Source organism: Comamonas sp. wu1-DMT (assembly GCF_040187805.1).
GTDB classification, from domain to species: domain Bacteria; phylum Pseudomonadota; class Gammaproteobacteria; order Burkholderiales; family Burkholderiaceae_C; genus Comamonas; species Comamonas thiooxydans.
This window is the reverse complement of record NZ_JBANEM010000001.1, coordinates 56,949-114,214: the sequence shown is the minus strand read 5'-3', so window position 1 is coordinate 114,214 and position 57,266 is coordinate 56,949. Positions and strand designations below refer to the sequence as shown.

Annotated in this window: 49 protein-coding genes and 1 pseudogene (1 of these 50 only partly in view); 29 read left to right on the top strand and 21 right to left on the bottom strand. The window is 61.1% G+C overall.

The genetic code is table 11. From position 1 onward, the window contains the following. From V8Z78_RS00510 to V8Z78_RS00485, 6 genes are all read left to right on the top strand, one after another. Positions 1–293 carry the 3' portion of a Bug family tripartite tricarboxylate transporter substrate binding protein gene (locus V8Z78_RS00510; RefSeq protein WP_349730686.1) on the top strand. It extends 703 nt beyond the left edge of the window, so 293 of the gene's 996 nt are visible here — the last part of the coding sequence; its start codon lies off the left edge, out of view; it ends in the stop codon at positions 291–293. Positions 294–378: 85 nt separating this feature from the next. Further along, a complete protein-coding gene (locus tag V8Z78_RS00505) occupies positions 379–1,296 on the top strand; it encodes an RluA family pseudouridine synthase (protein WP_314352107.1) in 918 nt (305 codons plus the stop codon). A gap of 85 nt (positions 1,297–1,381) precedes the next feature. Next, positions 1,382–1,930, top strand: a complete 549-nt coding sequence (locus V8Z78_RS00500) for a TetR/AcrR family transcriptional regulator (RefSeq protein WP_057092238.1) — start codon at positions 1,382–1,384, stop codon at positions 1,928–1,930. A gap of 5 nt (positions 1,931–1,935) precedes the next feature. Beyond that, the gene (locus tag V8Z78_RS00495) at positions 1,936–4,116 is read left to right on the top strand and encodes an efflux MFS transporter permease (protein ID WP_349730685.1); all 2,181 of its coding nucleotides are present in this window, start codon (positions 1,936–1,938) and stop codon (positions 4,114–4,116) included. A gap of 16 nt (positions 4,117–4,132) precedes the next feature. Continuing rightward, positions 4,133–5,356 (top strand): HlyD family secretion protein, encoded by a 1,224-nt coding sequence (locus tag V8Z78_RS00490; protein WP_034362521.1) that lies wholly within the window; start codon positions 4,133–4,135, stop codon positions 5,354–5,356. Then, positions 5,353–6,801 (top strand): efflux transporter outer membrane subunit, encoded by a 1,449-nt coding sequence (locus V8Z78_RS00485; RefSeq protein ID WP_279086971.1) that lies wholly within the window; start codon positions 5,353–5,355, stop codon positions 6,799–6,801. The genes V8Z78_RS00490 and V8Z78_RS00485 overlap by 4 nt, the downstream gene beginning before the upstream one ends. 55 nt (positions 6,802–6,856) lie before the next feature. On the opposite strand, the gene V8Z78_RS00480 is transcribed toward V8Z78_RS00485, so the two are convergent. The 3 genes from V8Z78_RS00480 to V8Z78_RS00470 form a co-directional block, all read right to left on the bottom strand. Beyond that, positions 6,857–7,561 carry a ribosomal protein L7/L12 gene (locus tag V8Z78_RS00480; protein WP_046462120.1) on the bottom strand — a complete coding sequence of 235 codons (705 nt, stop codon included), beginning with the start codon at positions 7,559–7,561 and terminating at the stop codon, positions 6,857–6,859. 37 nt (positions 7,562–7,598) lie between these two features. Beyond that, on the bottom strand, positions 7,599–8,363 hold the full coding sequence (locus V8Z78_RS00475; protein WP_057092243.1) for a YwqG family protein: 765 nt from the start codon (positions 8,361–8,363) through the stop codon (positions 7,599–7,601). A gap of 126 nt (positions 8,364–8,489) precedes the next feature. Further along, positions 8,490–9,272 carry a type 1 glutamine amidotransferase gene (locus tag V8Z78_RS00470; RefSeq protein ID WP_349730684.1) on the bottom strand — a complete coding sequence of 261 codons (783 nt, stop codon included), beginning with the start codon at positions 9,270–9,272 and terminating at the stop codon, positions 8,490–8,492. A 218-nt stretch (positions 9,273–9,490) separates the two neighbouring features. Between V8Z78_RS00470 and V8Z78_RS00465 the strand changes: the two are divergent. Then, positions 9,491–11,405: pseudogene (locus V8Z78_RS00465) on the top strand (potassium transporter Kup). Between the two features lie 51 nt (positions 11,406–11,456). On the opposite strand, the gene V8Z78_RS00460 reads toward V8Z78_RS00465, so the two are convergent. Continuing rightward, positions 11,457–11,786, bottom strand: coding sequence for a carboxymuconolactone decarboxylase family protein (locus V8Z78_RS00460; protein WP_349730683.1), 330 nt, complete (start codon positions 11,784–11,786; stop codon positions 11,457–11,459). Between the two features lie 212 nt (positions 11,787–11,998). On the opposite strand from V8Z78_RS00460, the gene V8Z78_RS00455 reads away from it, so the two are divergent. From V8Z78_RS00455 to V8Z78_RS00445, 3 genes are all read left to right on the top strand, one after another. Next, entirely contained in the window at positions 11,999–13,672 is a 1,674-nt protein-coding gene (locus V8Z78_RS00455; RefSeq protein WP_502878832.1) for a VRR-NUC domain-containing protein, read from the top strand. Further along, positions 13,669–16,110, top strand: a complete 2,442-nt coding sequence (locus tag V8Z78_RS00450; protein ID WP_349730681.1) for an ATP-dependent DNA helicase — start codon at positions 13,669–13,671, stop codon at positions 16,108–16,110. The genes V8Z78_RS00455 and V8Z78_RS00450 overlap by 4 nt, the downstream gene beginning before the upstream one ends. 98 nt (positions 16,111–16,208) lie before the next feature. Beyond that, a complete protein-coding gene (locus V8Z78_RS00445) occupies positions 16,209–17,336 on the top strand; it encodes a suppressor of fused domain protein (RefSeq protein WP_057092248.1) in 1,128 nt (375 codons plus the stop codon). 81 nt (positions 17,337–17,417) lie between these two features. On the opposite strand, the gene tsaA is transcribed toward V8Z78_RS00445, so the two are convergent. Both tsaA and V8Z78_RS00435 read right to left on the bottom strand, forming a co-directional pair. Continuing rightward, the gene (tsaA, locus tag V8Z78_RS00440; protein ID WP_004340764.1) at positions 17,418–17,900 is read right to left on the bottom strand and encodes a tRNA (N6-threonylcarbamoyladenosine(37)-N6)-methyltransferase TrmO; all 483 of its coding nucleotides are present in this window, start codon (positions 17,898–17,900) and stop codon (positions 17,418–17,420) included. After that, positions 17,900–18,325 (bottom strand): TOBE domain-containing protein, encoded by a 426-nt coding sequence (locus V8Z78_RS00435; RefSeq protein ID WP_004340767.1) that lies wholly within the window; start codon positions 18,323–18,325, stop codon positions 17,900–17,902. The genes tsaA and V8Z78_RS00435 overlap by 1 nt, the downstream gene beginning before the upstream one ends. 145 nt (positions 18,326–18,470) lie before the next feature. Between V8Z78_RS00435 and V8Z78_RS00430 the strand changes: the two genes are divergently transcribed. Together V8Z78_RS00430 and V8Z78_RS00425 are read left to right on the top strand one after the other, a co-directional pair. Continuing rightward, the gene (locus V8Z78_RS00430; RefSeq protein ID WP_004340770.1) at positions 18,471–19,004 is read left to right on the top strand and encodes a GNAT family N-acetyltransferase; all 534 of its coding nucleotides are present in this window, start codon (positions 18,471–18,473) and stop codon (positions 19,002–19,004) included. Positions 19,005–19,173: 169 nt separating this feature from the next. Next, positions 19,174–19,476, top strand: a complete 303-nt coding sequence (locus V8Z78_RS00425; RefSeq protein WP_004340774.1) for a YkvA family protein — start codon at positions 19,174–19,176, stop codon at positions 19,474–19,476. Positions 19,477–19,530: 54 nt separating this feature from the next. Here the strand turns inward: V8Z78_RS00425 and V8Z78_RS00420 are convergent, their stop codons facing one another. Further along, positions 19,531–20,445, bottom strand: coding sequence for a crotonase/enoyl-CoA hydratase family protein (locus V8Z78_RS00420; RefSeq protein WP_004340777.1), 915 nt, complete (start codon positions 20,443–20,445; stop codon positions 19,531–19,533). 139 nt (positions 20,446–20,584) lie between these two features. Between V8Z78_RS00420 and V8Z78_RS00415 the strand changes: the two genes are divergently transcribed. From V8Z78_RS00415 to V8Z78_RS00405, 3 genes are all read left to right on the top strand, one after another. Then, entirely contained in the window at positions 20,585–21,217 is a 633-nt protein-coding gene (locus tag V8Z78_RS00415; RefSeq protein WP_004340780.1) for a TetR/AcrR family transcriptional regulator, read from the top strand. A gap of 29 nt (positions 21,218–21,246) precedes the next feature. Next, entirely contained in the window at positions 21,247–22,890 is a 1,644-nt protein-coding gene (locus V8Z78_RS00410; protein ID WP_004340783.1) for an AMP-binding protein, read from the top strand. A gap of 131 nt (positions 22,891–23,021) precedes the next feature. Then, the gene (locus tag V8Z78_RS00405) at positions 23,022–23,417 is read left to right on the top strand and encodes a hypothetical protein (protein WP_237704477.1); all 396 of its coding nucleotides are present in this window, start codon (positions 23,022–23,024) and stop codon (positions 23,415–23,417) included. Between the two features lie 183 nt (positions 23,418–23,600). Here the strand turns inward: V8Z78_RS00405 and V8Z78_RS00400 are convergent, their stop codons facing one another. Both V8Z78_RS00400 and V8Z78_RS00395 read right to left on the bottom strand, forming a co-directional pair. Beyond that, entirely contained in the window at positions 23,601–25,232 is a 1,632-nt protein-coding gene (locus tag V8Z78_RS00400) for an ATP-binding cassette domain-containing protein (protein ID WP_349730680.1), read from the bottom strand. Between the two features lie 169 nt (positions 25,233–25,401). Beyond that, on the bottom strand, positions 25,402–26,319 hold the full coding sequence (locus V8Z78_RS00395) for a LysR family transcriptional regulator (RefSeq protein WP_349730679.1): 918 nt from the start codon (positions 26,317–26,319) through the stop codon (positions 25,402–25,404). A gap of 438 nt (positions 26,320–26,757) precedes the next feature. Here V8Z78_RS00395 and V8Z78_RS00390 point away from each other — a divergent pair, with 438 nt between their 5' ends. Together V8Z78_RS00390 and V8Z78_RS00385 are read left to right on the top strand one after the other, a co-directional pair. Further along, positions 26,758–27,180 (top strand): VOC family protein, encoded by a 423-nt coding sequence (locus tag V8Z78_RS00390; RefSeq protein WP_349730678.1) that lies wholly within the window; start codon positions 26,758–26,760, stop codon positions 27,178–27,180. A 115-nt stretch (positions 27,181–27,295) separates the two neighbouring features. Beyond that, positions 27,296–27,925, top strand: coding sequence for a DUF2625 domain-containing protein (locus tag V8Z78_RS00385; protein ID WP_039051052.1), 630 nt, complete (start codon positions 27,296–27,298; stop codon positions 27,923–27,925). A gap of 88 nt (positions 27,926–28,013) precedes the next feature. On the opposite strand, the gene V8Z78_RS00380 is transcribed toward V8Z78_RS00385, so the two are convergent. The 6 genes from V8Z78_RS00380 to dsrO form a co-directional block, all read right to left on the bottom strand. After that, complete coding sequence (locus V8Z78_RS00380) at positions 28,014–28,553, bottom strand: DUF1697 domain-containing protein (protein ID WP_046462456.1); 540 nt, start codon at positions 28,551–28,553, stop codon at positions 28,014–28,016. 333 nt (positions 28,554–28,886) lie between these two features. After that, complete coding sequence (locus tag V8Z78_RS00375; protein WP_349730677.1) at positions 28,887–29,594, bottom strand: hypothetical protein; 708 nt, start codon at positions 29,592–29,594, stop codon at positions 28,887–28,889. A gap of 79 nt (positions 29,595–29,673) precedes the next feature. Continuing rightward, positions 29,674–30,348: a hypothetical protein gene (locus V8Z78_RS00370; protein WP_004340813.1), complete on the bottom strand. Its 675-nt coding sequence runs from the start codon at positions 30,346–30,348 to the stop codon at positions 29,674–29,676. 726 nt (positions 30,349–31,074) lie between these two features. Next, positions 31,075–34,266 carry a tetrathionate reductase subunit A gene (locus V8Z78_RS00365; RefSeq protein ID WP_046462455.1) on the bottom strand — a complete coding sequence of 1,064 codons (3,192 nt, stop codon included), beginning with the start codon at positions 34,264–34,266 and terminating at the stop codon, positions 31,075–31,077. 106 nt (positions 34,267–34,372) lie between these two features. Further along, a complete protein-coding gene (nrfD, locus tag V8Z78_RS00360; RefSeq protein WP_046462454.1) occupies positions 34,373–35,413 on the bottom strand; it encodes an NrfD/PsrC family molybdoenzyme membrane anchor subunit in 1,041 nt (346 codons plus the stop codon). Positions 35,414–35,426: 13 nt separating this feature from the next. Continuing rightward, positions 35,427–36,275, bottom strand: coding sequence for a sulfate reduction electron transfer complex DsrMKJOP subunit DsrO (gene dsrO, locus V8Z78_RS00355; RefSeq protein ID WP_046462453.1), 849 nt, complete (start codon positions 36,273–36,275; stop codon positions 35,427–35,429). A 593-nt stretch (positions 36,276–36,868) separates the two neighbouring features. Between dsrO and V8Z78_RS00350 the strand changes: the two genes are divergently transcribed. The 3 genes from V8Z78_RS00350 to V8Z78_RS00340 are packed head-to-tail and all read left to right on the top strand — an operon-like array spanning position 36,869 to position 37,983. Further along, a complete protein-coding gene (locus V8Z78_RS00350) occupies positions 36,869–37,180 on the top strand; it encodes a DUF883 domain-containing protein (protein ID WP_004340823.1) in 312 nt (103 codons plus the stop codon). Positions 37,181–37,205: 25 nt separating this feature from the next. After that, positions 37,206–37,607 (top strand): phage holin family protein, encoded by a 402-nt coding sequence (locus V8Z78_RS00345; protein ID WP_012838300.1) that lies wholly within the window; start codon positions 37,206–37,208, stop codon positions 37,605–37,607. A gap of 1 nt (position 37,608) precedes the next feature. Continuing rightward, entirely contained in the window at positions 37,609–37,983 is a 375-nt protein-coding gene (locus V8Z78_RS00340) for a hypothetical protein (protein ID WP_039051047.1), read from the top strand. A 79-nt stretch (positions 37,984–38,062) separates the two neighbouring features. Here the strand turns inward: V8Z78_RS00340 and V8Z78_RS00335 are convergent, their stop codons facing one another. Beyond that, entirely contained in the window at positions 38,063–39,121 is a 1,059-nt protein-coding gene (locus tag V8Z78_RS00335) for a quinone-dependent dihydroorotate dehydrogenase (protein ID WP_046462452.1), read from the bottom strand. Positions 39,122–39,155: 34 nt separating this feature from the next. Here V8Z78_RS00335 and rpiA point away from each other — a divergent pair, with 34 nt between their 5' ends. Beyond that, the gene (gene rpiA / locus V8Z78_RS00330) at positions 39,156–39,854 is read left to right on the top strand and encodes a ribose-5-phosphate isomerase RpiA (RefSeq protein WP_046462451.1); all 699 of its coding nucleotides are present in this window, start codon (positions 39,156–39,158) and stop codon (positions 39,852–39,854) included. 132 nt (positions 39,855–39,986) lie between these two features. On the opposite strand, the gene V8Z78_RS00325 is transcribed toward rpiA, so the two are convergent. The 5 genes from V8Z78_RS00325 to V8Z78_RS00305 all read right to left on the bottom strand — a co-directional run bounded on the left by V8Z78_RS00325 (position 39,987) and on the right by V8Z78_RS00305 (position 47,374). After that, entirely contained in the window at positions 39,987–40,685 is a 699-nt protein-coding gene (locus tag V8Z78_RS00325; RefSeq protein ID WP_349730676.1) for a glutaredoxin domain-containing protein, read from the bottom strand. 217 nt (positions 40,686–40,902) lie between these two features. Continuing rightward, positions 40,903–42,954 (bottom strand): M3 family metallopeptidase, encoded by a 2,052-nt coding sequence (locus V8Z78_RS00320; protein WP_004340835.1) that lies wholly within the window; start codon positions 42,952–42,954, stop codon positions 40,903–40,905. A gap of 199 nt (positions 42,955–43,153) precedes the next feature. Then, positions 43,154–44,008, bottom strand: a complete 855-nt coding sequence (gene folD, locus V8Z78_RS00315; protein WP_046462449.1) for a bifunctional methylenetetrahydrofolate dehydrogenase/methenyltetrahydrofolate cyclohydrolase FolD — start codon at positions 44,006–44,008, stop codon at positions 43,154–43,156. A gap of 148 nt (positions 44,009–44,156) precedes the next feature. Further along, the gene (locus V8Z78_RS00310; protein WP_003055354.1) at positions 44,157–44,810 is read right to left on the bottom strand and encodes a response regulator transcription factor; all 654 of its coding nucleotides are present in this window, start codon (positions 44,808–44,810) and stop codon (positions 44,157–44,159) included. Beyond that, on the bottom strand, positions 44,807–47,374 hold the full coding sequence (locus tag V8Z78_RS00305) for a PAS domain-containing sensor histidine kinase (protein ID WP_012838307.1): 2,568 nt from the start codon (positions 47,372–47,374) through the stop codon (positions 44,807–44,809). The genes V8Z78_RS00310 and V8Z78_RS00305 overlap by 4 nt, the downstream gene beginning before the upstream one ends. 310 nt (positions 47,375–47,684) lie before the next feature. Between V8Z78_RS00305 and aceE the strand changes: the two genes are divergently transcribed. The 8 genes from aceE to V8Z78_RS00265 all read left to right on the top strand — a co-directional run bounded on the left by aceE (position 47,685) and on the right by V8Z78_RS00265 (position 57,070). Next, entirely contained in the window at positions 47,685–50,399 is a 2,715-nt protein-coding gene (aceE, locus tag V8Z78_RS00300; protein ID WP_004340841.1) for a pyruvate dehydrogenase (acetyl-transferring), homodimeric type, read from the top strand. 18 nt (positions 50,400–50,417) lie between these two features. Further along, a complete protein-coding gene (aceF, locus tag V8Z78_RS00295) occupies positions 50,418–52,097 on the top strand; it encodes a dihydrolipoyllysine-residue acetyltransferase (protein ID WP_349730675.1) in 1,680 nt (559 codons plus the stop codon). A 106-nt stretch (positions 52,098–52,203) separates the two neighbouring features. Beyond that, complete coding sequence (locus V8Z78_RS00290; RefSeq protein ID WP_349730674.1) at positions 52,204–52,476, top strand: hypothetical protein; 273 nt, start codon at positions 52,204–52,206, stop codon at positions 52,474–52,476. Next, a complete protein-coding gene (locus V8Z78_RS00285) occupies positions 52,427–53,089 on the top strand; it encodes a hypothetical protein (protein WP_349730673.1) in 663 nt (220 codons plus the stop codon). The genes V8Z78_RS00290 and V8Z78_RS00285 overlap by 50 nt, the downstream gene beginning before the upstream one ends. 91 nt (positions 53,090–53,180) lie before the next feature. Continuing rightward, positions 53,181–55,019 (top strand): dihydrolipoyl dehydrogenase, encoded by a 1,839-nt coding sequence (gene lpdA / locus V8Z78_RS00280; RefSeq protein ID WP_349730672.1) that lies wholly within the window; start codon positions 53,181–53,183, stop codon positions 55,017–55,019. Positions 55,020–55,183: 164 nt separating this feature from the next. Then, a complete protein-coding gene (locus V8Z78_RS00275; protein ID WP_349730671.1) occupies positions 55,184–55,336 on the top strand; it encodes an aldehyde-activating protein in 153 nt (50 codons plus the stop codon). Positions 55,337–55,407: 71 nt separating this feature from the next. Continuing rightward, on the top strand, positions 55,408–55,773 hold the full coding sequence (locus V8Z78_RS00270) for a helix-turn-helix transcriptional regulator (RefSeq protein WP_349730670.1): 366 nt from the start codon (positions 55,408–55,410) through the stop codon (positions 55,771–55,773). Then, positions 55,763–57,070: a type II toxin-antitoxin system HipA family toxin gene (locus tag V8Z78_RS00265; protein ID WP_349730669.1), complete on the top strand. Its 1,308-nt coding sequence runs from the start codon at positions 55,763–55,765 to the stop codon at positions 57,068–57,070. The genes V8Z78_RS00270 and V8Z78_RS00265 overlap by 11 nt, the downstream gene beginning before the upstream one ends. Positions 57,071–57,266: the final 196 nt, after the last annotated feature.

The window sequence follows — 57,266 nt, the reverse complement described above, 5'->3', positions numbered from 1 at the left end:
GTCTGATCACGCTGCCCCAGGCGCCAAGTCTTTCGGAGACGCCGGCCCTTCGCAATCTGGAAGTCGAGGCCTGGCAAGGCTTGCTGGCTCCCGCTCATACAGATGCCCGTATCGTGAAGCGTCTGACCGATGAAATCGCGATCCTGCAAGCGGACCCCGAGATGGTCAGAAAACTGACGGACGCAGGCTTCAAGCCCATGCGTATGGGGCATCCTCAGTTTCTGGCCTATCTGGAGCAGGAGAAAAGAGTTCTGGAGAACACCATTCGCAAAGCCAATATCCGAACAGATTAGCCGGCGCGAAGTCGCATCACGGTCTGACCAGGGCCCGTGGGGCCACGAAAGCCAGGAGCCGGGCCAGCCACTAAAATCCCGCGCCATGCATAACTCCCACGATCCCAAGGTTCTGCCGGTGCGCGATGGCGTCAGCCCCAGCTGTGTGGTCTTGCCGTCCCAGGGCGGGGGCCTGCTGATCGACTTTCTGTGCGAACGCCTGTCCGCTGTCGGGCGCGCAGACTGGCTGCGTCGCATGGGAGCCGGTCAGGTGGTCAGTGAAACCGGAGAGATGGCTGGCCCGGACGCTGCATTTATGCCGGGGCTGCGCTATTACTACTATCGCGAACTGGAGGCCGAGCCAGAGATTCCGTTCGCGGCTGAAGTCATCCATCGCGATGCGCATCTGCTCGTTGCGGACAAGCCGCATTTTCTGCCTGTGGTGCCAGCCGGCCACTATCTGCAGAACACGCTGCTGGTGCGGCTCAGGCGCGAGTTCGACCTGCCCGAGCTGTCGCCGATTCATCGCATCGACCGCGACACTGCGGGGCTGGTGGTGTTTTCGGTACAGCGCGCCACACGCGGCATCTATCAAGGGCTGTTCAGGGACAGGGCCATTCACAAGGTCTACGAGGCCGTGGCGGCTTACCGCGCGGAGCTGAGCTTTCCGCGCGAGCACGCGAGCCGCATGGAGGAGAGCGGGCATTTCTTTCGCATGCATGAGGTGGCTGGCGAACCCAATAGCCGCACCCTGATGGAAATCATCGAGCACAACAGCGCCTGGGCGCGTTACCGGCTCAGTCCGGTTTCGGGCAAGCGCCATCAGCTGCGTGTGCATATGGCGGCGCTGGGTCTGCCGCTCAGGGGCGATGCGTTCTATCCCATGGTCAATGACCCGGAGCCGGGCGACTATTCCAGGCCCTTGCAGCTGTTGGCGCGCAGCCTGGCCTTCGATGATCCCCTGACTGGACAACGGCGCGAGTTCACCAGCCGGCGCAGCCTGCAGGCGCTGCCGCGCGACTGAGCGCAGTCCTGTCCGACCCTTGCCAGGTCAGGGGAAACGCCGAGTGCTGCAGTTTATCGGACAAAACTGTCCGATAATTGGCGCCATGTCCACCACCCGTCCTCCATCCGCCGAACGCCGCGCCCAGTTGTTGGACGCGGCCGATGCCGTGTTTGCCGAGCATGGCGTGACCGCACCCCTGGATCTCATCGTCGAGCGTGCCCAGGTGGGCCGTGCCACGCTGTATCGTCAGTTTCCGGACCGTCGCGCCATCATGCTGGCGCTGCTGGAGCGCTCGGTCGAGAAGACCCGCGCCGCCGCAGCTTCCTGGAAGGACGACGACCAGGCCTTCTTCAAGCTGCTGGCTCTGGTGGGCGAGCGCATTGCTGTGTCCGCCACGCTGGTGGACTACTGGCGTACGGTGGACCAGAGCGATGCAGAAGTCATTCATGCGCGCCAGCAGATGTGGCTGGTGTTCGAAGAGCCCATGAAGCGTGCGGTGGCCAAGGGCCTGTGCAAGCAGACCTTGAATGCCAAGGATCTGTCCCTGGTGTTCGGCATGCTGGGCGGTGCCCTGCGTGGCGAAACTCCTGCCCAACGCAAGCAACTGGCGCGTCGTGCCTTGCAAATCATTCTGGACGGAATCAAGGCCTGAGGTTTATGAGTCAAGCTGCAGCACAAGCCACTGGGGCTCAAGCCAATCAAGAAGGCCCGAAACCTCCCAGCAGCCAGGCTTCAGCTTCTCCAGCCATTGCGCAGGGGCCCGTCATCCTGCTGCGCCGCCCGCCGGACTGGGCCGAGCATGAAAAGCCCGCGCTGCCCGGCTCGCCGGCCATGCCCCATCACGAGCCCTGGATCCGCGTCTGCTATGGGCTGATTGCGGTCCTGGTCGGGCTGACCGGTGGCCTGGGCAATGCCTTGTTCACCGCCAATCTGCCCACGATTCAGGGACAGATGGGACTGACCTCGGTCGAGGCCGCCTGGCTGACGGGCGCCTACGTCATGTTCAATATGACGGCCAATCTGCTGGTCTATAAATTCCGCCAGCAGTTTGGCATGCGCCTGTTCACCGAGATCGGCCTGGGCTGCTACGCGGCGCTCAGCGTGCTGCATCTGCTGCTGGGCAGCTACGACAGCCTGATTCTGCTGCGTGCGGCCAGCGGCCTTGCAGCGGCGACCTGCTCCTCGCTGAGCACGCTCTACATGCTGCAGTCGGCACCGCGCACCTATGTGCTCAAGATGCTGGTGATCGGCGTGGGCGTGGTCCAGCTGGCCATGCCGCTGGCCTGGATTCTGTCGCCGGGTCTGCTCTATAACAGCGAGTGGCACAACCTCTATCTGTTTGAAGCTGGTCTGGCGCTGATGTCCTTTGCCGCCGTGGTGCTGCTCAAGCTGCCCTCGGGCCTGTACATCAAGACCTTCGAGAAGCTGGACTTCGTCACCTTCTGCCTGATGGTTCCGGGTCTGGGCCTGTTGATTGCGGTGCTGGTCCAGGGCTACTCGCGCTGGTGGTTCGACACGCCGGGGCTGGCCTGGATGCTGGTGGCGGCGATCGCGCTGCTCAGCGTCGCGCTTTACATCGAACACCATCGTGCCAACCCCATGTTCCACACGCGCTGGTTCGCGCAGATGCCGACGATCCGTTTCGTGATCGGAGCTATCTTGCTGCGCTTTCTTACGGCTGAGCAGAGTTACGGCGTGGTGGGGTTGATGCGCACGCTGGGCATGACATCCGACCAGATGCAGCCGCTATTCATGGTGATTCTGGTGGGGACACTTATAGGTGTTGCATTGTCTGCTATTACTTTCGGTGTTCCCAATATGGGCAAGCAGATTGTGGTGGCGATTGCGCTGTTTGCCGTGGCAGCGTTTCTCGATCACCACCGCAGCAGCGTGGACCGGCCTTCGGACTTTTTCTTCAGCCAGTTTCTGCTGGCAGTGGGCTCGGGCGTCTTCATGGGTCCGCTGATGCTGACCGGCATCATCCAGGGACTGAAGTTCGGCGCCAACCACATGCTCACCGCCGTGGTCACGATTTCCATGACGCAGGCCATGGGCGGCTTGCTGGGTTCGGCCTTGCTGAGCACTTACCAGACCTACCGCGAGCAGATCTACTCCGTGGCCCTGGTGGCGCAGATGGACCCGACCGACCCCGTGGTGGCCGAGCGGCTCAAGATACAGAACCAGATCTACGGCAAGGTGACGCCCGATCCCGCCATGCGCGCCAACCAGGGAACGCTGCAGCTGTCGCAGATCGTGCGGCGCGAAGCCAATGTCAGGGCCTATAACGATGTGTTTGCGCTGACGGCCGCCATCGCCTTGCTGTATCTGCTCTGGAGCCTGGGAGCCTCGGCGCGCGTGCGCCAGGCTGCCGCCATGGTGCGCGCCATGACAAGGCAAAGCGGCAACCAGGTGGCGGCAGCCGCCGGGACCGACGGTACGCCCCAGCGCGCACCTTCGGTGGCGCCGGTTGCAGACCCTGAGGCAGCGAACGCCCATGAGCCCGACGCATCGCAGCGTGTCACGGTGGTGGTGCAGCCCACGGCCACCGATGCCTATGGCGATGTGGAAGAGGGCGGTCAGAACGAGCCCGCCAGTCCGGCGCGCACCGTGGTGATCGAAGGCGCGCAGGCCACGCACCTGGCTGCCGCCGCGCAGGCGGCCGAGACTCGCGAGCAGGCCGTGCTGGCCAGCCGCGACCCCTTGCAGGACAACGCCCAGGCGCTAGAGCTTGAGGCCGAGCTGGAGCAGGAAATCGGCAAGAACGCCCGCAGCAGTCCTGTGGCCGGTGATGGCGGCCGGGATGGCTCCGATCACCAGACAAGGAACTCAAACCGATAACAGCAAGAGATTGAGCATGAGCGACAGTCAACAACCCCATTCTCCCGCAGCCTCTGCGGCGACAGCAGCCCCTTCATCCGCTGCAGCCTTGCCTCCCACGCCAAAGAAGATCAAGCCTTCTTTGCGCAGCGTGCTCATCATGCTGGTCGTGGCCCTGGCAGGCATGCTGCTCGTGCTGCGGGCCTGGAATCTGTGGCCTTTCAACAGCTCGGTAGTGACCACGGACAATGCCTATGTGCGTGGTGCCGTCACCGTGCTGGCTCCGCAGGTCAATGGCTATGTGACCGAGGTGCTGGTCAAGGATTACGAGCAGGTCAAGGCCGGCCAGGCGCTGGTGCGCATCGATAGCCGCAGCTATGAAGCGGCCGTCGCCCAGGCCCAGGCGCAACTGGCCAATGCCCAGGCGCAGCTGAGCAATTCGGAACAGACACAGGCCCAGAACCGTGCCACGCTGAGTGCCAGCCGCGCCGGTCTGGCTGCCGTGGAGGCGGAGGCCCAGCGTTCGCAGGCGGAGCTCAAGCGTGTGCAGGAGCTGGCCGAGCGAGGCTCCGTGTCTCTGAACGAACGCGACAAGGTGCGCGCCACCTCGCGCCTGGCCGCGACCAACGTGGCCAAGGCCCAGGCAGACATCGCGATCAACCAGGAAAAGATCAAGGCCACGACCGTGGGCCGTGACTCTCTCAAGGCCCAGGTGCAGATGGCCGAGGCGCTGCTGCGCCAGGCACAGATCAATCTGGACAACACCGTGGTCCATGCACCCAGCGATGGACAGGTCAGCGAGGTATCGGTACGCAAGGGCCAGTACGTGGCAGCCGGTACGCAGCTCATGTATGTGGTGCCGCCCACTTACTGGGTGGTGGCCAATTACAAGGAAACCCAGACCGCCCGGGTGCAGATCGGCCAGGTCGTGAGCTTCAGCGTGGACGCGCTGGGCGGCTTGCGCCTCAAGGGTCATGTGCTGGAGATTGCACCGGCCACGGGGTCGGAGTTCAGTGTGCTCAAGGCCGACAACGCCACGGGCAATTTCACCAAGGTCGTCCAGCGTCTGCCCATCAAGATTGCCATCGACGAGGGTCAGGCCGATGCCGCGCGCCTGCGCCCTGGGATGTCGGTCATCGTGCGCCTCGATACTGCACAAAAAGTAGAGCATTCAGCGCAGACCCATCAAGCGATTGAGGCCAATTTGGCTCAAAAACCTCAAGCGCCCGCAGTGTCCGCATCCGAACAGGCCAAGCCATGAAGAACGCCTTCCATACTGTGCGTGTCTTGCCCTTGGCGCTTGCAGTCCTGATGGCTGGCTGCAGCGTGCCCAGTCTGACCCGGGCCCCGGACAGCGCCCGGCCTGCGGTGCCGGCCAGCTGGAGCGCGGAACGGGCCGCAGATGGTGCCAGCGCAGTCCAGACCGGTTGGTGGCAGGCCTTTGGTGATGCGCAGCTGAGTCGCTGGGTGGAACTGGCGCTTGCGCGCAACAACGATGTGCTCACCGCCCTGGCCCGGGTGGAGGAGGCACGCGCGAATCTCGATGTGACGGGCTCGGCGGCTGCACCGCAGCTGTCGCTAAGCGCACCGGGCTCGGCCAACCGCAGCCTGAGCGCGCGAACCGGCCAGATGGTGCATGTGCGTTCGGCCCAGCCGGTGCTGCAAGCGAGCTGGGAGCTGGATCTCTGGGACCGCCTCGGCAGTCTGAGTCGGGCTGCCGATAAACGCCTGCAGGCCAGCCAGGCGGATCGCGACGCGGTACGCCTGACGGTGGCCGCGACCGTGGCGCAGGCCTATATCGCTCTGCGCTCGCTGCAGGCCCAGCTCGCCGTGGCAGAGGATACGGTGAAGTCGCGCGAGGATGCGTTGCGTCTGCTCACCGACCAGGTGCGTGTGGGCTATATCTCGCAGCTGCAGCAGAGCCAGGCACTGGCCGAGCTGGAAAGCGTGCGGCAATCGGTGCAGCAGCTGTCTCTGGCGCTGCAGCGCCAGCGCATAGCACTGATGCAGCTGGTGGGCGGCAGCGGTGATGACCAGGCACAGGCCCTGGCCCGTTCCAGCTTGAGCGCCCATGCCGGACTCGAGTCCATGAGCCTGCCCGCCATGCCTGCACCTGGCTTGCCATCGGGCTTGCTGGAGCGCCGCCCCGACATTGCGCGCGCCCAACTGCTGCTGGCGGCCAGCGACAGCAATCTTGCGGCACAGCGCGCGGCCTTTTTGCCGCAGGTGAGCCTGAGTGCGAACTTCGGCAGCCTGTTCATCAACGCGCTGGATTACAACCCGGCCCGGGTCTGGTCTCTGGGCGGCAGCATTCTGGCGCCGCTGTTCAATGGCGGTCGCCTGCAGGGCCAGTTCGATGCGGCATCTGCCCAGCGCGATCAGGCTGCCTACGCCTATCGCGGTGTGGTCATCAAGGCCTTTGGCGACGTGGAAACAGCTCTGGTCAGTTCTCAGCAGTTGCAAGCCCAGTGGGAGCATGCCAAGGAACGCGAAAAAGTGCTGGGTCGTACCCTGGGCTTTGCCAAGGATCGCTATGAGGCCGGCTACGCCAGCTATCTGGAGGAGCTGGATGCCCAGCGCAATCTGTTTGCCGTGCAGCAGGAAGTGCTGCGCCTGCGTCAGAGCCAGCTGGAAAACGCCGTAGCGCTGTACCAGGCGCTGGGTGGCGGCTGGCAACTGGCGGATACGACCGCCCCGCAACCTTGAGTTCGAGTCGAAAGCTCCTGAAAAGTGAGTTCTCTTCGCTTGTCTGTTATGAGTTTTAGGGCATCTTGAAGTAGTACCAAAGGCCGGCAGCAGCCAGTGCCAGTACCAGCAGCCACAGATACTGACCTTGTCCTTTGGGGACTTCGCCGGGCGCGGTTGCCGTGGCCCGAGAGTCGGTTTGCGCGCTGGCTCGCACCGATTGCCGTTGCAGGATCTGCCAGTCCAGCGCAATGCCATCCATGGCCGCATCGATATGTTCCTTGGCCTGGGCAAGACCCAGGCCCGTGGCCTCGCGCAGCAGCTTGATGGCTTCGATCTTGTTGCCGCGTGCCATGGCGTCTTCCACCTCGGCCCTGGTCTCTGCAGGCACTGCGTTTGCGCCGGACAGCAACGCCTCTATGGCCTCTGCATGATCGCCGCTCACGGTGACGCTGGTGGTGGTCTTGCCATTGACGGTCGTGGTGGTGGTCTTGATGGAAGAGAAGGAACTGTTGGACGCGGCGTCGTCCCGATTCAGCTGGTCCAGCAGCAACGTGGCATCTTTCATGCTCAGTTTTTCCAGCTGCTCGCGCAACTGCTGTATCGCCTGCGTCTGCTCTGCAGCGCCATGCTGGACAAAGTCCGGCTCGTCGCTGGCTTCCAGCAGATCCTTGGCCTCCTTCAGACCCAGCCCGCTTTGCTCGCGCAGCTGTTTGATGGCTTCGATCTTGTGACCGCTTTGCCAGTGCTTGAGGATCTCTGCTGGAATCTGTGTGGGCATGGGCTGCTCTTCAAGGTTGTGGCTGTTGAACCAGGCGTTAGCCGCAGTCCACTTGCAGATGGCTGAAGTCCCTGGCGTGCAGTTTGGCATCCTCGATAAAGGCCATGAGCCGTGCACCGTCCTGCCAGCACCAGTGGAATTCCTCGTGCGACTGCAGCGTCAGCAGCGAGCGCCAGTGCGAGCTGCCAGGGTATTCCTCGGCGTCGGGCGTGGGGTCGTAGCCAAGGCTGTCCCAGGAGGGGCGGCCCAGCAGATAGTCGCGAGGCAGATCGCCGCTTTCCTCAAGCCCATGGAGCCAGTCCTGGAGTTCATCGAACTCCACGGGCCAGTCCTTGCACAGCTCCTCGTGGCGAGGAAGGTCGATGCCGTTCTCAAACTGCAGCGCACGGCTGTCCGTGACCCACTGGTGGGGAGCCTGGATTTCATGCATGCCGCTGATGTCCGGCCAGTAGAACGCCTTGAGATAGTCCTGGTCGCGCCAGAAGATGGCGTCGTCCTCGTCAAAGCCGTGGAACAGCGACAGCAGGCCGCTGGCCGGCAGCTCTGCAGGGCGACCGGGTCCGCCGGGGAGCTCGGCAAAGTTGATCTGTCCGACAAACAGGTAGTGGCCGTCCGGATGCTCGGGCCAGACAAAGCCCGCAGGCACCATGGGCTGGCCGCCAAAGCGGCTTTGCAGGGGCTCGCCCATGGCGTGGCCCAGGCGAATGGCTACGGCGGGCTGGGCCAGATTCAGAAAATATTGCTTGTGCGCCTTCAACAGCGGCGAGGCATCCAGGTGTTTTTCAAGCGTTGTGAAGTCCATGAAGCTTGGTGCAGTGAGTTTGCAGGTCATTCTGACCCAGACAGCGGCCGGGCCTTGCCAGAGACCGTCCGCTAGATGCAAAAAAACGTCTGTTCATTGCATTCCTGGACTCTGATGCTTGCAAATTCATAGCTGCATGCGAAGGTACGCATTGGACTTGAGGCGAAATCGGCTCAAAGTTTCCGAGGAACTGCTGCACGAAATCGAAACCGGCCTGTCCAGCTGATCGGTCCATGCCTTGTAGGTGCGCAGTGCCATGGCATGCAACTGGTCTATGTGTTGCGGCAGTCGGTCCAGGATCTGGGCTTCGCTCTGAACGGCCGGGCCTCGGGCCTGCAGCAGCTCATCGTGGCCCTCGCCGCACCATTGACGCACGCTGTCTGCGGTCACTTCCAGATGGCCTTGAAACGCCCATTGCCGGCCGTGGACAAAGCCCTTGTTCAGGCAATGCTGGCCGTACATGGTGCGCCTGGCGGCCGTCGGAATGTCGAAAGTGTCGTAGTGCCAGTTGAAGATGGTGGCTTGCGCGGGCAGGTTCATCAGTTGCTGAGCGCAGGGGGTGATGCGGACTTCGCTCCAGCCGATATTCGCGCAGGGGTTGCGCCAGACGCCTGCGCCCATGGCGCGGGCCAGCATCTGCGCGCCAAAGCAGTGGCCCAGCACGGGGATGTCGTACTGCAGGGCACTTTGCAGCAGGCAGCGCTCTTCATCGATCCAGAGCAACTGCTCGTTGGCGCAATGGTTGCTGCCCAGCACGATGATGCCGCGATAGTCGCGCGCATTGGCCGGGGCCGCGCCTTCGGCACAGGGATCTATCAGCACATGGGCAATGTCTTGCTGGTGCAAATGGTCGAGCAGGATGCCAGGGCCTTGCGATGCTTCATGCTGGAGGATGGCGACAGGCTTCATGGGAGGCGGGCTTGAAGGGCAAGCCGGTTGTTGCGAAGCCTTGAATCTAGAAAATCAGGCGTCAAGCCCTGGTATGGATTGTGGCTGCTGCTATCAAGATTGCATAAAGAAAGACAGCTCGGTCCGGCGTCATCCAGGCTTTCCAATTTCCGTCAGCGTGCCATACTGGGCTGCCGCCGCCCGACTGCGGCGGCCTCTATCACTGCAAAAGCATGGCTATGTCACAAAGCAAACACGGGCTTCAGGGGGCTGGGAATACGGGGCAGGGCAGCAGCCAGTCGGCACTGACATTGGCGGCTCTGGGGGTGGTGTTTGGCGATATCGGTACCAGCCCGCTCTATGCGTTCAAGGAGGCTTTTACCGGCGCCCATGGACTGACGGTGGGTCCCGATAATGTGCTGGCTGCGCTCTCGGCCCTGCTGTGGGCCGTGATCGTCATCGTCGCCATCAAATATGTGTGGGTGGTGCTCAGCCACGATAACGATGGCGAGGGCGGCGTGCTGGCGCTGACGGCGCTGGCCCACCGCGTGATGGGCGATCAGTCGCGCCGCTCGCGCTTTGTGGTCGGGGCCGGCGTGTTTGCGGCCGCACTGTTTTATGGGGACGCCATTATCACGCCGGCGATTTCCGTGCTCTCTGCCGTGGAGGGTATGAGCATTGCCACGCCGGAGTTCGAGCATTTCATCGTACCTATCACGATAGGCATACTGATCGGACTGTTTTCCATTCAGATGAAGGGCACCAGTGTGGTAGGGAAGCTGTTCGGCCCGGTCACCATTGTCTGGTTCCTCTGCATTGCCTGGGCGGGCGTGGCCAGCATTGTGCAGACGCCCATGGTGCTGCAGGCCGTCAACCCGCTGCATGCGCTGCGCTTCGCCGTGCAACACACGGACAAGGCCTTCTTTCTGCTATCGGCAGTGTTTCTTGCGATGACAGGTGCCGAAGCTCTTTATGCCGATATGGGCCACTTCGGCAGCCGGGCCGTGCGTCTGGGCTGGTATGGACTGGTGTTTCCGGCTCTGATGCTCAATTACTTCGGCCAGGGCGCCTTGCTGTTGCGTGATGCATCGGCTGCCAGCAATCCTTTTTTTTCTGTTGGCTTCGCCGTCCTGGCTGCTGATTTTTGTGGTGTTGGCCACGGCCGCCACGGTGATTGCCTCTCAGGCGACCATCTCGGGGGCCTATTCCATGACGCTGCAGGCCAGCCGCCTCGGGTATCTGCCGCGTGTGCGCGTGCTGCATACTTCCGATCAGGAGCAGGGCCAGATCTATATCCCCAGCGTGAACTGGCTGATGCTGCTGGCCGTGATCGCGCTGGTGCTGGCCTTCAAGTCCTCGGGAGCGCTGGCGGCCGCCTATGGCATTGCCGTGTCGGGCACCATGCTGATCACCACCATGCTGGTGGGCTTTGTGGTCTATCTGGGGCGCAGCCGAGCAAGAGCCGTGACACTGGCGGCGCTGGCCTGTTTTGCGGTGCTGGAGATAGGCTTTTTTGCCTCCAACCTGACCAAGCTGGAGCAGGGCGGCTGGCTGCCGCTGACTCTGGGCGCCATCATCTTCATCGCGCTGACCACATGGCGCGACGGTACCCAGCTGGTGGCCGAACATCGCCGTCGCCTTGATATTCCCATGAGCGATCTGATGAGCTCGCCCATGAGCGGCGTGCCGGTGGTGTCCGGCACGGCCGTCTATCTGACCTCCGACCCCAAGCTTGTGCCGAATGCGCTGTTCCACAATCTCAAGCATTTCAAGGTCATGCATGAGCAGACGGTGTTTCTCCACGTGATCAACGAGAACACGCCCTATGTGCATGATGGCGAGCGCCTGCAGCTGAAGCCCATGTGCAATGGGGTCTGGGCACTGGACATGCATTTCGGCTTTCGCGAGCAGCCTGATATTCCGGCGGCGCTCCAGCGGATTGCGCCGGACGTCGATGGCGAGATACCGAACCTCGACCCGATGACGACCAGCTTCTTTGTGGCCAGGGTGCAGGTGGTGGACGGGCCAGGCGGTCTCTCGGCCTGGCGCTGCGCGCTGTTTGGCTGGATGTCTCGCCAGTCGGCCAGTGCGGCGACTTATTACAAGTTGCCAGCCAACCAGGTGGTGGAGCTGGGCACGCAGGTTGTGCTTTGACGGCTAGGTATGGCTAGCCAGACAGGCGCTGGCTGCTATCTTTTTAGAACGTTACTCGTCCAAAGCGTCCAGCGCGCGAGCCGAGTAGACCATGGCGGCGCCCGCATTCAAGGCCACGGCCACACCCAGGGCTTCGGCGATTTCTTCCCTGCTGGCACCAGCTTCCTTGGCAGCCTTGGTATGCACGGCAATGCAGCCGTCGCAACGCGTGGTCACGCCCACGGCAATGGCAATCAGCTCGCGCGTCTTGGCATCGAGATGGCCGGTCTTCCTGCCTGCACCGGACAAGGCCTTGTAGCCCTCCATGGTGCCTGGGCTCAACTCGGAAAACTCTCCCAGCCTGCCCGCCAATTCCTTGCGGTATTCGTTCCAGTCCAGCATTGCCTGCTCCTTGTTGAATGAAGCATTGATTGTGTGCCACTGTCACAGGGCATTCAAGTCGCAAGCGTTTCGTCCGACGATCGGCAGTACTGGGTTCGGAGGAGCCTGCAGGGATTTGTGGGCTGTATGAAAATACAGGTTCATTGTCGGCATCCAGCCGTCTTTTCGCCGAGCATTTTGTGAGCGTCACCGTGACCGCATCCCAGGCCGCCATTCTTGCGCCGCACCGCTTCTACTATCTGCACAACTTCCAGCAGGCGCTGGATTGGCTGGCGCAGCGCTATGGAGATCTGCTCAGCGAGCAGGAGGCTGATTTCATCGCCGGCTTTGCGCGCTTGCCGCAGAACTCCAGGGCGCTGCTGGTACGAATGCTGATGCGGCGCGGGCCCTGGTTTCGAGCCAGCAAGCTGGCCTATGAGGAGATTCCGGTGACGGTCGATGCTGCAGCGCCCTTGCTGGAGCGTGGCTGGCTCAGTACCACCGAGCCCATGGAGGCGGTCGAACTATTCGGCTTGCACACCAAACCCGAGCTGCTGCAGATCTTGACTGGCTTTGAGTTGTGCTCCTCCATGCGCAAGGCCGAGATGCTGCAACTGCTGGCTGAGAGGCAACCCGAGCCTCTGCCGTATGCCGTCTGGCATCCCGAGGCCGTGGAACCTGTCTGGCGCGTCATGGTGGGTGAGCTGGGAGAGCGTCTGAGGCTGATGTTTTTTGGCAATCTCTACCAGGACTGGTCGGAGTTCGTGCTGGCCGACCTCGGTATTTTTCGCTACGAGCCGGTGACGCTGGATGCTGACTCGCGCGCATTTCAACGCCGCGAAGATCTGGACTTCTATCTGGAGATATCGGCCCGGCGTCGGGATCTCGACGAAGGCGTGGAGCCGGCACAATTGCTGCCTGCGCTTATTGAAAATCATAGCGAGAACCCATGGTTGGACATGCGCCGGGCCAAGGTTCTGCTGAAGCTTGGCCAGATGTGCGAGAGGCTGCAGGACTGGCCGCTGGCGGCTCAGGCCTACACGGCCAGCCGCTATGCGGGTGCACGCCACCGTCATATTCGCGTGCTGGAGCGCATGCAATGCTTTGATCAGGCGCTGGCTCTTGCCAGCCAGGCGCAAGCCGCGCCTGAAAGTGAGGAGGAGCGCCAGCGTGTGGCGCGCATGCTGCCGCGTCTGAGCCGCAGCCTGGGACTGGGGGCCGTGGGGCGCCAGCCAGCTCTGGCCCCGGCCGTGGCAGCCCTGCGCAGCGATGTGCTGCTGGACCGACCCGCCCAGCCCATGGCGGTGGAGTACGCGCTGCAAGCCCATTGGCATAGCGCCGATGCGCCTGTGTTCTATGTGGAGAACGCGTTGGTCAACTCGCTATTCGGTCTGCTGTGCTGGCCCGCCATCTTTGCGCCGCTGCCGGGGGCGTTTTTTCATCCCTTCCAGAGTGGGCCGGCCGATCTGGGAGCACCGGATTTTGTGCTGCGCCGCCAGCCGCTGTTTGATGCCTGTCTGGCCGAGCTGGAGGACGGTCGCTACCGGGCCACGATTCGCCAGCGTTTTGCCGACAAGCAAGGGGTTCAGTCACCATTTGTGTTCTGGGGCTCATTGACGCAAGAGCTGCTGGAGCTGGCGCTCGATTGCATGCCTGCCGCCCATCTGCGGACTCTGTTCGCGCGGCTGTTGCTGGACCTGAAGGCCAACCGCACCGGCTTTCCCGATCTGGTGCGCTTCTGGCCTCTGCGGTCCGATGCCGGTTCACGCTACGAGCTGGTGGAAGTCAAAGCGCCGGGTGACAAGCTGCAGGACAACCAGGTTCGCTGGCTGGCCTATTGCAAGGAGCAGGGCATTCCTGTGCGCGTCTGTCATGTGCAGTGGCGCGACGAAGGTGGCACGTCATGAAGCCTGCGCTTAGCGTGGCAGTACGCGCGCTGTGCGAGTTCACGGCGCGCGGCGGTGATCTGGATCTGCGCTTCACGCCCGCGCCCAGTGCGCTGGAGGGCATGGAAGGCCATGCCGTGGTGCAGAAACGGCGTGAAAAAGTGGGCGGCTACGAGACGGAACTGGCGCTCCGCGGCCGGTTCGAAGAGTTGCAGGTTCGCGGCCGGGCCGATGGCTTTGATGCCGTCAAGCAGCAACTCGAAGAGATCAAGACCTACCGGGGCCGGCTTGACGGCGTGCGCCCCCATCATCGGGCACTGCATTGGGCCCAGGCAAGGGTCTACGGTCATTTGCTGTGTCAGGAGCGCGGTCTTGAGCGGATCAAGCTGGCGCTGGTCTATTTCCAGATCGGCAGCGCAGAGGAGACCGTGCTGGTGGAGGAATGTTCTGCCACCGAACTGCAAGCCTTTTTCGAATCGCAATGTGCCCACTATCTCGTCTGGGCACGCAGCGAGGCCGCCCACCGTCAGGCGCGCGATGCGGCCATGGCGCAGCTGCAGTTTCCCATGCCTGCCTTCAGAGCCGGGCAGCGGGAGCTGGCCGTGGCCGTCTACCGCACGGCCCATGCCAGCGAAGGGGGCCGTTGCCTGATGGTCCAGGCCCCGACCGGTATCGGCAAGACTTTGGCCACGATTTTCCCCCTGCTCAAGAGCATGGGAGCCGCCATGGGCAAGGGGGCCACGGATTCAGCAGGGCTGGACAAGCTGTTCTTTCTCACAGCCAAGGGGACTGGACATGGGCTGGCACTGCACGCACTGTGGCAGCTGCAGCAAGCTTTGTCGGCATCGGCATCGGCATCGGCATCGGCATCGGCATCGGCATCGGCATCGGCATCGGCATCGGTTGCGCCACTGCGTGTCCTGGATATGCAGGCGCGCGACAAGACCTGCGAGCATCCAGACAAGGCCTGCCATGGAGAGTCCTGTCCGTTGGCGCGCGGTTTCTTTGACCGACTGCCTGCGGCCAGGCAGCAGGCGCTGCAACTGCCGCTATGGGATGCGCCAGCGTTACGGACTCTGGCCCTGGAACATGGCATCTGCCCCTATTACCTGTCGCAGGAGTTGGTGCGCTGGGCCGATGTAGTGGTGGCCGACTACCACTATTACTACGACAGTGCCGCCATGCTCTATGCGCTGGCCTTGCAACAGGACTGGCGTGTGGGCGTTCTGGTGGACGAGGCGCACAATCTGCTGGAGCGCGCGCGCAGCATGTACACGGCACCGCTGTCCCAGTTTGCTCTGGCGCAGGCCCGTCAGGCCGCGACCGGAGCTGTCAAAAAGGCACTCGATGCACTGCAGCGCCAGTGGCAGACGCTGAACAAGGCCCAGGATCAGGCCAGTTACCAAAGCTACGAGGGCATTCCTGACACACTGCTGGGCACCGTGCAGCGGGCCGTGGGTGCAATAGCGGAGCAACTGGCCGAGCAGGAAATAGCCGGGCATGCGACCGCAGGGGGGCCGCCCGCGCTTGCCGACCATGCCTTGCTGGATTTTTACTGGGAACTGCTGCACTTTCAGGCGCTGGCCGATCAGTTCGGGCCGCATGCGCTGTTTGATATTCAACTGGCCACGCAGCAGCAGCAGCGTGCGAGCAGAGTGCGTACGCCGGCATCCACGCTGTGCATTCGCAATGTGGTGCCCGGGCCGCATCTGGCGCCACGCCATGAGGCGGCACAGGCCACGGTGCTGTTTTCGGGCACGCTGAGTCCCCCCGGGTTCTACCGTGACCTGCTGGGACTGCCTGCCGATACTGCCTGGCTGGATGTCCCGTCGCCGTTTGCGGCCCGGCAGCTGCAGGTGCATATCGCAGGCCATATATCGACACGCTGGAGAGATCGCGAGGCATCGCTGATCCCCATGGCCGAGTTGATCGCGCAGCAATATGCGCGTCAGCCCGGCAACTATCTGTGTTTTCTCAGCAGCTTTGATTATCTGCAGCAATTGGCCGCCACCCTGGAGCGGCTGCAGCCGCAACTGCCGCTTTGGCTGCAGCAGCGCGGCATGGACGAGGCTGGGCGTGCCGAATTTCTGGCCCGCTTTGTCGAGGGCGGTCAGGGCCTGGGCCTGGCCGTGCTGGGAGGGGCGTTCTCCGAAGGCGTGGATCTGCCCGGCAGCCGTCTGATCGGTGCTTTTGTTGCCACGCTGGGTCTGCCCCAGTTCAATCCTGTCAACGAAGCCATGCAGCGTGCCATGGATCAGGCCATGGGAGTGGGGCTGGGCTATGACTACACCTATCTTTACCCGGGCTTGCGCAAGGTGGTGCAGGCGGCTGGCCGGGTCATACGTGGCGAGAATGATCGTGGCATTCTGGTGCTGATGGACGACCGCTTCGCGCGCGCCGAGGTGCGTGCACTGTTGCCTGCCTGGTGGCAGATCGAAGGGGTCGACCGAGGTATCTGACGCATGGTTGCCAGAAACGCTCGCTCACATCTCCGTTTGTAATCCCGCTCGAACGGCTTTCGCCAGCCTTGATACTTGGGGCAAAGGAGAAAAAGGCCATGAATTCCCGCGAAACCTACGACTCTCAAACCCACGCGAACGGGCAAGAGGGCAGCCAGGGATGGGATGCAATCGATGGGGCGCTGCAGACGGTTTATGGCGATCAGCAGCCCGCGCATTTCGGGACGCTGATCAAATTTCGTCTTGGAGGAGAAGAGCCGCTGGACGGCGTCAGCGTCTATCGCAGCGAGCAGGGCGTGCCGCACTGGCACTATGTCAGCTATGGCTTCAGCGATTTGTATGGCGATCTCGACGACAGCTACGACATCGCTCCAGGCAAGCCCAGTGGCTATGGTTTCGAGTTGAGCTTCAGGCTGATGCGTGCCGCCAGCGAGCAGGAGCCGCCTAGTTGGCCTGTTAACTTCTTGCAAAATATTGCTCGATATGTATTTCGCACCGGCAATGTGCTGGCCCCCGGCCACTGGATGACGGCCAGCGGCCCTATCAAGGCCGATGCCGACACGCTGCTGACCGAGATGGGCTTTGTGCAGGATCCCGAGCTGCCGGCCATTCATACGCCCTATGGTGACCTGATGTTTCTGCAGCTGGTGGGGTTGACCAGTGACGAGTTGCGCGAGGTACGCCGCTGGAATGTGCTGGGAGCGCTGCAGTCTCTGCAGAGTTATATGCCGTTGTGGATCACCGATCTGGCCCGGCCCAGTCTGCATGACTTGCCCGATATGCAGGCCGCCATCGATGCGGGGGCGGCACGAGAAGGCTCCAAGACGGGCGTGCTCTACAACGATGTGCTTGGCTTCAGTCATCGCAAGCGCCTGCTGCGCAGCCCGCAGACCGTGATACGTCTGGGAAGCCTGGGCGTGCGCGACCTCAAGGCCATGCTGCCGGCTCGCCTGCCTCATGGCCGCCCGCTGATTCTGGCAGGCGATGGTTCCACGCTGGAGCTGGTGCCTGCCGGCGACAGTGAAGGCGGGATGCTGAACTGGCATAGCGACCACGAGCTCAAGCTCAGCCTGACCCAGGCTCAGATGCAGGCCTGGAAACAGGCCGTCAAGGGGCGCGACGGCGAGTACACCGTGCCCGGACTCGATGGTCTGGTCTGGCAGGTCAAGAGCAGTGTGGTGACGGATAGCCAGGGGCGCGTGACCGGCAGGTACGAAGAGCGTTAAGTACCATGCCACACATCAAGTAGCCGCATGCGCTTTGGAGATAGACGCATCAGCTGTTCCAGCTCGGAAAACAAATAGCTCTCAACGCATGCGCTCGTCGGAGAGCCTGCCCGGCAACTGATCCAGCCCTCTGGCAAACCAGCCTATGCGTTCTGTCTCGCGCACATCCAGCTGCGGCACATAGGGCTTGATGTCGAGCACGGGCGTGCCATCCAGCATGTCGTTACCGCGGAAATGCAGCCAGCATCCGTCCATGCCAAGCAGTTCGACAATGGACAGGCCGATGCGGTTGGGTCTTGCCGGTGCCCTTGTGGCAAAAACGCCATGGCTGCTGGTGTCCATAAAGGGCACGACTTCCAGCTTTTCCGTAGCTTCATGCAAGTGCGTGAGCAGGATCAGGTATTGAAACTCCTGCACATCACGCAAACCCGCGGCAAAAGGCGAAAAAACCTCGATCTTTCCCTCATGCTGCTGGGCAGCCACGGTCTGTATGGGCATGCCCACGGCATGCTTGAACGGGCTGTGTACGCGGCCTATGGGCTGCAGAACAATGGATTCGTTCATCAGGGCAGCACCGCCAGCACGACCTGAGAAGCCTTGAACAAGGCCGTAGCCGTCTTGCCCACGGCAAGGCCCAGGTTTTCGGTGCTTTCCTGGGTGACCATGGCCACCACCTGCAGGCCCTGGGCGTCTATGGTCACTTCGGTATTCACTGCTCCGGGCTTGATTCGGGTGATCTTGCCGTTGAGCTGGTTGCGCGCCGAGAAGCGCACGCCTTCGCAATTCGTCACCACCATCACGGACGGCGCCTTGACCATGGCGATCACCGTACTGCCGGCCTTCAGACCCAGGCTGACGGCACTGCCATGCGTGATGGTCGCCACCAGCTCCGCATTGTGCTCGGTACGGATCTGGACTTCATCGGTGACGATGCCGTGGCTGATATGGGAGACACTGCCCTTGAACTGGTTGCGTGCGCTGCTTTGCATGAGGGTTTCCTGAAAATACCGGCGGGACGGAAGCTGAATCTATTCTTATAGCACCCGCGCCTGTGCAGTTAAACGCTGCGCGGGCCACGACTGCTTGGACCTTGCCCATAATACCGACTCTGATTTGGGTGCCTGAGGCCAAGAAATGAGTGATCTGAACATCGTGCAATGCACGCACGAACGCCACGCCGCTGCGATTCTGGACATTTTCAACGATGCCATCGTCAATTCCACGGCGCTCTACGACTACCAGCCGCGCACGACACAAAACATGGTCAGCTGGTTCGAGGCCAAACGTGCAGGCGGCTTCCCCGTCATCGGCATCGAGGATGCGCAAGGCCGGTTGCTGGGCTTTTGCAGCTGGGGAGGTTTTCGCGCCTACCCCGCCTATAAGTACACGGTCGAGCATTCGGTCTATGTCCATCCACAGCACCGGGGCCGAGGTTTGGGGCAGCAATTGATGGAACTGCTGATTGCCGAGGCCAGGCAGCGTGGAGATGTGCATGTGCTCGTCGGTGCCATCGACGCCGCCAACGCGGGCAGCATTGCACTGCACAAGCGGTTGGGTTTCGAGTCCGTGGGACTGATGCCCCAGGTGGGCTTCAAGTTCGGCCGCTGGCTGGATCTGGCCTTCTACCAGCTCACGCTGCAGACGCCGGAACACCCTATCGACGGTTGATTTGCTGTCAAATCAGGAGCATCAATCTTTTTCGATAAAAGGATTGATGCTTTTGGGTTTCGGCTCTTGGATACATTCTGTGGCAGACCGGCAATGCCTCGCTCTTGTCATCGTCCAGTTCGACCGCAACTGAAGATTCGGTTTTTTCACTTTTGCCGGAGTGATTGCTATGTGGAAACTGGGTCGTGCGCTGTCACGCTTTCGCAAAGAGCTGCTGCTCGCCTGGGCCGTGCTGCGCGACCAGCGTTCGCCCAGGGCGGCCAAGCTGGTCACCGTGCTGGCGGCGCTCTATATCGTCAGCCCCATAGACTTCGTACCTGACACCATCCCCATTCTGGGCTGGCTGGACGATGGCCTTATCGGCTTTTTGCTGCTGCAACTGGCTTTCAGGTTTCTGCCTGAGGAATTGCAGGCCTCGCTGCGCCGCCGCGTGGATGGAAAGGTCGAGGCGCACCAAAGGCCAAGCATCTAAAAACATAGCGGCCAGCGCTTTTTCACCAGGCGTTGGCCGCTGTTTTTGCAGTTGCTATTCTGACTTCAAGTTAGCGATCTGCGCCTCCAGCCGCTTGATCTCGCGGCGCGCTTCGTCGCCCTCAGGGATGCTTCGGCCCGAGTCGCGCCACTGCACTGCGGCCTTGAAGCCCTCGGCCTGGGCATAGCGGCGAAACCACATGCCCTCGGGGTTGTGGCGGGTGATGCCGTCAAACACCGTGGCCAACATCTGGCCTTGCTCCAGGCCCATGGTCAACATGGTCTGGTTGACCACCAGCTTGTGCATGGCTAGGTGGCCGCGTGGCACGGAGGCAATGCGGTTGGCGAGCTTCATGGTGGCGGCCTCCAGCTCAGATGCATCCACGGCCTCGTTGGCCAGCCCCCACTCGGCGGCCTGGGCGCCGCTGATCACATCGCCGGTAAACATCATCTGCTTGGCGCGCATGGGGCCTAGACGCTGAGTCCACATCGCTGTGGTGGGGCAGCCCCAGACGCGCGTGGGCATATAGCCAATGCGGGCGTCATTGGCCATGATGAGCAGATCGCAGCACAACGCAATATCGCTGCCGCCCGCCACGGCCGCTCCATGTACCTTGGCAATCGTGGGCTTGCTGCAGCGCCACAAGCTCATGAAGTCTTCGGTATTGCGCTTCATGAAAGCATAGTCTTCCATGGGGTCCCAAGGCGTTCTCTCCTGCTGGCAGGGGTGCTCAATTTCCTGTTCGGCGGTTTCGGCCAGGTCGTAGCCTCCGCAAAAGCCCTTGCCCGCACCCTCCACCACGATGACATGGACGTCCGGGTTGTCCTGGGCCCACTCCACGGCTCGGCGGATCTCGCGTGGCGTCTGGTTGCCTATCGCATTCAAGCGCTCGGGGCGGTTGAGCAGCAGGCGGGCAATGCGCGGATTGCTGGGGTCTGGTGTGATTGACAAAGTGCTATGGCAGGGCATGAAAAGTCTCCTGGTTGAAATGAATGAATATCGATGGATATTGATAGTCGATTGATAAGAAAGAATTTTTGACAGTCAATGTTGACTCTATGTGCATTTGTTTTTACAGTCAATGCAGACTGTTAAATTGGAGATGGCGATGACTGGCGAATTCAAGACGGCTGAGGGCCGCAACATGCGTGAACTGCAAAAACAGGCGACGCGTGTGCGCATTCTGAATAGCGCCATGACCTGTCTGATGGATCTGGGCGTGGCGCGCACCACCACACTGGAGGTGCAGCGCCGAGCCGCTGTTAGCCGGGGAGCGCTGCTGCACCACTTTCCTACCCATGCCGAGCTGTTGTGCGCCGTGGTGGATGCCATCGTGGTGCGCAATGAAGAGACCGTGCTCAAGCGTTTGCGACGCAAAGCAAAACATGACGACCCCGTGGAGCGCGCGATTCACACGTTGGTCGACAGCATGAAAGAGCCGTCGTTCCTGGCCGAGCTGGAGCTATGGGTCGTGGCGCGCACCGATACCGAGTTGCGTGAAGCCCTGGTGGCTGCAGAGCGCAAGGCTTTGCGCGACCGGCTGCGCGTGCTGGACGAGATATTTGCGCCGCTCAAGTCATTTCCGGCCTATGAGCTGGTGGTCAGCACCAGTACTGAATTTGTACGCGGCCTGGCGGTCTCGGGCATCTTGCGCAGCAACCCGCATGCCGTGGCGGCGCTGACGCAGCAATGGATATGGGTCGTGAGGCAATTGCTGCCGTTGAAACCGCCCATTCACTGATTTTTCAACACCACAACAAGGAGACTCCCGTGCCTCAGCTATCGAGCCCACTGACCCAGTCCTACTGGCCCGCAGACACCTCGCGGGAAGTGTTGGAAATCACCGAAGGGCAGGCGCTGCGCGAAGCAGCTTTGAAGGCGCCGGAGCGATGGGCGCTGGTGGAGAAAATGCCTGCTGGCTGGCCGTCACTGACCGGGGCGGTGCAGACCGACCGCCGCTGGACTTATGCGCAACTGTTAGACGATGCCACGGTCTGCGCGCACTGGTTGCTGCAGCGTTACCAGCCTGGGCAGCGCATCTGCCTGTGGGCTCCAAATGTGCCCGAGTGGGTCATCCTGCAATACGGTGCATCGCTGGCCGGGCTGGTGCTGGTCACGGCCAATCCGGCGCTGCGCACGCAGGAGCTGCAATATGTGCTGCGCCAGTCACGCGCCGGTGCCTTATTCCACATCGATCAGTTTCGTGGCAGCGATATGGCGGCCATGGCCAGTGCGGCGATAGCGGGGCTTGAGGACTCGGTCGATATCATCAGCCTCAGCGGTTGGCTTGAGCAGGTACGACAGACCCCGCATGACGGGGCACTGCCCGATGTAGCGCCGCGCAGCCCCGCGCAGATCCAGTACACCTCGGGCACCACGGGTGAGCCCAAGGGCGCGTTGCTGCATCATATGGGTCTGGTCACCAATGCCCGCTTTGTCGCTGCTCGCGCGCAGCAGCATGAGGATGTGCATATCTGCCCCATGCCGCTGTTTCACACCGCGGGATCGGTGATGAGCGTGCTGGGCTGTGTCACCACCTTGTCCACACTGGTGCTGATCGTGGCTTTCGACCCCGATCTGGTGCTGCAAGCCATAGCCGACGAGCGTGGCACGCGACTGGGCGGGGTCCCCACCATGCTGCTGGCCTTGCTGGAGCAGCGCAAGGCCAAAACCTACGACCTCTCCAGCCTGCAATTGGCCATGTCCGGTGGCGCACCCGTGCCCGTGGCATTGACCGAGCGCGTGCGCACTGAGATGGGCTGCGATCTGGTTACGGTCTATGGACAGACCGAACTCAGCCCCATCGTCTGCCAGACTGCACCTGGTGACAGCGCCGAGGACAAGGCCCAGACCACGGGCCAGCCGCTATGGCAGGTAGAGGTGCGCATCTCAGGGCCGGATGGTGAAGTTCTGCCCGTGGGCGAGGAGGGTGAAATCCAGGCGCGCGGCTATCAGAGCATGCTCGAATATTTCGAGCAGCCCGGAGCCACGGCCCAGACCCTGCTCGGCGATGGCTGGCTGCGCACGGGAGACCTTGGCACCATGGACGCGCGCGGCTATTGCCACGTCACGGGAAGGCTCAAGGACATGATCATTCGTGGCGGCGAGAACATCTACCCCGTGCAGGTAGAAGGCGTGCTGATGAAGCATCCGTCTGTGGCCGATGTGGCGGTGTTTGGTCTGGAAGACGCGCACTGGGGTGAGCAGGTGGCAGCGGCGATCCGCTTTAAACCCGAAGCACAAGTCTGTGCCGCAGAGGAACTGAAACAGTTCTGCCGCGAGCACCTCGCGCCCCACAAATCGCCAGAGTATTGGTTTATCTGCGAGGCATTCCCGTTGACGGGTTCGGGCAAGGTGCAGAAATTTCGTCTCAAGGAGCTTGCACGCCAACAGCAGCTGCGCACATTGAGGTAATAAGTCTTGGGAAAACAATGGCTGTCAGCGCCTATCCAGCCAAGCCGCCCCGCCCGCATGACATGTCGGCATGGGTTTGCCATTCTCCATAGAAGCAACTGGCATACTGGGCTCTCATGATCGCAAAGCCCTTGTTTTCCTTTCTGCTGCTGGCGCTGACAGGTCTGGCGAGCTGCAACTCTGGCGAAACCCAAGCACCTCTGAGCAAGCAGGCGCAGGCCACGCGTGATGCAGCGCCGGAGCACGTCTTCAAAGGCGTGTTGGCAGGCCAGCCGGTATTCCTGTTGGTCCACGATTGCGAGGTCTTTCTTGTGGAGCCTTTGGAAAAGGGTGAAGTTCGCTGGGAAAAGGTGCTGGCGCCCGAGCCATACCCGTTCTTCACCTCCTGCCAGCGTCAATCCATCCGCTATGAGGAAGGCGTGCTTCGGGTCACACTGGGACGGATGGCCTTTGGTGCAGGCGGTTGCTGTGCCACGGGTGGTGACTATCGCTCCACTGACGGAAGAAGCTGGAAAAAGACCTCCTGAACCCCTGAAGCCGAAAACAGGGGGCAAGCACGTGAATGGTCGGGGAGCTCGGGAGCATGGTGTGCACAGGTGCCTCGTGCATTGCCGAACTGTGGGCAGGATGCACAGCGTTGCACAACCGAGACCCAACCGAGAGCTGCCCCTGTCAGTTGGCAATGACGGTGACAGAGCCGGTTGCAGTGATCAGAGCGTTGTCAATGTCCATGTTTCAGCGGCAAAGCTCAGCTGGTGCGTCAACTTCAGCGCACGGAGCAGCATGGTGTCGTGCGAAACGATAATCAGCGTGCCCGCGTATTGGCACAACATGCTCTCTAGCGCCTGCAGGGATGGCAGATCCAGGTGGTTGTCGGGTTCGTCCAGCAGCAGCAATGGCGCCGGCTCGTCACGGTAAAGCGCGCAGGCCATGGCGGCCTTGAGGCGTTCACCACCGCTGAGTTGCCCGCTAGGCTGATCGATATGGCGAGCATCCAGCCCGACCTGTGCCAGCCGCATACGTTGCAGCGACTCGGGTGTACGCGGACTGGCGGCCAGTAACTGGCTCAGCACCGGTGATTCGGCTTGCAACAGACTCTGGTGCTGGTCCAGCATTGCAAACGGCGCTTTCAGGCAGCACTCGCCCTTCAGCGGTTGCAACTGCCCGGCCAGCAGTTGCAACAGCATGGACTTGCCGCAGCCATTGGGGCCGCTGACGGCCATGCGCTGACCGGCACGCAGCACCAGGTTCAGAGGAGGGTGCGGCCCAACATGGGGCAGTTGAACATCACGCAGCTCGGCAATGATGCGGTCTCCCTGGCTTCTCGGCTCTTGAGGCGCATGCCAGTGGATGCTGTCGGCCTGCCAGTCCACCTGGCGCTGCAGTGCCAGGGCGGCCTCGCGCACGCTTTGGTTCAGGGCTTCGCGCGTTGAGGCCTGCTGGGTGGTCAGCTTGCCGCCCGAACTCTGGGCGCGTTCCTTGCCTGCGTCAAGCAGAATCTTGGCCTGATTGCCGTTCTTTCCCAGCTTTTCACCACGTGCCTGCCTGCGACTCTGGCGTTCGTGCTGCGTGCGCAAGGCCTGCTCGGCGCGGCTGCGTTCCAGCTTGAGGCGGGCCAGCTCGTCTTGTGCATTCTGGTTTTTCTGGCACTGGACTTCTCTGTAGAAAGAGTAGTTTCCGCCGTAGATGTTGATTGCGCTGGGGGTCAGTTCCGCAACTGAGTCCATGACCTCCAGCAAGACTCTGTCATGGCTGATCAGCAGCAGGCCGCTGCGCCATTGCTGCAGTTGCTGCGCCAGGGCAGAGCGGCTGGCAGCGTCCAGATGATTGCTGGGCTCGTCCAGAATCAGAAAGTCGGCCAGGGACAGCTGTGCACCCAGTAGCGCCACGCGCATGGCCTGGCCGCCACTGAGCTGGCTGGCAGGTGTTTGCGGTGCCAGCGGAGGCAGGCCGATCCGCTCGAGCTGCATCCGAAACTGCTGACGTATGTCCCAGCGCTCGGCTAGCAGTTCGTAGTCGCTGGCTTCACAGCTGCCTTGCTCAATACGCTCCAGTGCCAGCAGCGTGTCGCTCAGGCCTGCCAGTGCAGCGATGCTCAGATCTGGACGGGATGCCAGAGGGTTTTGCGGCAGATAGTGAATGCGGCCCGCACACGTCACGCCGCCGCAGCCGGGAGGCAGCTCGCCAGCCAGGATGCGGGCCAGTACGGTTTTGCCCACGCCATTGCGGCCCACCAGTGCCGTGCGCTGTGAGCTGAAGCTGCAGCAAAGATTGGAAAAGAGCGGCCGCCCATTGGGCAGCGTGTAGGAGACGCCATGCAGCGTCAGGCGAGCTTCTGTCATAGAACCATGCGATGGGTTGATGCCTAACATCCCCAGGCTGCACATGTGGGTGGCAGCGATTGGGAGGAGGGGAGGTGGCCGTCAATCAGACGGCAGCATCAATGGCGCATGGGTGAAGAGCCTCGTTGGAAGGTTGAAGGGATCGATTTTAGGCAGTGCGGCGCTGAGGTCAAGCAAGGCGTGGCGTGGATGCCGCTGCCTGATTGCCAAACTTCGCCAGCACTGCCAGCACGCTGGCGACCGCAGGGTTCAGCGTTGGCAATTGGCGATGGGCGATGGCCATGGGGCGCATCAAGGTGGGTGACAGATGCCGTATCTGCACGCTGCTCTGTTGTTGCTGCTCTTCCATGGCCTCCAGCGGTAGCAGGGCTGCAGCCTGACCGGCTGCCGCCAGGCTTTTGAGCGCCTCGGTATAGGTCAACGCAATGAACGGGCGAGGACTCAGTCCTGCCTGGCCGAACCAGCCAGCAATCAGACCGTGCATCTGCGTGGCGGAAGCAAAGCAGGCCCAGGGGCGACTTGCCAGCCATTCAGGGCTGATCCGCTCGGGGACCTCCCAGGCGGCAGGTAATAGTGCCACCATGGGATCGTTACGCCAGGGCGTGAGCATGATCTCGGCCGTCTCCGCCTGCGGGCTGGCAACGAGGCCGATATCGAGAGTTCCGGCCTTGAGGCGCTGCATGGAGTCGGCTGAGCCCACAGCCTCCAGCTTGATGTCAATGCCCGGGCTGTGACGACTGAGGGCGTCGAGCATCAGCGGAAACAGCCGGATATTGACCCCGGCCGATACGCCTACCTTGATCAGGCCGGCGCGGCCGCTGGCGTGACGCTGCACCTGATCGATCAGGTCGTCGCCGGCCTCGAGCAGCTTGCGTCCTTTCTGCACCAGCACCTGGCCGGCCGATGTCAGCTCCGCCTGGCGCCTGCCGCGCAGCAACAGCGTGGCGTTCATGCGTGCCTCCAGCTCCTTGATGTGCAGGCTGACCGTAGGTGGTGCCAGATGCAGCGCCTGGGCTGCTGCGGCAAAGGTACCGAGATCGGCGATGGCAATCAGCGTCTGCAGCTGATCGAGATTCAGGTTTCGCATGGACTTTGAGTCAGATTTTCTGAACTGAATAGTCAGATCATTCAACTTTACAGATGTTTGGCGGCCCAAGACCATTGACCGACCATGAAAAATCATCGAAGTGAAGACCCTGATACGGGCTATGACGTATTGGATGACAGGGCTGCAACTGGGCCCAAGCACGGGCTTGAAGCAGCAAGATCCGGGGAGGCCCGCGCACAGCGCTGGCTGGCACAAGTCCGGAATTTGCTGGAGCGTGCCGAGGCGCGAGTAGGGGCGGGCTTCAGGGTGCCGCCCCATGGAGGGTGAGGAGGAAGCGACATTCTCGGAGATCGGTTGCTCCTGGCTCCTGTGCGGCATGCTTCTCAGAAGATCTCGGTTTCTGCATATCGGCTGCTTTTAGCACCAGGCCAGCGCTATATTTTGTGGACCGCTGTTTTGCAGAGTCCTTGAGAGCTTATGTTGCTGAAGCAAATTGAATCCGTCGTGCTGTTTGTCCAAGATATTGATGCCACTGCTATCTGGTATGCCGAATTGTTTCAGGCCGAGGTGCAATATGAGAATCATCACTACGCTTTTATCAGGACGCCGGGATGCCTGATTGGTTTCCATCCGCAGGACAGCAAGTGTCCGGGTGGAGCCGGCGGGGCGACAGTCTATTGGGAGGTGGCTGATCTGCAGGAGGCGATACGGGAACTTGAACAAAGAGGGGCAGTTTTGTACCGAGGTCCTATTGTCACAAGCCTTGGTGCAGCTGCGGCAATGCTGCTTGACCCCTTTGGTTGCACCATAGGGCTGAATCAGTCACATCCTCATTCGGAGCAAGCGCTCCAGACACTGCCAAGCGTCAGCCAGCAGCCGAAGCCGATGCCTGGCGAATGAGCCATCAAGTCAATGTCGAGCCATGCACCGATTTGAAGCCTTTCACGAGGCTTCTGGATACCAAGATCAAATGTCAGAATTCCGATGTTGTTGACTTTTGCATCAAAGGAGATCGATGCGTGCACTGGCAGAACTTTTGGAGCGCGACGAGCCGGCCTTGTCGCTGATACAAGCCTGGGCGCAGGATGCGAGCATTCCTGTCGAATGTCTTCCTCCGTCGGCTCAGAGAGACTCGGTGTTGCTTGCTTTGCAGGTCACGACACGCTCGCCTCTGGGGGCCATGGCTCATGGAACCGGTGGAATTCTCATCGACGGGGGCTGGCTCAGAATGCTGGGCTCGGGGCATCCCAGGCTCACACGCGATCTCGCGGCGTGGAATCGCGCGCGCAGCAGCGGATTTTTGCTGATTGCCGACGATGCCGTGGGTGGATTCTTTGCCATTAATGGCGGGGCCCTGGGCGAGGATCTGGGGGCTGTCCATTACCTGGCTCCGGACACCTGGGCCTGGGAATCGCTGGAGATGGGGCATACGGCTTTTGTGCAATGGGCTTTCACAGGTGGGCTGCGCGACTTCTACCGTGATTTGCGTTGGGAAGGCTGGGAAGCCGAGGTGGCCGGCATGGGCAATGATGCTTGCATGAGCTTCTATCCTTTTCTCTTCACGGAGCAGGGCTCCATACATTCGAGTGCACGCAAGCCGGTACCGGCAGCAGAACACTATGCATTCATGAGCAAGAGTGGATAGAAGGAGCCTGCCTGAGCCAAGACAAAGGATGAGATGTCAGGTGGCTGTGCCGCTTTCACCGCCTGCGTGCGACAGGCTCAAGCGGGTATCAGCGCTTTTTCCGTGTCGCAACTTCATGGCGTGCTGCCGCCATTTCAACCAATTGGGCAATCGTGTTGATATTTCTGGCCGTACCTTGGGCAGCTGCTGCAATCCTGAGCTTGGAACTGCCCATTCCAGCACCATAAGCCACATAGATCTCGCGCCGTCCCAACTGCAGTTGTTCGTCGTTGCGGCCTTTGATCTGGGTCAGCGCGTCTGTTGGTGGTGCTTCATCGAGAAAGATGGCAACAGTGCGGTTGCCCGGGGATTCGGGAAAGGGGTTGTTGGCCAGCACCTCCGTCATCTCCCGGGCCGTGCGCACGATGACATCCACGGGCTTACCCGCATAACTGGCCAGGCGTCGCTCCAATGCCGACTTGAGCTGCTGCTCGGTGCAATCTGCATCCAGCACCACATTGCCGCTGGCAATATAGGTCTGTACCTGCGCAAACCCTTCGGCCTCGCACATGGACTTCAACTCCGTCATGGGGAGTTTGCCGGTTCCGCCGACATTGACGGCCCGCAGCAGAGCGACATAGATGGGCATGACTGATAAATGGAGCGGATCTCGAAGGGGCGGGCGGAGAAATCCCACACGATGTGACGGAGCACCAAGGCGCAAAGAGGATGCTAGCGTATCGCAACAGCCCGCGAGATTAGGTTTGCCTGGATGGAGAGGATTCAGGAGGACTTGCAGTCCACAATGGATCAGGCTGAGATGGATTTTCCCTTCCACGAGACAGAGATTCCGCAGCAGCACCAACCGTGTTTGGCTTGGACCAGAGCCCTGGTCATTGCACGGATTGCTGCTGCATTTCACAGAATTCGCCCAGGCTCAGGCTGCCCTTGTGCCGCCCGCCAGGATTGGCCTGAGCGCTCGTCAGTTCGGATAGAGGCTTGCCGTTTGCCTGGACTCGATTGCCTGCTCGAGACCGGTGCCAGAAACGGCCTGCGTGGTAGACGGTGCAGGACTGCCTTGTGCCGAAGCATCCGGCCCGTAGTTGTTGCGGCGCTCGTCTGCAGTCATGGATTGCGGGCATTTAGAACCCGTGATCTCCAGTGCCACGCGAGCGGCGGGATCCATGCAGTCCATTGCCAGAGAAGCTGCCTTCATGCCCTTGTTCCAGAGCTCACGGCTCATTTTCAGGCGTTTGCAATGCTCGTCCGTCCAGGTTGTGCCGAAGCTCACGCCAAAGCCAGGGCCATTGGCACTGCCGCTGCTGCTGCCCATGCAGGTGTCATTGCTGGTCGTGAGATTGGGGCCGTTCACGCTGGGAACGTTTTTCATGGTGTAAGTACCTGTGTACTCGACGATGTTCCTGGATGTCCCGGATACCGTGTTGTTCAGATTCTGGGTGGTGGTTCCGCTGGTCGTGATGTTTTGATCCGAGCTTGAGGTCGACCTGCTTTCGATGCTGGATACTGATCGGCTGTCCGCCGCGGCAACCGGATTCACGATGGTGATGGATTGATTCTGTTGTGCTCCCACTGACGAGGAGCTGGAGAGGCTTTGTGCACTGCTATCGGCATTCTGCGCAAAGCTGCACAAAGGGACACAAAGGCTTAGCAAGGCTATTGAGGCTTTCATGCTGTTTCTCCTTTGTCCCCGAGTCTTGACTTGGGACGCCTCAACTCGGGGGCAATACAACTGAGTTCACGGACTTTATCTAGTTGGCGGCCGAGTTCGCCCATCCATAAGCATTGCCCGAAGTTCCACCACCATTGGAGCCTCCGAAGGCTGTGCCCAGGCTGAAGCCGGTAGTTGTCGCGTTGCCGACAGAGGAGGCGCCGGAGTTATTGCTGGTCGAGGTTCCTCCCGGGCCCGAGATCGCCTGTGAGTTCCCGCCAAAGTTGGAGTTGGTATGGGCAGTGCTGTTCACCACCGCAATGCCGTTGCCGATGGATGCAGTTCCAGCCACATTGTTGGTGCTCGAGTTGGCGTAGCCTCCGGCGCCACCGCTGACCAACTTGCCGGGAGCGTGGCCGAGGTAATTGCTACCTACGTCCGAATGTGCGTTGGCGTTGGTGGTTCCGTAGCCGCCGGCAACGCCGCCTCCGCTGGTCGCAGCAAGACTGCTGACGGTTCCTGTGGTGGAGGCGCTTCCGCCGACACTCGATTGCCCCGAGGCCACAGGCCCCCAAGAGCCGGTGGTGCCGGTGCTGGTTCCAAAGCCGCTTGCTTGAGCGCTGGCCGTCGCACTATTGAAGCTCACAGCGCTGCCTGTGCCGGAGCTGGCAACCGAGGAATAAGTTCCTGAGGACGCATTGGTCCCCGTATTGGTCGCAGCAGATGCCACACCAGCCAAGGCAGCAACCGCCATGACAATCAAAGACTTTTTCATGATCATTCCTTTGAATAGCGAGTTCTCAGACCACGGGGATGAATTCAGGCGAAAGACCATTTGCCAGTGCACAATGATCAATGCCAACCGGAGTTGCGTTTTGGCGTCGCAGATGCCTGTTCCAAAACGTTCTTTCGGTTAATGGCAGTTTCAATAAGCCGGATGAAAACAGAAATACCTTGTTTGGGCACGAATTAGGATTCTGTTGATCTGCTATCGTTATTTGTGCAATTTATTGAAATATAGAACTACATTGCTATCAACAATGAAGCAAAATCAGATGATTCCATTATTGTTTATAAGTGTAAGTTTCAAAACAATATAATTGTCTATATTGAGATGGCTGTATACGAATATTTTCCGAGAAGAAAGCAATCTTGTTCTTCTCGATTTTTAATACCAATATCCAGTGGTTTTTAATTGTAAATAATGTACTGTCCCATTTGATTGAATAGTATTTCGTGGATTTATTACCTTTTTTGAGTTTTCGGAGAAGCTGAAAGACGATCACTCAGGAGTGGTGCTTGTGGTTTGTCATGTCCGATGTCGGGGCGAGCCTAATCCGGCCCAGATTCTTGTTGCAAGCCAATGGTCGGCAATACGGTTGCTCCTCGCCAGGTTCAAGATATCGCCGCAAGTTGTTGGCAGTCGTTTCAATGCCATCCCTCGTAGGCGCGAGCGACGGGACTTTCCATCCCGATCGCCCGCCAGAGCTTTAGGCCCTTATCAAGCCTTTCTCACTCTCACTGGCAGCCCTTGCCTGACCACTGCCCCCGATACCCAGTCGATCCAGACATTGTCCTTGGCAGGTCGGGTCGGATCGACAAAGCCCAGAGCATTGAGATTCACGCCATTGCCGTGCTGTGGGTTGGCATGGGTGGGCTGGCCGTCAACCTTGTGGGCCACGGCGCCCAGTTGCTTGTGACCGTAGCCGTGCTCAATGGCGATCGCACCGGGCGCGATACCAGCGCGTACCAGGGCCACGCCTTGGAGTTTGCCGCCGGGGGTGCTGAGTTCGATGTGGTCGCCATTGGCGATGCCCAGTTTTGCCGCGTCGGCCTTGTTGATGCCCACAGGATTGTGCGGGTGCACCTGGCGCAGGCGTGAGGCGGCGATGGACATGCTGCTCATCAAGTTGGACTTGTAGCTGGTCATGGTCAGCGGCCAGTCTTGTTCGGAAAACACTTGGCGCATGTCCGAGCCGTCGGCCAGGCGCGTGGGGTACCAGGTGGGGCAGCCGCTGTAGCGTTCGCCGGTCATGGAGTGGCGCATCCTGGACAGACCTTCGTGCCAGAAAGTGGCCGGGAACTTGGCCTGCAGCTTGAGCTGGTCGTCCGTCCATGCGTCTTCAACCTTGTCGAAGCGGCCGCCACGGCTCATGACCATGGCGACGCGGCGCACTTCTTCGGGGGCGACACGCTGTTCCAGCGATGGCATCCATTTCTCGAGGCCGGTGATTTTTATGTCGTCATCGCTGGCTTCGGGTACAGGCTTGCCCGCCTGATAGGCGATATTGCACATGCCGCGCAGGTAGAAGTCTTCGGCGTTTTCCAGGTCCAGCAGCTCGCCTTGCTTGGTGCTCATCGCATTCTTGCCAAAACCTGGCAGACCCAATTGCTTGGCCACGGCAAAGATGAAGGTCTCGAAGCTGATGGCCTGGCCGTCTGCCGTTTTGGCCGTGGCGGCTTCTACCGTGGGCCAGCGCACTGTGCTGCTCTTGGCTACGACGTCGGCCCAGGGCGCGCCAATGCCCCAGCTCTCATAGGTGACGGTGTCTGGCACGATGTAGTCGGCCAGAGCAGAGGTCTCGTTGATGAAGGGGTCCACTGAGACAAACAGCGGTAGCTTTTTCACGTCCTTGACCGAGTCTGCCAGCGCATTCTCGAAGCCGCACATGGCGTAGATGGGGTTGCTGATGTGGTTGATCCAGGCCTTGACCGGGTAGGGGTAGCCCAGCATGCCGGCGGCCAGCATCTCGCTGGAAAGGCCGCCAGGCGCGGGATACCAGGGCGCCTTGGCGGGGTAGGGGTTCTGACCCGCTTCCTTTTTGCGCTTGAATTCGCTGGTCTTTTCGTAAGGGAAGCGGGTGCGCGACAGGGCCACGCCCCGGGGTTTGACTGCGCCTTCAAACTGTGCAAAGTTGTATCGCGGTCCCGGGCCAAAGGGGCCGAACGGGCCGGCATCCATGACCCAGCCGCCGCGCACATTGAGGTTGCCGATGAGGTTGTTGAGCATGGCAATGGCATAGGCGGTGTAAAAGCCCGAGCCATTCATGGTGCCGCCGTGCGAGTTGGCCACGGCCTGTTTGCCATGACTGGTGAATTCGCGCGCCAACTCCTCGATCTCCTTGACGGGCACGCCGCACAGGGTCGCGTATTCCTCCAGCGTCTTCCTGTGTGCTTCGGCGCGCAGTTTGACAAAGGCGGTGCAGACGGCGATAGGCGCAGGCTCTTCGGTGGCGTCGGCAGCCTTGATGGGTGTGAATTTGCGCTCGGCAACCAGTTCGGCGGGTTGGGCCACGGTATGAGCGGCCAGGCTGCCATCGTTCAGCTGCACCACATACACATCTTCGGTGGGTGTTTTTTCGTCGATAGGATCTGGCATGGGCAGACCAATATCTGCGCCGCGCAGGAACTGGCCGTAGCGCGGATGCTTGGGCTCGTTGACCAGCAAGTGGGTGGCGTTGCTCCAGCTGGCTTCGCCAACGCTAGCCATGGCTGCGGGGCCGGGCTGGGTCAGAAACTGCTTGTCATAGCGCTCGTTGTCGATGATCCAGCGGATCAGGCCCATGGCCAGTGCCAGGTCGCTGCCGGGTTTGACGGGCAGCCAGCGGTTGTTGTCACCTGCCGCATGACTGGACGATGTGGGTAGCATGGGCGAGACCACCACGTATCGATAGGTGTTCTCGCCGCGCGAGCGGGCTTCGGCCAGCTCGCGGCCCACGCGCTGGAATGGGTTGCCAGACTGAGCCGGCGAGGTGCCTATGAACAGGCCAAATCGCGAGCTCTTCCAGTCCGGCTTGCCGTGGGGCATGCCGGCCATATCGCCCAGCGCCGCGCCCGTGCCCACCCGGTAGGTCTGGCCGCAGTAAGAGCCGTGGTTGGACACGTTGATGGTGCCGAACGATTGTTTGGCAAAGCGGTTGACCAGCGGAGTACGGCCTTCGTTGGCGGCCTCCGTCACCAGCAATTGGTTGGACTTTGGGCCGTATTCGGGATTGGCTTCATCGATCAACGTGTTGACGTCGCGGATGGCGCGCAGGCCATCCACATGGCCTTCGCCGAAGAGATCGCCGCCTTCGCAGATTTCCTGAACCAGCTCTTCGAGCGTGATGCTCTTCCACTGGCCGGAGCCGCGTGGACCAACGCGCTTGAGCGGCTTGAGAACGCGGTGCGGTGCTTTTTGGTGCTCGAGCATGGCCGATCCACGGGCGCAACTGGTGGCACGTCCTTCCAGTCCGTTGTCACCGCCCAGCATGGCGTAGACCTCGCGAACCGGTGTTTCCATGGGCGCGGGGTGGGTGGTGGCCAGCGGGTGATAAGGGTTGCCGGCGATACGGATGATCCGGTTGTCGGCAGTATCGACGCGCACACGCACGCCGCACTGCGTCCAGCAGCCCAGACACGAGGAGGGGCTGACCACCTGGCCGGGCTGGGTCGTCAGTTTGCCACTGACGGGGTCGATGCGGAATTCGGGCATCAGCGAGTTGCCGCGCGTGGCGCTCTGGGTGGCTTTGCCCGAGCTGCCGGTGATCAGCCCCTTGGCTCCCTTGGCCACGGTTTCGCCATAGCCTGCGGCAAAAGCTGCCAGACCGCCTGCGACGGCACCGCCGCGCAGCAGCATGCGGCGGCGGCTGGCATCGGTGCGATCGACCTCGATGTCTTGTGATTGTTCAGGGGAGAGTTTCTTGTCATTCATGGTCTTGCCCTTGGTATGGGGAAGGGCAGGCGCAGCAGTGGTTCTATGATATTGATAGCTGCAAGCGCTTGCTGATATTGCGTTTTAGGCGTATTTGGCTTGATTCTTAAACAGTGCCCGCTCGTTTGCGTACCGGAAACAGCTCCAGCGCCCAGGTGGTCAGCGCAACCAGTGCCACGCACAGGCCTGCCATGCCCAGCATGCCCATCAGGCCGTCACCGCCCAGTGGCATGCTGTAGAGATAGAGGCCGGCGCCGAATTTGGGCACGCCCTGCACGCCCATGAATAGTGCCCAGCGGAAGGCCCAGGCAGATGCCGCCAGGCCGGTGCCCAGCACCAGGGTGTAGCCCTTGGCTGCCAGACGATGCTCGCCGCGCAGCAGGGCCATCACCACGGCTGCTCCAAACACGGCCGAACCAAGCATGGAGATGCGCCAGACGGGGAACTCATTGAACAGGCGCACAGCCATGTCAAATGAAGGGCTCTGGCCCGCGATGCCGGCAATTCCCCAGGTCAGGGCGCTGGCGATCAGGCCGGTGGCCAGCCACAGGCCCAGATTGCGCAGCCCTTGCAGGGCTGCAGCATCGGGCTGCAAGGATCGGGGCAGAAAGCGGTAGAGCACAAAGCCCATGCCCACGGTGGCCAGCCAGCCGCTGAGTGCCAGATTGATCGGTACCCACAGCGTGTTCCACAGCGGGCGCGATCGGATGACCATGATTTCGGCGCCCGTGTAGACCACGATGCTGAGCGTGGACAGCACCAGTACAGGCACCAGCAGGCGCATCAACCGCTGCTTGCCCAGCCACCACAGCGCGCACATCAACACGCACAGCCCGACAAACGTGGGCATGAGCACGGCACCCAGGCTCATCCACGACCAGGGCGTGAGGTGGGCATAGAAATGCCAGAAGCGCGCAGGCTGGTGCAGGTCGGCCAGCAGGGCCACCGGTGCGGCAATCGCACTCATGGCCAGCACCAGCACCGCTGTGGGCAGCAGGCGCTGGAGCAAGCCTTGGGCCGGCCCGAACGCACAGGCTGAAGTCAGCAGTGCGGCCCCCGTGGCCATGCCGACCAGAAAGAAATACTGCACGGCCCATGGCAACCATGCCGCTTCGTAGGCTGGGGTCAGGAGTTCAATGATTTGCATGAGGGCACTCCTTTCACAGATGTTCGGCAACAAGGCGAACCGTGGCCTGACCATCGACACCGTTCACAAACTCATCGGGCAGACCGATGTAGAAGACGTGCGGCTTGGTCTTCATGCCGGGCTTGAGGACCTTGATATCGTCCTTGTGAGCATTGATGCGCTGGTTGATTTCGCTGTGCGCGTCGTTCAGATCGCCAATCACGCGCGCGCCACCCACGCAGCTTTCCACGCAGGCGGGCAGCAGACCGGCTTCCAGGCGGTGTTCGCAGAAGGTGCATTTGTCGGCAGTCTGCGTTTCGTGATTGATGAAGCGCGCGTCGTAGGGGCAGGCCTGCACGCAATAGCCGCAGCCCACGCAGCGCTCGTTATCGACAAGAACAATCCCGTCGGTGCGCTGAAATGTGGCTTGCACCGGGCAGACGGGCACGCAAGGCGGTTCGTCGCAGTGGTTGCATAGCCGCGGCAGACTGACCATGGCGGCAGCCGTGTCGCCGGCTTGGTCGATTTCGTATTGCAGCACCGTGGTGCGGAACTGGCCGATGGGGGGCTGGTTTTCGACCGAGCAGCTCACTGTGCAGGCCTGGCAGCCAATGCATTTGCGCATATCGACCAGCATGCCGAAGCGCTTGCCTTGCATGCCGGGTCGGCGCAGGGGCTGGAAGCTGGGGTCGCCGGGCAGCGCTGCGCGGGCGCTGCCCACAACACCGAGGCTGGCGGCCATGGCAATCAAATCCTGCAAAAAACCGCGCTTGGTGGGCGCAGTCACTGCCTGCTGAGGTGCCTGGGTAATGGATGGAGTGCTGCAGGTGCAGGCCGAACTGCTGGTTGCGCAGTCGGAGAGTTCTCGTTTCTGAAGTGGCATGGCCCTTCCTTTCATCGTCGCACTGGCACCAGAAAACCCTGATGCTTTAAACATAAAAGAGTATTAAATTAATATCTTTTATGTCTAATTGACTATATAAAAGTTGCCGTTTGCGCCACTTGATTTGAGTCAAGTCTTCGCTTGCTTAAGCGTTTTTTGAATGGAACTCCCGCAAGCAGATGACTTGTTGCCGAGCATGCAGCCACTTTATTAATGAACTGTTAAGCAATCAGTGTGTTGCCGTATGTAATCCACTTTGCTTGGCGGCAGATGCTGGAGGTCAAGCTATGCATGCACGGCATGCCTGAGCTCAGGCTGAGGTCGCTCTGCTGCGCCAACGTAAAGGCTGCTGCAGCAAACAGATTGGTTTGGAGCCTTGAACGGCTTTATATTCCTTGACATGAGGCAGTTTCGCTGCTGTCCGACAGTGCCGCAGGCCCGTGAGTTTCTTGGAGGCGGTGCGTTTTCTGTAAGATGTTCACATGCTGCAGGTTTTATGAGCGGCCGGCCCTGATGCTTGCTGTCTCGCAGCTATCTTGGTGCACTGCCAAGTGCATGCGATATTCCAATTTCGTCACATTGAAAGGATCGATATGTCACGCTCTGTTTCCGACGCCGTTTCCACCGCCCAAGACGATCTGGAAAAACTGGTCAGCGATCTGCGCGGTCTGCTGTCTGCCCGTGAACTGGACAAGCTTCCTGAAATCAGCGTGCTTCGTCAGCGCATCGACGACGGCATGGCCAACGTGCGCGAGTCTGCCGTGCGTGCGGCTCAGGACGCCGCTCGTCAGGCGCGCGAAGCTGCCGATGTGGCGGATCGTTATGCCCACGACGAACCCTGGCGCGTCGCCGGTGCCGCGCTGGCAGTGGGTGCACTGCTGGGTTTCATGCTGGGCCGTCGCTAAGCATTGCTGAGCTGCAAAAGGACAAGTGCCTGTGAATTTGATTTCACTACTAGGTCTTGATTCCCTGCTGGAGCGCTGGCGTGCCAATCTCAACGAGGCCGCGATCGCGGCCGAAGATCGTGTTGATCTTGCGCAGCTTGAGTGGCAACAGCACAAGCGCAGCATGCAAACGCTGGCGGTGCTGGCCATTGTGCTCGGCGCACTTACCGTGGTCGTGCTCATTGTCCTGTCCATGGCTGTGCTCGTGCAGTTCTGGGATAGCGAGCATCGTCAGCTGGTGGCGTGGCTGCTGGTCGGTGGCTGGGTTCTGGTCTGGGGCCTGGGGCTGTGGCGACTGCTGGCAGCTGTCAATCAACTCTCCAGTCCATTCAGGCTCACGCGGCGCGAGCTCAAATCGGATTGGCAGGCGATGAAGGAGAGGATTTAGCATGAACAGCATCTCTCCCGATTCGCGATCCACAGAGTTGGAGCCCGTCAAGCCCGCAGGCATGGATGCTCGGCTCTGGGATGAAGCGACCGCCGAGCAAAAGCTGGTGCTGTCGCGCATTGCCAAGCAACGCGCGCGCATCAAGGCCCGAGCCGCTGCCAAGGCGCAGGCGCTGGCCTTGCGCAGCACGCAGCCTGCGCATGTGGACGCCGATGCTCCCCTGCCCGAACGCCTGCTGTCTTTTGTGCGTCTGCATCCGCTGGCAACGGCGGCAGCGGGGGGCTTGCTCATGGTTCTGGGACCGCGCAAGCTGATTCGCTGGGGCAGCGCAGCACTGCCCTGGATTCTCAAGCTGCAGCAGCGCGCACGCGGCTGAAGGGGGCCCAAAAAAACAGCCCGTCAGGCTCAGGCATGACGGGCTGTTTCTTTGTGCGCAGCCAGGCCACGCGTCAAGTTCAGTGCATATGGGCGATGGCCTGGGCGGCTTCGGTCACAAGATCGGGGCCGCGATAGATCAGGCCGCTGTAGATCTGCACCACATCAGCACCTGCGCGGATCTTGCTCACGGCGTCGGCGCCGCTCAGGATGCCGCCCACGCCAATAATGGGAAAGCGGCTGCCAAGGGCTGAGCGCAGCTGGCGAATGATCTGGTTGCTGGCTTCGAGCACGGGCGCGCCGGACAGTCCGCCAGCTTCTTCGGCATGCTGCAGACCCTTGACGGCATCGCGGCTGATGGTGGTGTTGGTGGCAATCACGCCATCCATGCCATGGCGCTCCAGCGTTGCCGCAATCACACCGACCTGCTCCTCATCGAGGTCGGGAGCGATCTTCACGAACACCGGCGTGCGCTTGCCATGCTGGCTGGAAAGCTGTTCGCGGCGATTGGCAATCGCACCCAGCAGCGCATCCAGTGCCTCGTCGCTTTGCAGGGCACGCAGATTCTTGGTGTTGGGTGAGCTGATGTTGACAGTCACATAGTCGGCATGAGGGTACACGCCGTCCAGCGCCTTGATGTAGTCGCTGGTGGCCTCTTCGATGGGGGTTGTGGCATTCTTGCCGATGTTCAGGCCCAGCAGCATGGCGCCGCCATTGTTTCCTGCTTTTGCGCGCACTTGCGAGCGACGCACATTGGCCAGAAATGCATCCAGGCCTTCGTTGTTGAAGCCCAGACGGTTGATCAGCGCATTCTTTTCGGGAATGCGGAACATGCGGGGCTTGGGATTGCCGGGCTGGGGGCGGGGCGTGACGGTGCCCACTTCCACAAAGCCGAAACCCATGGCGGCCAGCGCATCGATGCAGCGCGCATTCTTGTCCAGGCCTGCGGCCATGCCCACACGGTTTGGGAACTTGAGGCCGGCGAGCTCGATGGGGTCGTTGATCAGAGGGCGCGCCCAGGCCTTTTGGAGCAGGGTATTTTGACCCTTGGCCATGAAATTCATGGTGAGGTCGTGGGCCGCTTCGGGGTCCATGCCGAAAAGAATAGGACGCGTCAGTGAGTAAGGAATAAGAGACATGGGGATAATCGCAGGATTACCTGGATTTTCCCTCATGACGACATCTGCTGCACCTCTTTCTCAAGATGAACTGAAAACTTTGGTCGGACAAGCTGCCCTGAAATATGTGGTCGCCGGTGAAATTGTGGGCGTGGGCACAGGCTCCACGGTCAACAAATTCATTGATGCACTGGCCACCATCAAGGATCAGATTCCTGGCGCCGTCTCCAGCTCCGTGGCCAGTACCGAGCGCCTGAAGGCACTGGGCATCAAGGTATTCGATGCCAATGAAGTCACCAGCCTGGCTGTCTATATCGACGGTGCCGACGAGATCGACGGCAAGGGCTATATGGTCAAGGGCGGCGGTGCGGCGCTGACGCGCGAGAAGATCGTGGCGGCGCTGGCTCAGCGTTTTGTCTGTATTGCCGATGAATCCAAGCGCGTGCAAGTGCTGGGCAATTTTCCGCTGCCCGTGGAAGTCATCCCCATGGCGGCAGCCCAGATCGCGCGTCGCTTCGAAGCCATGGGCGCTGAAGTGACGGCGCAGATTCGCATGAAGGATGGTGCGCCGCTGGTGACCGACAACGGCCAGCATATTCTGGATGTCCGCGGTCTGAAGATCGCCGAGCCGCTGGCCTTCGAGTCCGAAGTCAACCAGTGGCCCGGCGTGGTGACCGTCGGCGTGTTTGCCCATCAGAAGGCTGCGGTTTGCCTGCTGGGAACCGCGCAAGGCGTGCAGACGCTGGAATACTAAGCAGCAAGCAGCAAGCAGCAAGCAGCGGCCCGAAAGCCACCTGCTTGTGTAGGTGGCTTTTTTATGAAATTGATAGCTGCTAGCGCTTGATGGGTAAGCGTTAGAGCCTGATTTTATTGAAATTCATGAATTCTAGAAGCGCAGGCCTGCGGGGTTGTCGGGTGTGGGTGCGCCAGGGGCGGGGGCTGCGGGCGCCGTGATGCGTGCAGCGGGACGCTCTGCAGGCTTGACCGCATCGGTCGCGGCTGGCGCCGGTACGGTCAAGGGCTTGGCAGCGGGGGCTTTGTAGTTCTTCGGCAGCTGGGGCTGCTTGGGGTAGCCGGCCGCGCTCAGGTACTGGTCCCAGCTGTCGGCGCCAAAACCCTTGAGGTGCTGGTTGCCGATGGTGGCAAAGGGCAGGCTCTCCTGTCCGCTGAGCTTGCGCAGCGCTGCAACATCGCTGCTGGTATCTATGGTGCGCTCGTTGAACGGGATGCCGCGGTTCTGCAGATGAGACCGAGCCTCGTCGCAGGGACCACAGTCCTTGCCCGTATAGATCATGACGGGATAGCGATTGGCCGCCTGGCGCAAGTCGTAAGGCAGCTGCGCGTTGGCTGAAGACGCCGGGCCATCGGCATTGCTCACGGCTTCGGCACTGGGCTTGGCGTTGGGGCCGATGGCCCGGTCGGAATAGGTGACCCGCCCGTCAGGGCCCACGCTGCGGTAGAGATTCTGAGCCAGGCTGACTCCGCTCGCCAATGCGGCAAAGGCGGCTACAAGCATTGTCAGCAGCAGGGCGTTGCCGGAGGTCGGCTTCTCGGCCGAAGGCCGGGCAATGAAAGATCGTGACATCTCAATCTTGGTCAATGAAGTGGTTTGAGGGTGCAAGCGCCAATGGGCAGAGCATAGCTTGCATGTAGGACTGTCTGCTCCCATGCTCAGGCTTGTCTTGATCTGACCTCGTTGCGTGAGTCAGCTTGCGTCAGTCTTGGGTCTCTCTTATCGGGGCAATGGCAGACATGAAAAAGCGCCCGGGCAGGGCGCTTTTGGGCAGGTGGCAGCAGAAGGCTCAGGCGGCCTGGCTCATGCCTTGGTGGCGAAGCAGGGCGTCAATCTGCGGCTCGCGGCCACGGAAGGCCTTGAAGGACTCCATGGCAGGGCGGCTGCCGCCGGCTTCCAGAATCGACTCGCGGTACTTGCGGCCGGTCTCGGGGTTGGGCGAGCCATCGGCCAACATGGTTTCTTCAAAAGCCGCATAAGCGTCCGCGCTCAGCACCTCGGCCCATTTGTAGCTGTAGTAACCGGCGGCATAGCCACCAGCAAAGATATGGCTGAAAGTGTGTGCCATGCGGTTGTAGGCTGGCGATTGCAGCACGGACACCTCGGCGCGCACCTGGTTCAGCAGCGCCATGAAGTCGTCTGCCGGATTGTGCTCGGTGTGCAGGAGCATGTCGAACAGCGCGAACTCGATCTGGCGCAGGGTCTGCATGCCGGACTGGAAGTTCTTGGCCGCAATCATCTTGTCGTACAGCGCGCGGGGCAAGGCCTCGCCCGTGTCCACATGGGCAGTCATGTGCTTGAGCACATCCCACTCCCAGCAGAAATTTTCCATGAACTGGCTGGGCAGCTCGACTGCATCCCATTCCACGCCGGCAATACCCGAGACATCGCGTTCGTTGACCTGCGTGAGCATGTGGTGCAAACCGTGGCCGGTTTCGTGGAACAGGGTGATCACGTCATCGTGCGTGAGCAGCGCGGGTTTGCCGTCCACGCCGGATGCGAAATTGCAGACCAGATGGGCCACGGGCGTTTGCAGCTGATGGGTGTCGGGGCGCAGCCAACGCGTGCGCACATCGTCCATCCAGGCGCCGCCGCGCTTGCCCTTGCGCGCCTGCGGGTCCAGGTAGAACTGGCCGACCAACTGTGGGCCTTGTGCGCTGGAGCGCTCGATGCGGTAGAACTCCACGCAGGGGTTCCAGACCGGGGCTTCATCGCGGCGGATGGAGACTTCGAACAGGGTCTCGACAATCTTGAACAGGCCGGCCAGCACCTTGGGGGCTGGAAAGTATTGCTTGAGTTCCTGCTCGCTGAAGGAATAGCGGGCCTCCTTGAGCTTTTCGCCGATGAAGGCCCAGTCCCAGGGCTTGGGGTCGGCAATGGCGAGATCGGTCTGGGCAAAGGCGCGCAGATCGGCCACGTCCTTTTCGGCATAGGGGCGGGCACGTTGCGCCAGATCGCGCAGAAAGTCTATGACCTGCTGGGGCGAATCGGCCATCTTGGGCACGATCGAGACTTCGCCGAAATTGCTGTAGCCCAGCAACTGGGACTCTTCCAGACGCAGGGCGAGAATTTCCTTCATCACGGCGGTGTTGTCAAAGCGCTTGCCGTCGCCCTCGGCCTGGTCGGAGGCCCGGGTCACATAAGCCTGATAGATCTTTTCGCGCAGTGCGCTGCTCTTGGCAAACTGCATCACCGGCAGATAGCTGGGCATCTTAAGCGTCAGCTTGTAGCCTTCCTTGCCATCGGCTTCGGCGCCGGCCTTGGCCGCAGCGATCACATCGGCCGGAACGCCGTCCAGCTCGTCAATCCTGGCGTAGTAGGCAAAGGCATCGGTGGCGTCCAGCGCGTTCTCGCTGAATTTCTGGGCCAGCTCGGCCGAGCGGGCCTGAATCTGCGCAAAGCGTTCCTTGGCAGCGCCCTGCAGTTCGGCGCCCGAGAGCACAAAGCCGCGCATGGCATGGTCCCAGGCGGCGCGCTGCTCCTTGTTGAGGCTGGCCGGGTCAATGGCCTTGTACTTGGCGTACAGGCGTTCATCGGCGCCCAGATTGGTCCAGAACTCGGTGACCTTGGGCAGGGCTTCGTTATAGGCCGCGCGCAACTCCGGGGTGTCGGCAACGCTGTTGAGGTGATTGATGGCCGACCAGGCAGTGCCCAGCTTTTCAGTCGCCACGTCCAGCACGGCAGAGATGGCCTCCCACTGTGCGGGGAAGTCCGGTGCAACCACGGTCTCCAGCGCCTCGCTGGCACGGGCCAGCAAAGTGTCGATGGCGGGTGCCACATCCGCAGGCTGAATGCGGTCAAACAAGGGCAGGGAGGAGGATTCGAGAAGTGGATTGCTCATGCTGTATTAAGTGCCGGCAAGGTCGGGAAAATCAAGCGCTCTCAGGGTATTTATTGCTATCGCCTTCATAGCGTCAGCCTGTGGTCAGAAGCGTGCTCGCGCCAGGACTGCGTGCAAGCGCCACCGCGCAGCAAAGCTATCGCCCCCCTCGGGCGATCAGAGCCAGAGAGGGAGAAGCCGCGGGGCGGCTCGGAGGGCGTCAGCCTGCGGCGCGCTCTGCCGATTCCATGGTGTTGACCAGCAGCATGGTAATCGTCATGGGGCCGACACCACCGGGCACAGGGGTGATGTAGCCAGCAACTTCCTTGACGCCGTGGAAGTCGACGTCGCCGCAGAGCTTGCCTTCGGCATTGCGGTTCATGCCTACGTCGATGACCACGGCACCGGGCTTGACCATGTCGGCGGTCAGCACATCCACCTTGCCCACGGCCGCGACGATGATGTCGGCCTGGCGTGTCATGGCAGCCAGATCGGCGGTGCCGCTATGGGTGACGGTGACCGTGGCATTGGCGGCCAGCAGCATCATGGCCATGGGTTTGCCCACGATGTTGGAGCGGCCGATGACCACGGCGTGCTTGCCGCGCAGATCCTTCATGCCGATGGATTCCAGCATCTTCATGCAGCCATAGGGCGTGCAGGCCTTGAAGCCGACTTCGCCGACCATCAGTGCGCCGGCGCTGGCCACGTGGAAGCCATCCACGTCCTTGGCGGGGGAGATGGTCTCGATGACCTTGTGGTCGTCGATGTGCTTGGGCAAGGGCAACTGCACCAGGATGCCGTGAATGCTCGGGTCGTTGTTCAGCGCTTCGACACGTGCCAGCAGTTCGGCTTCGGTCATGGAGGCATCGTACTTTTCCAGCACCGAGTGGAAGCCCACGTCTTCGCAGGCCTTGACCTTGTTACGCACGTAGACCTGGGAAGCCTGGTTGTCGCCCACCAGAACTACGGCCAGCCCGGGCGTGACGCCCTTGGCCTTGAGCGCTGCCGCGCGGGTGGCGACTTCCTTGCGCAGTTGTTCGGAGAGGGCTTTGCCGTCGATGAGTTGGGCTGTCATTGCTGGAGTACCAATAAAAAATGCTGCTAGCCCTTGATGAACAAGCACTAGCAGCTATCAGAATAGGAGTTGGCTAAAGCGCGAGGCCTGGCCAGTGCTCCTTGGATTATCTCGCGATTGGAGTGGCTTCCGATTTCGCGGGGAGCACTTAATTGACGGCAGCCGCCGCTTTGGCCGCAGCGCTGGTCTGGCCCTGGCCCAGTGCGATCTTGAGCAGATCGGCCACAGTGTTGGCGTTGAGCTTTTCCATGATGTTGGCGCGGTGGGCTTCCACGGTCTTGATGGAGATGCCCAGATCGTCGGCGATCTGCTTGTTCAGGCGGCCGGCGACGATGCGCTCGAGCACCTGGGCTTCGCGGCCCGTGAGCTTGGCCAGCAGCGCATCGCGGCTGGCGGCCTGCTGGTGGCCGGTAAAGGCTTCGCGGGCGTGATCCAGCATGCGCTCGACCAGACCCAGCAGTTCTTCTTCGTTGAAAGGCTTCTGGATGAAGTCCAGCGCGCCTTTCTTCATGGTGTTCACGGCCATGGGCACATCGCCGTGGCCGGTGATGAAGACGATGGGCAGAGGAGACTTGCGCTCGATCAGTCGGTCCTGCAGTTCCAGGCCGGTCATGCCGCCCATGCGGATGTCGACGATCAGGCAGGCCACTTCGCGTGGGTCGTAGCGCGACAAAAAGGTCTCGGCGGAGTCAAAGCAACGCACGCGGTAGTCCTTGCCTTCCAGCAGCCATTGCAGCGAATCACGGACTGCTTCGTCGTCGTCAACTACGTAAACAGTGCCTTTTTTGGGAATCAAACTCATGCAATCGTCCTCTTTATGGGTTCGCTTGTCGTGGTGAGTGTTGTCGTCTCCACACCCGTTGCCAACGGTAGCCAGAATGAGAACCGGCAACCAGTGACTTCGCTTCCATTGTAGAGGTTCTCGGCATGCATTCGACCCTGATGTGATTCGACAATCGAGCGGCAAAGGTTCAGGCCTATGCCCATGCCTTCGCTCTTGGTGGAGAAGAAGGCTTCGAACAAGTGTTCCAACACTTCCGGCGGCAGGCCCTTGCCCGTGTCTTCCACGGTGAACTCCACACCCGGCAGGCTTTCAAAGACCTGAGGGCGCACGCGCAGTTCCACATTGCGTTGGCCCAGCGGGCGGTCGGACATATCAATGGACTCAGCACTGTTTTTCATCAAATTGATGAGAACCTGCTCGATGAGGATGGCATCGGCCATTACTGGCGGCATGCGTTCGGCAATATGCGAGGTCAGCTGCACATTGCGGCGGCGCAACTCGATACCGGCCAGCTCCAGCGCCTCGTTCACCATCTCGCCTACCTGGGCCAGCATGCGATTGGGCTCGCTCTTTTTCACGAAGGAGCGGATGCGCTGAATGATCTGCCCGGCACGCTGTGCCTGATGTGCCGTCTTTTCCAGTGCGAACTTCATCTGTTCGGGTGTAAGCGTGCCGTTTTCCAGGCGCGTCAGCATGCCGGAGCTGTAATTGCTGATGGCGGTCAGGGGCTGGTTGAGCTCGTGCGCCACGCTGGATGCCATCTCTCCCATGGTGATGAGGCGGCTGGCGGTCTGGGCCTTTTCAGCCTGGGCCGCAGCCTGTTCCTCGGCCAGGCGGCGCTGGGTGATGTCGGTGGCAATCACCATCTGGGCCAGGCGGCCGTCCACCCAACTTAGATAGCGCGAGCGGACTTCCAGCCATTTGCCCAGGCTGGGCACGAAGATCTCGGCGTTCTCGCTGCGTGCGGCAGTCAGCGTGTCCGTGGGCAAGCCCATGAGGCCGTCTTCGTTCTCGGCTTCGGGCTGGTGGCGAACCGGCAGCTTGCCAGCCTGGGCGACCAGTTGCAGATGTCCTTCGGTGTGCGAGCCAAACCACTGGCGGTACAACTTGTTGGCAAACAGCAACTCGGCACTGCCAAGAGGGGCCACGGAAACAGAGGCATCCAGCGCCTCCAGCACAATGGTGAAGCGCTCGTATGAGGCAGACAGCTGTTCGCGAATCCGGTTGGGCTCGGTAATGTCCGTCATGGACGACATCCACCCCGTATGCTGGCCGTGGGCATCAATCAGCGGCGATACATACAGGCGCGCGTCGAACAGGCTGCCGTTCTTGCGCTTCACACGTACCTGAAAGCCGCCAACGATGGTCTTGCCCGACAGCTCTTCGCGCAGCTGTGAATGCAGATTGTCGTAGTCGTTATCGGGCCAGTAGGAATAAGGTGGAACCTGGCCGACCAGATCCTTCTCGCTCCAGCCCGTCATCTGGCAGAAGGCCGCGTTCACATAGGTAATGCGACCGTGCAGATCCAGTGCTCGCATGCCCGTCAGCACGGAATTTTCCATGGCACGGCGGAAGTTGGTCTCGGCCACCAGGGCCTCCTGGGCACGCTGGCGGCGGCGTGTGTGGCGCCAGGTGGCCAGCAGCAGCCAGGCCGTCATGGCCGACAAGGTGCCCACCAGCCAGAACAGGCCGCTACCGACTACGCCCAGCGAAGTCTGGTAGGCCTGGGCGCGCATCATCAGCGCCGTGCCCACCGGGGAGACGGGCACTTCGTATTCATTCGCAATGGCACGCCAGTGCAGCAGCTCGGTAGGTGTCTTGCGCGGTGCCAGCGGAGTGCCGGCCAGCACATGGTTGTCGGCATCGCGCATGGTGATGGCGTAACGGGCCATCACTTCCGTGGGCGTGCCATAGCGCAGCAGACTGTCCACCGAAAACTCGGCCAGCAGCTCGCCCTGGTAGCGGCTGTTGGCGCTGATTGGCACATGCAGCTGCAGCAGTGGCGGCAACTCATTGGGCTGGGCTTTTTCCTGCACATAGATGGGCTGCAGCATCTCGCGGGCCTGCTCATAGGCTTGCAGGGTCTCGCCCTGATGCAGGCTTTCGCCCACGGCACGCAACTGATCCGTGGCCACCGTCGGAGCTGACTGGCTGTACACAACCTGACGCTTGTCATTGATCCAGGTAATCGATTGCAGCTCGGGGTATTGGCTGATCAACGCTTCGGTGCGGCCGTCGAAGTCGGCTTTGCGCATCTCGCGGTTGCCGATGTCACGAGCCATGCGCATCAGTTGCTCCTGGCGCTCCAGCAGGCGCAGGCGCACGCGTTGTTGGGCGTATTCCACGTCGCGGCGCAGTGCCTCCTGCTCGCGATCCACTTCTTCCGTGCGCAAATACCAGAACGACGCAATGATTGCAGCCATGAACATCAGCACCGACGCCAGCGGCGCGAGCGCGGCATAGCGATCCTGCCGGGTCGGCGACAGGCTGCGCCACCAGCTACGCCACCAGCGCACAGGGGATGCAACGGATTGCGCGCTTTTTGCGTCCTCTTTTTCTCGTTCGTGATTGCTTGTTTGCATGCCTCCAGTGTAGGGGAGAGACCTAGTGGAATCTGCGACTATTTCTGTCGCGTAAAAGACAATCTATAGAGGCTTCACTGTATGTGCATTTGCAGCATTTTTTTTATATAGTGAAATCACAAAGCACAATTTGAAATTTGAAAAAAATGTGCGAAACTCGCCAGCGATCGACACAGTGAATCGGTTTAATCCGGGGAGCACCCGAAGGTGCTGTGCCACGCGTTATGCGGTGTGGCGCTTGCCGCACCCGTGTGATGCCGCACTCACTGCTTCGTGATAAAGCTACCCCCTCTCGAAGGAGACACTCACAATGACAGCTCAGACTGATCCCAAAGGCGCTGGCTTTCCTGCCGGCCTGGACCAACAAGAATCGCGCGAGTGGATGGATGCCCTCTCTGCGGTGATCGACCGCGAAGGTGCGGACTATGCTCACAAGCTGATCGAGGATCTGCTTGAACACGCTCGCCAGAACAGCGTGGACATGCCTTTCTCGGCCAATACCGGCTACGTGAACACCATCGAAGTCGACCAGGAAGAAAAGTGCCCCGGCAACCTGGAGATCGAAGGTCGTCTGCGTGCCTACATGCGCTGGAACGCCATGGCCATGGTGGTCAAGGCCAACCGCATTCACCCCCCTGAAGGCGGTGATCTGGGCGGCCACATCGGCTCCTTCGCTTCGCTGGCCAATATGTTTGCGGCCGGCTTCAACCATTTCTGGCACGCCGAGAACGAAAACCACGGCGGCGACTGCCTGTACATCCAGGGTCACGTTTCGCCCGGCATCTATGCCCGCGCCTACCTGGAAGGCCGTATCTCCGAAGAACAACTGCTGAACTTCCGCCAGGAAGTGGACGGCAAGGGTCTGTCGAGCTACCCTCACCCCAAGCTGATGCCCGACTTCTGGCAGTTCCCCACGGTGTCCATGGGCCTCGGCCCGCTGATGGCCATCTACCAGGCGCGTTTCCTGAAGTATCTGCACGCACGCGGCATTGCGAATACCGAAAACCGCAAGGTCTGGGTGTTCTGCGGCGACGGTGAAATGGACGAGGTGGAATCCCTGGGCGCTATCGGTCTGGCATCGCGCGAGAACCTGGATAACCTGGTTTTCGTGATCAACTGCAATCTGCAGCGCCTGGACGGTCCCGTGCGTGGCAACGGCAAGATCATCCAGGAGCTGGAAGGCGAATTCCGCGGTGCCGGCTGGAACGTGATCAAGCTGCTTTGGGGCAAGGGCTGGGACGAGCTGCTGGCCAAGGACAAGGACGGCGTGCTCAAGAAGATCATGATGGAGTGCAACGACGGCGACTATCAGGCTTTCAAGGCCAACGACGGTGCCTACGTTCGCCAGCATTTCTTCGGCCGCGATCCTCGCGCCCTGAAGATGGTCGAGCACATGTCCGACGACGAGATCTGGAACCTGCGGCGCGGCGGCCACGATTCGCAGAAGGTCTACGCAGCGTTTGCCGCTGCCAACGGCCACAAGGGTCAGCCCACGGTGCTGCTGGTCAAGACCGTCAAGGGCTTCGGCATGGGCAAGGTCGGTGAAGGCAAGAACAACGTTCACCAGACCAAGAAGCTGAGCGACGAGGACATCAAGGCCTTCCGCGACCGCTTCAACATTCCGATCCCCGACAGCCAGATCGCGGACATTCCCTTCTACAAGCCGGCCGACGATACGCCGGAAATGAAGTATCTGCACGAGCGCCGCAAGGCCCTGGGCGGCTACCTGCCACACCGTCGCCAGCAAGCTGACGAGCAGTTCACCGCTCCTGCGCTGGACACCTTCAAGGCCATCCTGGAGCCCACACCCGAAGGCCGTGAAATCTCCACGACCCAGGCTTATGTGCGTTTCCTGACGCAGCTGCTGCGCGACAAGAACATCGGCCCCCGCGTGGTGCCCATCCTGGTGGACGAAGCCCGTACCTTCGGTATGGAAGGCCTGTTCCGTCAGGTCGGCATCTACAACCCCCACGGTCAGCAATACACCCCGGTCGACAAGGACCAGGTGATGTACTACCGCGAGGACAAGGCCGGCCAGATCCTGCAGGAAGGCATCAACGAAGCCGGCGGCATGTCCAGCTGGATTGCTGCAGCCACCAGCTACAGCCATAGCAACCGGGTCATGATCCCGTTCTATGTGTACTACTCGATGTTCGGCTTCCAGCGCATCGGCGACCTGGCCTGGGCGGCTGGCGACCTGCAAGCGCGTGGCTTCCTGCTGGGCGGCACCTCGGGCCGTACCACGCTGAACGGCGAAGGCCTGCAGCACGAAGACGGTCATAGCCACATCCTGGCCAACACCATCCCCAACTGCGTGACTTACGACCCCACCTTCGCTCACGAAGTGGCCGTGATCATGCAAGATGGTCTGCGTCGCATGGTGCAGAACCAGGAAAACATCTTCTACTACATCACGCTGCTGAACGAAAACTACCCCATGCCTGGCCTGGAAGCCGGCACGGAAGAGCAGATCCTCAAGGGCATGTACATGGTCAAGCCTGGCCAGAAGGTGCCAGAGAGCGGCCTGCGCGTTCAACTGCTGGGCTCCGGCACCATCCTGCGCGAGTCCTTCTTCGCCCAGGAACTGCTGGAAAAGGACTGGGGCATTGCCGCCGATGTCTGGAGCTGCCCGTCGTTCAATGAACTGACCCGCGAAGGTCAGGAAGTGGACCGCTTCAACATGCTGCACCCCATGGAAGCCGCCAAGGTTCCGTTCGTGTCGCAGCAGCTGGCTGCCCACCCCGGCCCCGTGATCGCTTCGACCGATTACATGAAGGCCTACGCCGAGCAGATCCGTCCCTACATGCCCAAGGGCCGTACCTACAAGGTGCTGGGTACCGACGGTTTCGGCCGTTCGGACTTCCGCGCCAAGCTGCGTGAACACTTCGAAGTCAACCGTCACTACATCGTGGTGGCTGCACTGCGCGGTCTGGCCGATGAAGGCAAGATCAACGCCACGACCGTGGCCGAAGCGATCAAGAAGTACGGCATCAACGTCGACAAGATCAACCCGCTGCACGCCTAAGAAGGGGAGACAGATAACATGGCATTGACAGAAATCAAGGTCCCCGATATTGGCGACTTCTCCGAAGTCGGCGTGATCGAAGTGCTGGTCAAGGTGGGTGACACCATCAAGGTCGAGCAATCCCTGATTACCGTGGAGTCCGACAAGGCTTCCATGGAAATCCCCTCCAGCCAGGCTGGCGTGGTCAAGGAAATCAAGGTTGCCCTGGGCGACAAGGTCAAGGAAGGCTCCGTGGTCGTGATGCTAGAGACTGCCGATGCAGCTCCCGCACCTGCCGCCGCAGCGCCTGTCCCTGTTGCAGCACCCGTGGCCGCAGCTCCTGCCCCCGTGGCTGCAGCCCCTGTGGCCGCCGCTCCTGCAGCATCCTCCACCGTGGACCTGAAGATCCCCGATATCGGCGACTTCAAGGACGTGGCCGTGATCGAGATGCTGGTCAAGGTGGGTGACACCGTGACCGCCGAGCAATCGCTGTTTACCGTGGAGTCCGACAAGGCCTCGATGGAAATCCCTTCGCCCTCGGCCGGCACCATCACGGCGCTGACCATCAAGCTGGGTGACACCGTCAACGTGGGCGACGTCGTCGGCCAGATGACAGTGCAGGGCGCAGTTGCTGCCCCCGTGCAGGCCGCCGCTCCCGTGGCGGCACCGGTTGCCGCTCCTGTGGCTGCAGCACCTGCAACCGTGGTTGCAGCCCCTGTGGCCGCCACTCCTGCTGCCGCACCTGCAGCCCACAACCCCACCGTGGCGCCTTCGGGTCAGCTGCCCCATGCCTCGCCTTCGGTGCGCAAGTTCGCTCGCGAACTGGGCGTGCCTCTGGCAGAAGTCAAGGGCTCGGGCAACAAGGGCCGCATCACGGCGGAAGACATCCAGTCCTTCACCAAGTCGGTGATGGCCGGCGCCGTGCAGACCCTGGCTCAGCAGGCCGTGGCTCCCAAGTCTTCCGGCGGCAACGTCGGCGGTCTGGAAGTGCTGGCCTGGCCCAAGGTCGACTTCGCCAAGTTTGGCGCTGTCGAGCGCAAGGAGCTGTCGCGCATCAAGAAGATCTCGGGTGCCAACCTGCACCGCAACTGGGTGGTCATCCCCCACGTCACCAACAATGACGAGGCTGACATCACCGAGCTGGAAGCCTTCCGCGTACAGACCAATGCCGAAAGCGCCAAGGCCAAGAGCGACGTCAAGGTGACGATGCTGGCTTTCGTGATCAAGGCCGTGGTGGCTGCGCTCAAGAAGTTCCCCGAGTTCAACGCCTCTCTGGACGGCGACACTCTGGTCTACAAGCAGTACTTCAACATCGGTTTTGCCGCTGACACGCCGAACGGCCTGGTCGTTCCCGTGCTCAAGGATGCCGACAAGAAGGGCATCCTGCAGATCAGCCAGGAAATGGGCGAGCTGGCCAAGAAGGCCCGCGACGGCAAGCTGGGCGCTGCGGACATGCAAGGCGGCTGCTTCTCGATCTCGTCTCTGGGCGGCATCGGCGGCACCAACTTCACGCCCATCATCAATGCGCCTGAAGTCGCCATCCTGGGTCTGTCCAAGGGCGCCATGAAGCCCGTGTGGGACGGCAAGCAGTTCGTGCCTCGTCTGATGCTGCCTCTGTCGCTGTCGTACGACCACCGCGTCATCGACGGTGCAGCCGCTGCACGCTTCAACGCCTACCTGGGCGCTGTGCTGGCCGACTACCGCCGCATCCTGCTCTAAGCAGCTGACGGGCAGGCCGATTTTTAGCGAAATCGGCCTGTAGCGCTTATCTGAACTGCGCAAGTAGCTATCTTTTTAGATGCCTTGCGCTTCACCTTGCCAGCCCATGAGTGAGATGAAGAACCTGAGACAGCATCCCATCGAGCATCTGCGTGGCGTCATTCCCGGTATCCGGCCTTTTCCGGATGCGGCTGACGTCTTCGCCGAGCCGGTCGAGAAGTACGCGCGGCATTTTCTGCCGCTGGTCACCATCGATCTGGCCTTGCTCGACGATGCCTGGAGCGGGCCGATTCATCTCGTCGCCCCTTGCGAGCCCTACGAAGGGCAAGTTGGGGAGTGGGGGGGGCGAGGAGTTTGGCAACGCGCTGCTCAAGCCTGACTGGCTGGCTTTCAAACTCGACGAACAAGGCAAGTACGAGCTGCTGGGCGACTGGCGCTACTTCATGCTGGAGCAGGATCGGGCCGACTGGGCGGAAAAATCGCTCGACTGGCGCGAGGTGCGCAGCCAGCATCGTGAACTGGTCAAACTTGGGGTTGTACCGCCGTTTGAACTGCACCACGAGGCCAAGTACTCATGGCGCGATGTGATGGAGCTGCATTACGCAACCCAGCACGCGGCCTATGAGCAGGCCAGGCGGGACTTTCTGGCCCATGGCTGGAATGCCGCCAAGCCCTGGAATGACGCTGCTGAAGTTGCCAAGCTGCCTTTGTATGAGCCAGGTACGGACTGTTATGACTCCACTTCAGGGCGCTATCTGCTCGGCGTGCTGGGCGGGCCTGCGTGGGGTGGTAACTGGAGCAATCTGACCAACCCGCTGCTCAGCGGCATTGGTACGGATGACGGTATTCACCCCATTCACCCGGAAACGGGCGCTGCGTTCGAGTTCATCACCAGCACCTATGCCAACGAGTTCACGGGGCATGACTGCGAAATCCTGCTGTTCTACGAGCCCCAAAGCCGTACCGTGCTGCAGACCTTTGATTGGAGCTAAGGCGTCACCGTCCGGCTTCAAACCGAGAAAAATCGTTTTTGCTGCCTGATCCTTCAGGCGGCGCAGAGACAAAACCAAGATAGGAGCGCATATGAGCCTCATCGATATCAAGGTACCCAATATCGGCGACTTCGCCGAAGTGGGCGTGATCGAACTGCTGGTCAACGCCGGCGACACCGTGTCCGTGGACCAGTCCCTCATCACCGTGGAGAGCGACAAGGCCTCCATGGAAATTCCTAGCAGCCACGCTGGCGTTGTGAAGGAAATCAAGGTCAAGGTCGGTGACAAGGTTGCCGAAGGCTCCGTCGTGCTGTCGCTGGAAGTGGCAGCCGGTGCTGCCGCACCGGCACAAGCCGCAGCGCCTGCGCCCGCCGCAGCCGCTCCCGCACCTGTGGCCGCCCCCGTGGCTGCCGCTCCCGCTCCCGTGGCCAGCAACTTTGCCGGCACCGTGGACATGGACTGCGACGTGGTCGTTCTGGGCGGTGGCCCTGGCGGTTACTCCGCAGCCTTCCGCGCAGCCGACCTGGGCCTGAAGGTCGTGCTGGTCGAGCGCTACGCCACCCTGGGCGGTGTCTGCCTGAACGTGGGTTGCATCCCCTCCAAGGCACTGCTGCACGTGGCTGCCGTGATGGACGAAGTCAAGCACCTGGAAGTGGCCGGCGTGAAGTTCGCGGCTCCCGAAGTCAACATCGACCAGTTGCGCGGCCACAAGGAAAAGGTCATCGGCAAGCTGACCGGCGGTCTGGGCCAGATGGCCAAGATGCGCAAGGTCACCGTCGTGCGCGGCTATGGCAACTTCGTGTCTGCCAACCACATCGAAGTCGAAGAAACCACTGGTTCCGGCCAGGAAAAGACCGGCAGCAAGAAGATCGTTCAATTCAAGAACGCCATCATCGCTGCAGGCTCGCAAGCCGTGCACCTGCCTTTCATGCCCAAGGACCCCCGCGTGGTCGATTCCACCGGTGCCCTGGACCTGAAGGAGGTGCCCAAGCGCATGCTGATTCTGGGCGGCGGCATCATCGGCCTGGAAATGGGCACCGTTTACAGCACACTGGGCGCACGCCTGGACGTGGTGGAGATGATGGACGGCCTGATGCAGGGCGCTGACCGCGATCTGGTCAAGGTCTGGCAAAAGATGAACGCACCACGTTTCGACAACATCATGGTCAACACCAAGACCGTCGGTGCCGAAGCCACGCCAGAAGGCATCAAGGTCACGTTCGCTCCTGCCAAGGACGGCGTCACCGTGCCCGAACCCCAGACCTACGACCTGGTTCTGCAAGCCGTGGGCCGCACGCCCAACGGCAAGAAGATCAGTGCCGACAAGGCTGGCGTGGCCGTGACCGACCGCGGCTTCATCGACGTCGACATCCAGATGCGCACCAACGTGCCCAACATCTTCGCGATTGGCGACATCGTGGGTCAGCCCATGCTGGCGCACAAGGCCGTGCACGAAGCGCATGTGGCTGCCGAAGTCATCGCCGGTGAACTGCAAGGCAACAAGGAACTGGCTTCTGCTGCCTTCAACGCCCGCGTGATTCCTTCGGTGGCTTACACCGACCCCGAAGTGGCATGGGTCGGTCTGACCGAAGACCAGGCCAAGGCACAAGGCATCAAGGTCAAGAAGGGCCTGTTCCCTTGGGCTGCCTCGGGCCGCGCCATCGCCAACGGCCGCGACGAAGGCTTCACCAAGCTGCTGTTTGACGATTCCCCCGAAGCTCACGGGCACGGCCGTATCCTGGGCGGCGGCATGGTCGGCACGCATGCCGGCGACATGATCGGTGAAATCGCCCTGGCCATCGAAATGGGCGCCGACACCGTGGACATCGGCAAGACCATCCATCCCCACCCAACCCTTGGCGAGTCCATCGGCATGGCGGCGGAAGTGGCGCACGGTTCCTGCACGGATGTGCCACCCACACGTAAGTGAGTGTTTCGCTTGCTTAAAACAAAGGCAGCCTTCGGGCTGCCTTTTTTATATTTCATAGCTGCTTGTGCTTGCTGCATAAGCGCTTGAGACCGACTGATTCTCAGTTTTCTATCTGTGATCGTGCTGCTTTGAGTGCTTGAGTAAATGTGGTTTGCATTGAAGGCATGAGCCCATTTGACTTTGCCGAGGTCGCGGTGAGCGTGGAGGGCTTGCACCCCAGCAACCATAAGTTGGGCGCTGCTGCCGGCAAGCCCGTGGCGGCGGGTTGGGGGCCTTATGAAGCCAACGCGAAGGCCGAAGCACAGCTTAAAGACTAGTTTTGATAGCTGCCAATGCATGATGCATAAGCGCTGGAGCCTGTTTTATCTTGAATTTTTGGCGTTGATGCTTGAGCTTGTCTGTCAATGAATTTCCCGATCAGGAAATATCGATTCCTTTTCTGCGTGCTCTGTTTCATAATTTCCCGAACGGGAATTTCCAGGCGAACCACCTTATGTCCACCATCCACACCACCGACCAACTGGGCACGGCTTTGCGCATCGCCCGCAAACAATTGGGACTGACCCAGCCGCAGCTTGCCTTGGCCGCAGGCGTGGGCACGCGATTTATTGTGGATCTAGAGGCTGGCAAGCCCACGGTACGGCTGGAGCATGTGCTGCGGGTGATCAATGCGCTGGGCGGGGAGTTGCAGTTGGGCGGCTTGCCGTATACGGATTCTGAGGGCGTAGCGGAGGGCGCAGACCATGACGTCTAAATCCACGCATGAACTCGAAGTCTGGCTGTTTGATGAGCGCGTCGGCAGTCTGTCGCTGGTGCATGGGCAGCTGAGCTTTGCCTATGCGACCGACTGGTTGGCGCAGCCGCAGGCCACGGCTTTATCGCAGTCGCTGCCGCTGCAGGCTAAACCTTTTGACGATCATCAGACCCGGCCGTTCTTCGCCGGTCTGCTGCCCGAGGGGCAGATGCGGCGCCTGATTGCCCAGCAGTTTCAGGTGTCGGGCCAAAACGACTTTGCGCTGCTGGACCATATTGGCGGCGAATGCGCGGGGGCCGTGACCTTTCTGGAGCCGGTGCAGGCCTTGCCGACTAACGGGGCTGGGGCGACCGGGGCACCGGGTGATGTGGATTGGCTCAGCGATCAAAAGCTGCTCGCCTTGCTGGACGAGCTGCCGCGTCGCCCCATGCTGGCGGGAGATGAAGGGCTGCGGCTATCGCTGGCCGGGGCGCAGGACAAGTTGCCCGTGGTGGTGGACGAGAGCATTCCGGGCGCAGTGCGTATCGGTCTGCCGCGCAATGGCGCGCCCAGCTCGCATATCTTGAAGCCCGCCATCCATGCGGTGGAGGACAGCGTGGCCAATGAAGGCTTTTGCATGCTGCTGGCCCAGGTCATGGGGCTGCGGCCTGCCAATGCCCGAATCCAGAGCGTGCTGGGCCGCTCGTTTTTGCTGGTGAAGCGCTATGACCGGGAGCTGAATGCTCAAGATCTGCACCAGCCGCAGTTGCAACGTCTGCATCAGGAAGACTTTTGCCAGGCGCTGGGCGTGGTGCCCGAGCTGAAGTACCAGAACGAGGGCGGGCCAGGCCTGGCGCAATGCTTTGCCCTGCTGCGCAGCGTGACCCGTCCCAGCGCGCCTCAGGTGCTGCGGCTGCTGGATGGGGCGATCTTCAATGCCTTGATTGGCAACCATGATGCCCATGGCAAGAATTTCTCGCTGCTTTATGGAGGAAGGGCGCCTGTGCTGGCACCGTTCTACGACCTGCTGGCTACAGCGATTTACCCCCAGCTGACGCCCAAGATGGCAATGAAGATTGGCAGCAAATACAAGTTCAGCGAGCTGGAGGCCAGGCACTGGGAGCAGTTTGCGGAAGAAGCAGGCCTTGCCAAGGCGGCGACGCGCAAGCGCTTGCAACAGCTGGCTAACGAGCTACCCGCCGCCGCCCGCAAGCTGCAGGCCGCGCCACCGCATGGATTTGCGGGCAATGCCGTGGTGAAGCAGATCGTGCAGCTGATAGAGCAGCGCTGCACCTTGACGCTGAGGCGCTTGGCCTGAGCACACGAGTGATTTCACACCTAGATCGGATCGCCGCGATGCCAGTTAAATTTCCCGTACGGGAAATATGATTTCAAATCAGTTGCGGCAAGTTAAAAATTTCCTGATCGGGAAATTTTGAAGCTTCATGGTTTATTGCGCTTGTTGCATGAGCGCTTGGGCTTGATTTGACCGATATTGGATGCCGTTGATTCAG

Bases quoted from the DNA above. Each gene is read 5' to 3' on its own strand.
- nrfD (WP_046462454.1), bottom strand. From the start codon at position 35,413: ATGCAAATCATTGAACTCCTGACCCCAGCCTACGAAGCGGCATGGTTG.
- V8Z78_RS00505 (WP_314352107.1), top strand. From the start codon at position 379: ATGCATAACTCCCACGATCCCAAGGTTCTGCCGGTGCGCGATGGCGTC.
- V8Z78_RS00480 (WP_046462120.1), bottom strand. From the start codon at position 7,561: ATGCCCACACAGATTCCAGCAGAGATCCTCAAGCACTGGCAAAGCGGT.
- V8Z78_RS00375 (WP_349730677.1), bottom strand. From the start codon at position 29,594: ATGAAAGCCTCAATAGCCTTGCTAAGCCTTTGTGTCCCTTTGTGCAGC.
- V8Z78_RS00370 (WP_004340813.1), bottom strand. From the start codon at position 30,348: ATGAAAAAGTCTTTGATTGTCATGGCGGTTGCTGCCTTGGCTGGTGTG.
- V8Z78_RS00490 (WP_034362521.1), top strand. From the start codon at position 4,133: ATGAGCGACAGTCAACAACCCCATTCTCCCGCAGCCTCTGCGGCGACA.
- V8Z78_RS00475 (WP_057092243.1), bottom strand. From the start codon at position 8,363: ATGGACTTCACAACGCTTGAAAAACACCTGGATGCCTCGCCGCTGTTG.
- dsrO (WP_046462453.1), bottom strand. From the start codon at position 36,275: ATGCCACTTCAGAAACGAGAACTCTCCGACTGCGCAACCAGCAGTTCG.
- V8Z78_RS00335 (WP_046462452.1), bottom strand. From the start codon at position 39,121: ATGTCTCTTATTCCTTACTCACTGACGCGTCCTATTCTTTTCGGCATG.
- V8Z78_RS00325 (WP_349730676.1), bottom strand. From the start codon at position 40,685: ATGTCACGATCTTTCATTGCCCGGCCTTCGGCCGAGAAGCCGACCTCC.
- V8Z78_RS00340 (WP_039051047.1), top strand. From the start codon at position 37,609: ATGAACAGCATCTCTCCCGATTCGCGATCCACAGAGTTGGAGCCCGTC.
- V8Z78_RS00425 (WP_004340774.1), top strand. From the start codon at position 19,174: ATGTGGAAACTGGGTCGTGCGCTGTCACGCTTTCGCAAAGAGCTGCTG.
- V8Z78_RS00365 (WP_046462455.1), bottom strand. From the start codon at position 34,266: ATGAATGACAAGAAACTCTCCCCTGAACAATCACAAGACATCGAGGTC.
- tsaA (WP_004340764.1), bottom strand. From the start codon at position 17,900: ATGAACGAATCCATTGTTCTGCAGCCCATAGGCCGCGTACACAGCCCG.
- V8Z78_RS00265 (WP_349730669.1), top strand. From the start codon at position 55,763: ATGACGTCTAAATCCACGCATGAACTCGAAGTCTGGCTGTTTGATGAG.
- V8Z78_RS00470 (WP_349730684.1), bottom strand. From the start codon at position 9,272: ATGAAGCCTGTCGCCATCCTCCAGCATGAAGCATCGCAAGGCCCTGGC.
- V8Z78_RS00460 (WP_349730683.1), bottom strand. From the start codon at position 11,786: ATGCTGGACTGGAACGAATACCGCAAGGAATTGGCGGGCAGGCTGGGA.
- V8Z78_RS00500 (WP_057092238.1), top strand. From the start codon at position 1,382: ATGTCCACCACCCGTCCTCCATCCGCCGAACGCCGCGCCCAGTTGTTG.
- folD (WP_046462449.1), bottom strand. From the start codon at position 44,008: ATGACAGCCCAACTCATCGACGGCAAAGCCCTCTCCGAACAACTGCGC.
- V8Z78_RS00450 (WP_349730681.1), top strand. From the start codon at position 13,669: ATGAAGCCTGCGCTTAGCGTGGCAGTACGCGCGCTGTGCGAGTTCACG.
- V8Z78_RS00485 (WP_279086971.1), top strand. From the start codon at position 5,353: ATGAAGAACGCCTTCCATACTGTGCGTGTCTTGCCCTTGGCGCTTGCA.
- V8Z78_RS00445 (WP_057092248.1), top strand. From the start codon at position 16,209: ATGAATTCCCGCGAAACCTACGACTCTCAAACCCACGCGAACGGGCAA.
- V8Z78_RS00305 (WP_012838307.1), bottom strand. From the start codon at position 47,374: ATGCAAACAAGCAATCACGAACGAGAAAAAGAGGACGCAAAAAGCGCG.
- V8Z78_RS00275 (WP_349730671.1), top strand. From the start codon at position 55,184: ATGAGCCCATTTGACTTTGCCGAGGTCGCGGTGAGCGTGGAGGGCTTG.
- V8Z78_RS00420 (WP_004340777.1), bottom strand. From the start codon at position 20,445: ATGCCCTGCCATAGCACTTTGTCAATCACACCAGACCCCAGCAATCCG.
- V8Z78_RS00430 (WP_004340770.1), top strand. From the start codon at position 18,471: ATGAGTGATCTGAACATCGTGCAATGCACGCACGAACGCCACGCCGCT.
- rpiA (WP_046462451.1), top strand. From the start codon at position 39,156: ATGACGACATCTGCTGCACCTCTTTCTCAAGATGAACTGAAAACTTTG.
- lpdA (WP_349730672.1), top strand. From the start codon at position 53,181: ATGAGCCTCATCGATATCAAGGTACCCAATATCGGCGACTTCGCCGAA.
- V8Z78_RS00395 (WP_349730679.1), bottom strand. From the start codon at position 26,319: ATGCGAAACCTGAATCTCGATCAGCTGCAGACGCTGATTGCCATCGCC.
- aceE (WP_004340841.1), top strand. From the start codon at position 47,685: ATGACAGCTCAGACTGATCCCAAAGGCGCTGGCTTTCCTGCCGGCCTG.
- V8Z78_RS00380 (WP_046462456.1), bottom strand. From the start codon at position 28,553: ATGCCCATCTATGTCGCTCTGCTGCGGGCCGTCAATGTCGGCGGAACC.
- V8Z78_RS00390 (WP_349730678.1), top strand. From the start codon at position 26,758: ATGTTGCTGAAGCAAATTGAATCCGTCGTGCTGTTTGTCCAAGATATT.
- aceF (WP_349730675.1), top strand. From the start codon at position 50,418: ATGGCATTGACAGAAATCAAGGTCCCCGATATTGGCGACTTCTCCGAA.
- V8Z78_RS00385 (WP_039051052.1), top strand. From the start codon at position 27,296: ATGCGTGCACTGGCAGAACTTTTGGAGCGCGACGAGCCGGCCTTGTCG.
- V8Z78_RS00320 (WP_004340835.1), bottom strand. From the start codon at position 42,954: ATGAGCAATCCACTTCTCGAATCCTCCTCCCTGCCCTTGTTTGACCGC.
- V8Z78_RS00350 (WP_004340823.1), top strand. From the start codon at position 36,869: ATGTCACGCTCTGTTTCCGACGCCGTTTCCACCGCCCAAGACGATCTG.
- V8Z78_RS00400 (WP_349730680.1), bottom strand. From the start codon at position 25,232: ATGACAGAAGCTCGCCTGACGCTGCATGGCGTCTCCTACACGCTGCCC.
- V8Z78_RS00435 (WP_004340767.1), bottom strand. From the start codon at position 18,325: ATGCAAAGCAGCGCACGCAACCAGTTCAAGGGCAGTGTCTCCCATATC.
- V8Z78_RS00415 (WP_004340780.1), top strand. From the start codon at position 20,585: ATGACTGGCGAATTCAAGACGGCTGAGGGCCGCAACATGCGTGAACTG.
- V8Z78_RS00495 (WP_349730685.1), top strand. From the start codon at position 1,936: ATGAGTCAAGCTGCAGCACAAGCCACTGGGGCTCAAGCCAATCAAGAA.
- V8Z78_RS00310 (WP_003055354.1), bottom strand. From the start codon at position 44,810: ATGAGTTTGATTCCCAAAAAAGGCACTGTTTACGTAGTTGACGACGAC.
- V8Z78_RS00290 (WP_349730674.1), top strand. From the start codon at position 52,204: ATGAGTGAGATGAAGAACCTGAGACAGCATCCCATCGAGCATCTGCGT.